This is a genomic window from Pseudomonas sp. Pseusp9 (genome assembly GCF_059491265.1).
This window is the reverse complement of record NZ_CP168500.1, coordinates 1,488,583-1,546,253: the sequence shown is the minus strand read 5'-3', so window position 1 is coordinate 1,546,253 and position 57,671 is coordinate 1,488,583. Positions and strand designations below refer to the sequence as shown.

Annotated in this window: 44 protein-coding genes (2 of these 44 only partly in view); 23 read left to right on the top strand and 21 right to left on the bottom strand. The window is 60.8% G+C overall.

Features of this window, described 5'->3' with window-relative positions; translation table 11 throughout:
* On the bottom strand, positions 1 to 8,750 hold the 5' portion of the coding sequence (locus ACEN8E_RS06970; RefSeq protein ID WP_495591975.1) for a retention module-containing protein. It extends 2,179 nt beyond the left edge of the window; only the first 8,750 of its 10,929 coding nucleotides appear in the window; the start codon lies at positions 8,748 to 8,750; its stop codon lies off the left edge, out of view.
* A gap of 587 nt (positions 8,751 to 9,337) precedes the next feature.
* Between ACEN8E_RS06970 and ACEN8E_RS06965 the strand changes: the two genes are divergently transcribed.
* Genes ACEN8E_RS06965 through ACEN8E_RS06955 form a run of 3 tightly spaced genes read left to right on the top strand, consistent with a single transcriptional unit; the run spans position 9,338 to position 14,237 of the window.
* Positions 9,338 to 10,696, top strand: coding sequence for a TolC family outer membrane protein (locus tag ACEN8E_RS06965; protein WP_495591974.1), 1,359 nt, complete (start codon positions 9,338 to 9,340; stop codon positions 10,694 to 10,696).
* 16 nt (positions 10,697 to 10,712) lie between these two features.
* A complete protein-coding gene (locus tag ACEN8E_RS06960) occupies positions 10,713 to 12,872 on the top strand; it encodes a type I secretion system permease/ATPase (RefSeq protein ID WP_495591973.1) in 2,160 nt (719 codons plus the stop codon).
* A 9-nt stretch (positions 12,873 to 12,881) separates the two neighbouring features.
* Positions 12,882 to 14,237 carry an HlyD family type I secretion periplasmic adaptor subunit gene (locus ACEN8E_RS06955; protein ID WP_495591972.1) on the top strand — a complete coding sequence of 452 codons (1,356 nt, stop codon included), beginning with the start codon at positions 12,882 to 12,884 and terminating at the stop codon, positions 14,235 to 14,237.
* Between the two features lie 138 nt (positions 14,238 to 14,375).
* Here the strand turns inward: ACEN8E_RS06955 and ACEN8E_RS06950 are convergent, their stop codons facing one another.
* Positions 14,376 to 14,972 (bottom strand): tRNA-uridine aminocarboxypropyltransferase, encoded by a 597-nt coding sequence (locus ACEN8E_RS06950; RefSeq protein ID WP_495591971.1) that lies wholly within the window; start codon positions 14,970 to 14,972, stop codon positions 14,376 to 14,378.
* Between the two features lie 4 nt (positions 14,973 to 14,976).
* Entirely contained in the window at positions 14,977 to 15,870 is an 894-nt protein-coding gene (locus tag ACEN8E_RS06945) for a LysR family transcriptional regulator (RefSeq protein WP_007972518.1), read from the bottom strand.
* Positions 15,871 to 16,217: 347 nt separating this feature from the next.
* Between ACEN8E_RS06945 and speB the strand changes: the two genes are divergently transcribed.
* The 6 genes from speB (at position 16,218) to ACEN8E_RS06915 (ending at position 21,833) form a co-directional block, all read left to right on the top strand.
* Positions 16,218 to 17,168: an agmatinase gene (gene speB, locus ACEN8E_RS06940; protein ID WP_085729068.1), complete on the top strand. Its 951-nt coding sequence runs from the start codon at positions 16,218 to 16,220 to the stop codon at positions 17,166 to 17,168.
* A gap of 9 nt (positions 17,169 to 17,177) precedes the next feature.
* Positions 17,178 to 17,600, top strand: a complete 423-nt coding sequence (locus tag ACEN8E_RS06935; RefSeq protein ID WP_103394650.1) for a YybH family protein — start codon at positions 17,178 to 17,180, stop codon at positions 17,598 to 17,600.
* 55 nt (positions 17,601 to 17,655) lie between these two features.
* Complete coding sequence (locus tag ACEN8E_RS06930) at positions 17,656 to 19,167, top strand: purine-cytosine permease family protein (RefSeq protein ID WP_495591970.1); 1,512 nt, start codon at positions 17,656 to 17,658, stop codon at positions 19,165 to 19,167.
* A gap of 157 nt (positions 19,168 to 19,324) precedes the next feature.
* Positions 19,325 to 20,704 (top strand): sodium:solute symporter family protein, encoded by a 1,380-nt coding sequence (locus ACEN8E_RS06925; RefSeq protein ID WP_495591969.1) that lies wholly within the window; start codon positions 19,325 to 19,327, stop codon positions 20,702 to 20,704.
* 85 nt (positions 20,705 to 20,789) lie between these two features.
* Complete coding sequence (locus ACEN8E_RS06920; protein ID WP_495591968.1) at positions 20,790 to 21,515, top strand: MBL fold metallo-hydrolase; 726 nt, start codon at positions 20,790 to 20,792, stop codon at positions 21,513 to 21,515.
* Between the two features lie 66 nt (positions 21,516 to 21,581).
* A complete protein-coding gene (locus ACEN8E_RS06915) occupies positions 21,582 to 21,833 on the top strand; it encodes an acyl carrier protein (RefSeq protein WP_495591967.1) in 252 nt (83 codons plus the stop codon).
* Between the two features lie 116 nt (positions 21,834 to 21,949).
* On the opposite strand, the gene ACEN8E_RS06910 is transcribed toward ACEN8E_RS06915, so the two are convergent.
* Both ACEN8E_RS06910 and ptrR read right to left on the bottom strand, forming a co-directional pair.
* The gene (locus ACEN8E_RS06910; RefSeq protein WP_007914492.1) at positions 21,950 to 22,078 is read right to left on the bottom strand and encodes a PA1414 family protein; all 129 of its coding nucleotides are present in this window, start codon (positions 22,076 to 22,078) and stop codon (positions 21,950 to 21,952) included.
* Between the two features lie 135 nt (positions 22,079 to 22,213).
* On the bottom strand, positions 22,214 to 23,107 hold the full coding sequence (ptrR, locus tag ACEN8E_RS06905; protein WP_495591966.1) for a putrescine utilization regulator PtrR: 894 nt from the start codon (positions 23,105 to 23,107) through the stop codon (positions 22,214 to 22,216).
* 104 nt (positions 23,108 to 23,211) lie between these two features.
* Between ptrR and ACEN8E_RS06900 the strand changes: the two genes are divergently transcribed.
* Positions 23,212 to 24,393, top strand: a complete 1,182-nt coding sequence (locus ACEN8E_RS06900; protein ID WP_495591965.1) for an MFS transporter — start codon at positions 23,212 to 23,214, stop codon at positions 24,391 to 24,393.
* Here the strand turns inward: ACEN8E_RS06900 and ACEN8E_RS06895 are convergent.
* The gene (locus tag ACEN8E_RS06895) at positions 24,338 to 25,270 is read right to left on the bottom strand and encodes a DMT family transporter (RefSeq protein ID WP_495591964.1); all 933 of its coding nucleotides are present in this window, start codon (positions 25,268 to 25,270) and stop codon (positions 24,338 to 24,340) included. The two genes, ACEN8E_RS06900 and ACEN8E_RS06895, sit on opposite strands and share 56 nt — an antisense overlap.
* A 195-nt stretch (positions 25,271 to 25,465) precedes the next feature.
* Positions 25,466 to 26,302 carry a CvfB family protein gene (locus ACEN8E_RS06890; protein ID WP_495591963.1) on the bottom strand — a complete coding sequence of 279 codons (837 nt, stop codon included), beginning with the start codon at positions 26,300 to 26,302 and terminating at the stop codon, positions 25,466 to 25,468.
* A gap of 350 nt (positions 26,303 to 26,652) precedes the next feature.
* On the opposite strand from ACEN8E_RS06890, the gene ACEN8E_RS06885 reads away from it, so the two are divergent.
* The 3 genes from ACEN8E_RS06885 (at position 26,653) to ACEN8E_RS06875 (ending at position 28,833) form a co-directional block, all read left to right on the top strand.
* Positions 26,653 to 26,841 carry a PFL_1563 family small protein gene (locus ACEN8E_RS06885; RefSeq protein ID WP_015096330.1) on the top strand — a complete coding sequence of 63 codons (189 nt, stop codon included), beginning with the start codon at positions 26,653 to 26,655 and terminating at the stop codon, positions 26,839 to 26,841.
* Between the two features lie 199 nt (positions 26,842 to 27,040).
* Complete coding sequence (locus ACEN8E_RS06880; RefSeq protein WP_495591962.1) at positions 27,041 to 27,910, top strand: DUF6279 family lipoprotein; 870 nt, start codon at positions 27,041 to 27,043, stop codon at positions 27,908 to 27,910.
* Between the two features lie 188 nt (positions 27,911 to 28,098).
* The gene (locus tag ACEN8E_RS06875) at positions 28,099 to 28,833 is read left to right on the top strand and encodes a DUF899 domain-containing protein (protein WP_495591961.1); all 735 of its coding nucleotides are present in this window, start codon (positions 28,099 to 28,101) and stop codon (positions 28,831 to 28,833) included.
* 60 nt (positions 28,834 to 28,893) lie between these two features.
* Here the strand turns inward: ACEN8E_RS06875 and ACEN8E_RS06870 are convergent, their stop codons facing one another.
* Positions 28,894 to 30,234, bottom strand: coding sequence for a DEAD/DEAH box helicase (locus tag ACEN8E_RS06870; protein WP_008018231.1), 1,341 nt, complete (start codon positions 30,232 to 30,234; stop codon positions 28,894 to 28,896).
* A 191-nt stretch (positions 30,235 to 30,425) separates the two neighbouring features.
* Between ACEN8E_RS06870 and ACEN8E_RS06865 the strand changes: the two genes are divergently transcribed.
* Positions 30,426 to 31,724 carry a mechanosensitive ion channel family protein gene (locus ACEN8E_RS06865; RefSeq protein ID WP_495591960.1) on the top strand — a complete coding sequence of 433 codons (1,299 nt, stop codon included), beginning with the start codon at positions 30,426 to 30,428 and terminating at the stop codon, positions 31,722 to 31,724.
* A gap of 126 nt (positions 31,725 to 31,850) precedes the next feature.
* Here the strand turns inward: ACEN8E_RS06865 and ACEN8E_RS06860 are convergent, their stop codons facing one another.
* Positions 31,851 to 32,495 (bottom strand): hydrolase, encoded by a 645-nt coding sequence (locus tag ACEN8E_RS06860; RefSeq protein ID WP_495591959.1) that lies wholly within the window; start codon positions 32,493 to 32,495, stop codon positions 31,851 to 31,853.
* A 158-nt stretch (positions 32,496 to 32,653) separates the two neighbouring features.
* Between ACEN8E_RS06860 and ACEN8E_RS06855 the strand changes: the two genes are divergently transcribed.
* Entirely contained in the window at positions 32,654 to 33,541 is an 888-nt protein-coding gene (locus ACEN8E_RS06855; RefSeq protein ID WP_429373038.1) for a LysR family transcriptional regulator, read from the top strand.
* 149 nt (positions 33,542 to 33,690) lie between these two features.
* On the opposite strand, the gene ACEN8E_RS06850 is transcribed toward ACEN8E_RS06855, so the two are convergent.
* The 3 genes from ACEN8E_RS06850 to ACEN8E_RS06840 all read right to left on the bottom strand — a co-directional run bounded on the left by ACEN8E_RS06850 (position 33,691) and on the right by ACEN8E_RS06840 (position 36,060).
* A complete protein-coding gene (locus tag ACEN8E_RS06850) occupies positions 33,691 to 34,557 on the bottom strand; it encodes a carboxylate/amino acid/amine transporter (RefSeq protein ID WP_057400657.1) in 867 nt (288 codons plus the stop codon).
* Between the two features lie 354 nt (positions 34,558 to 34,911).
* Positions 34,912 to 35,511 (bottom strand): FMN-dependent NADH-azoreductase, encoded by a 600-nt coding sequence (locus ACEN8E_RS06845; protein ID WP_495591958.1) that lies wholly within the window; start codon positions 35,509 to 35,511, stop codon positions 34,912 to 34,914.
* Between the two features lie 234 nt (positions 35,512 to 35,745).
* Positions 35,746 to 36,060: a 3-phosphoglycerate kinase gene (locus ACEN8E_RS06840; RefSeq protein ID WP_495591957.1), complete on the bottom strand. Its 315-nt coding sequence runs from the start codon at positions 36,058 to 36,060 to the stop codon at positions 35,746 to 35,748.
* Positions 36,061 to 36,109: 49 nt separating this feature from the next.
* Between ACEN8E_RS06840 and ACEN8E_RS06835 the strand changes: the two genes are divergently transcribed.
* From ACEN8E_RS06835 to aqpZ, 5 genes are all read left to right on the top strand, one after another.
* Complete coding sequence (locus tag ACEN8E_RS06835) at positions 36,110 to 37,033, top strand: PA3225 family LysR-type transcriptional regulator (RefSeq protein WP_495591956.1); 924 nt, start codon at positions 36,110 to 36,112, stop codon at positions 37,031 to 37,033.
* Positions 37,034 to 37,047: 14 nt separating this feature from the next.
* The gene (locus ACEN8E_RS06830; protein WP_495591955.1) at positions 37,048 to 37,851 is read left to right on the top strand and encodes an alpha/beta fold hydrolase; all 804 of its coding nucleotides are present in this window, start codon (positions 37,048 to 37,050) and stop codon (positions 37,849 to 37,851) included.
* Positions 37,852 to 37,854: 3 nt separating this feature from the next.
* A complete protein-coding gene (locus tag ACEN8E_RS06825) occupies positions 37,855 to 38,418 on the top strand; it encodes a peptidylprolyl isomerase (protein WP_495591954.1) in 564 nt (187 codons plus the stop codon).
* A 94-nt stretch (positions 38,419 to 38,512) separates the two neighbouring features.
* Positions 38,513 to 40,345, top strand: a complete 1,833-nt coding sequence (locus tag ACEN8E_RS06820; protein ID WP_495591953.1) for an ABC transporter ATP-binding protein — start codon at positions 38,513 to 38,515, stop codon at positions 40,343 to 40,345.
* Positions 40,346 to 40,655: 310 nt separating this feature from the next.
* Positions 40,656 to 41,354 (top strand): aquaporin Z, encoded by a 699-nt coding sequence (aqpZ, locus tag ACEN8E_RS06815; RefSeq protein ID WP_495591952.1) that lies wholly within the window; start codon positions 40,656 to 40,658, stop codon positions 41,352 to 41,354.
* A gap of 16 nt (positions 41,355 to 41,370) precedes the next feature.
* On the opposite strand, the gene ACEN8E_RS06810 is transcribed toward aqpZ, so the two are convergent.
* Entirely contained in the window at positions 41,371 to 42,495 is a 1,125-nt protein-coding gene (locus tag ACEN8E_RS06810; RefSeq protein WP_495591951.1) for a GNAT family N-acetyltransferase, read from the bottom strand.
* Between the two features lie 280 nt (positions 42,496 to 42,775).
* Here ACEN8E_RS06810 and ACEN8E_RS06805 point away from each other — a divergent pair, with 280 nt between their 5' ends.
* Positions 42,776 to 44,107: a putative porin gene (locus ACEN8E_RS06805; protein ID WP_495591950.1), complete on the top strand. Its 1,332-nt coding sequence runs from the start codon at positions 42,776 to 42,778 to the stop codon at positions 44,105 to 44,107.
* A 177-nt stretch (positions 44,108 to 44,284) separates the two neighbouring features.
* On the opposite strand, the gene ACEN8E_RS06800 is transcribed toward ACEN8E_RS06805, so the two are convergent.
* The 3 genes from ACEN8E_RS06800 to aceK all read right to left on the bottom strand — a co-directional run bounded on the left by ACEN8E_RS06800 (position 44,285) and on the right by aceK (position 51,508).
* Entirely contained in the window at positions 44,285 to 45,406 is a 1,122-nt protein-coding gene (locus ACEN8E_RS06800) for a beta-ketoacyl-ACP synthase III (RefSeq protein WP_495591949.1), read from the bottom strand.
* 357 nt (positions 45,407 to 45,763) lie between these two features.
* Complete coding sequence (gene hrpA, locus ACEN8E_RS06795) at positions 45,764 to 49,675, bottom strand: ATP-dependent RNA helicase HrpA (protein ID WP_495591948.1); 3,912 nt, start codon at positions 49,673 to 49,675, stop codon at positions 45,764 to 45,766.
* A gap of 114 nt (positions 49,676 to 49,789) precedes the next feature.
* Positions 49,790 to 51,508 carry a bifunctional isocitrate dehydrogenase kinase/phosphatase gene (gene aceK / locus ACEN8E_RS06790; protein ID WP_495591947.1) on the bottom strand — a complete coding sequence of 573 codons (1,719 nt, stop codon included), beginning with the start codon at positions 51,506 to 51,508 and terminating at the stop codon, positions 49,790 to 49,792.
* A gap of 179 nt (positions 51,509 to 51,687) precedes the next feature.
* Between aceK and ACEN8E_RS06785 the strand changes: the two genes are divergently transcribed.
* Positions 51,688 to 52,596 (top strand): DMT family transporter, encoded by a 909-nt coding sequence (locus ACEN8E_RS06785; RefSeq protein WP_495591946.1) that lies wholly within the window; start codon positions 51,688 to 51,690, stop codon positions 52,594 to 52,596.
* A gap of 114 nt (positions 52,597 to 52,710) precedes the next feature.
* On the opposite strand, the gene ACEN8E_RS06780 is transcribed toward ACEN8E_RS06785, so the two are convergent.
* The 5 genes from ACEN8E_RS06780 to ACEN8E_RS06760 form a co-directional block, all read right to left on the bottom strand.
* A complete protein-coding gene (locus ACEN8E_RS06780) occupies positions 52,711 to 53,574 on the bottom strand; it encodes a DMT family transporter (RefSeq protein WP_495591945.1) in 864 nt (287 codons plus the stop codon).
* 481 nt (positions 53,575 to 54,055) lie between these two features.
* Positions 54,056 to 54,994: an aspartyl/asparaginyl beta-hydroxylase domain-containing protein gene (locus ACEN8E_RS06775; RefSeq protein WP_495591944.1), complete on the bottom strand. Its 939-nt coding sequence runs from the start codon at positions 54,992 to 54,994 to the stop codon at positions 54,056 to 54,058.
* A gap of 266 nt (positions 54,995 to 55,260) precedes the next feature.
* Complete coding sequence (gene cysK / locus ACEN8E_RS06770) at positions 55,261 to 56,235, bottom strand: cysteine synthase A (RefSeq protein ID WP_495591943.1); 975 nt, start codon at positions 56,233 to 56,235, stop codon at positions 55,261 to 55,263.
* A gap of 127 nt (positions 56,236 to 56,362) precedes the next feature.
* Positions 56,363 to 56,863 (bottom strand): DUF2442 domain-containing protein, encoded by a 501-nt coding sequence (locus ACEN8E_RS06765; protein WP_495591942.1) that lies wholly within the window; start codon positions 56,861 to 56,863, stop codon positions 56,363 to 56,365.
* Positions 56,851 to 57,081, bottom strand: coding sequence for a DUF4160 domain-containing protein (locus tag ACEN8E_RS06760; protein ID WP_495591941.1), 231 nt, complete (start codon positions 57,079 to 57,081; stop codon positions 56,851 to 56,853). The genes ACEN8E_RS06765 and ACEN8E_RS06760 overlap by 13 nt, the downstream gene beginning before the upstream one ends.
* A gap of 205 nt (positions 57,082 to 57,286) precedes the next feature.
* Between ACEN8E_RS06760 and ACEN8E_RS06755 the strand changes: the two genes are divergently transcribed.
* Positions 57,287 to 57,671, top strand: the 5' end (the start) of a protein-coding gene (locus ACEN8E_RS06755; RefSeq protein WP_495591940.1) for an AAA family ATPase. It continues 461 nt past the right edge of the window; 385 of the gene's 846 nt are visible here — the first part of the coding sequence; it begins with the start codon at positions 57,287 to 57,289; its stop codon lies beyond the right edge, outside the window.

Genomic DNA, 57,671 nt, shown 5'->3' with positions numbered 1-57,671 from the left:
GTGCCGCCATTCGCGGTGAGGCCGGCCAGCAATGTCTTGGCGGTCGCGACATCGACCCACACCGAAGTCCTGTCGGTGGCGCTGCTGCTGAAGGTGACGAGCTGCACTTTCACATCGCCGAGGTCGTCGTATTTATCCAGCAATGCACTGATGGCCTGCTTGGCCAGGGCCAGGCGCGACAGGCTCGCGCCCGACCCGTCCAACACGCCGGAAGGGTCGGCCATGCTGCCGGAGATGTCGAGCACGATCAGCAAGTTGGAATCGATCTCCACCGCCGCCACCGAGCGATCCGAAGCTACCGCCTTGGGCACGTCATCGACAATATTGACTACGATGGTGCTGGTGCTGCTGTTGCCCAGCGCATCGGTGGCTTTGTAGGTGAAGCTTTCACTGAGGCTGTTCGGCCCGTCGTTGGCGTTCGGCGAGGTTTTCGGTGCCGAGGTCAGGGTGTAGGTGTAGCTGCCATCGGGGTTGAGCAGGATCTGCCCATAGGTGCCGGTGGCGCTTCCGACCAGAGTGTAGGTGAGCGCACCGCTGGCACCCGTGACCGAACCGACCAGGGTCCCGGACGCAGTTTCGCCAGTGTTGCCCGGGTCGCTGCCGATGACCGTACCGGCGGCCAGGTCCTGCCCGTCCTTGCTCAGGTCGAGGGCTTTTTCGTAGACCGTCACGTCGCTATCGGGGTTGGCCTTGATAGTGCTGTCGGCGACGTCGATGGTGATGGTGGTGGTGCTTTCATCGCCATCGGAATCGCGCACGGTGTAGGTGAACGTATCAGTGGCCCCCGCAGCGCCGACCGAGTTCTGATTGCTGTGATACACCGCGTTGCCATTGGCATCGAGGGTCAGGTAGCCATAGGTACCGTTGATCTGGTTGCCCAGTCCGCCGATCGCCGAGGTCGAGGTATTGCTGCCGGCGCGTACGCCGACCACCGTCGCCGGACCATCGGCACCGCTGACGTCGTTGCCCAGCACACTGATGTTGACGGTACCGCCCTCCACTACCGACGACGAGTCAGGTTTGGCGTTCGGCAGGTCATCGATGATGTTGACGTTGATCTGCCCGGTCATCGTGTCACCATCCGTATCGGTGGCGACGACGTCGAAGTTCTCGGGCAGGCTGTTGGCGCCGTTGGCGCTTGGATGGGTTTCGTTGTCGTTGAGGGTGTAGCTGTAGCTGACCACGCCGGTGGCGGCGTTGAAGCCGGTGATGGTCAGGGTGCTGCCCAGTGGCGTGGTGACCGATTGCGGGAAGCCGGCGGCCACGCCGCCGCTGACCACGGCGATGCCGCCGACGGTCAGGGTTTGCAGGCCGTCGAGGGCGCTCACGGTGAAGGTGCCGTTCTGGGTCAGGGCTGGGGTGTCCGGGCTGCTGCCGTCACTGAGGTTTTTCTCGTAGACGGTCAACTCGCCGCCCTGGACATTCAAACCGCCAATCGTCACCGGGTCGTCGTTGTTGTGGATCTGCAGCAGCAGGTGGGCCGTGCTGCTGTCGCCATCGGCATCCGTCAGCGTATAGGTGAAGGACTCCGTCGCACTGCCGCCGCCGTGCAACGCCTTGAAGTCGGCACTGCCGGGGTTGAGCGTGTAGGTGTAGGTGCCGTTGGCATTGAGCACCAGGGTGCCGTACATGCCGGTGAACGTGCCGGGGGTGATCGGGCCGCTGTTTTCGCCGATCGTCACCCGGTCGGCGCCCTGCACGTCGTTGCTCAGCACGTTGCCGTTGAGGGTCAGCAGGGTTTCCGAGGCCGTGCCATTGCTGTCGTCCATGCCCTTTGGCACGTCGTCGACGATGTTGACGTCGAGTGAACCGGTGGCGGTGGTGCCGTTGTCGTCGACCACGGTCACGGCGAACTGCTCAGGCAGGCTGTTGGTGCCGTTGGCGCTTGGATGCGCTTCGTTGTCGTTGAGGGTGTAGCTGTAGCTGACCACACCGGTGGCGGCGTTGAAGCCGGTGATGGTCAGGGTGCTGCCCAGTGGCGTGGTGACCGATTGCGGGAAGCCGGCGGCCACGCCGCCGCTGACCACGGCGATGCCGCCGACGGTCAGGGTTTGCAGGCCGTCGAGGGCGCTCACGGTGAAGGTGCCGTTCTGGGTCAGGGCTGGGGTGTCCGGGCTGCTGCCGTCACTGAGGTTTTTCTCGTAGACGGTCAACTCGCCGCCCTGGACATTCAAACCGCCAATCGTCACCGGGTCGTCGTTGTTGTGGATCTGCAGCAGCAGGTGGGCCGTGCTGCTGTCGCCATCGGCATCCGTCAGCGTATAGGTGAAGGACTCCGTCGCACTGCCGCCGCCGTGCAACGCCTTGAAGTCGGCACTGCCGGGGTTGAGCGTGTAGGTGTAGGTGCCGTTGGCATTGAGCACCAGGGTGCCGTACATGCCGGTGAACGTGCCGGGGGTGATCGGGCCGCTGTTTTCGCCGATCGTCACCCGGTCGGCGCCCTGCACGTCGTTGCTCAGCACGTTGCCGTTGAGGGTCAGCAGGGTTTCCGAGGCCGTGCCATTGCTGTCGTCCATGCCCTTTGGCACGTCGTCGACGATGTTGACGTCGAGTGAACCGGTGGCGGTGGTGCCGTTGTCGTCGACCACGGTCACGGCGAACTGCTCAGGCAGGCTGTTGGTGCCGTTGGCGCTTGGATGCGCTTCGTTGTCGTTGAGGGTGTAGCTGTAGCTGACCACACCGGTGGCGGCGTTGAAGCCGGTGATGGTCAGGGTGCTGCCCAGTGGCGTGGTGACCGATTGCGGGAAGCCGGCGGCCACGCCGCCGCTGACCACGGCGATGCCGCCGACGGTCAGGGTTTGCAGGCCGTCGAGGGCGCTCACGGTGAAGGTGCCGTTCTGGGTCAGGGCTGGGGTGTCCGGGCTGCTGCCGTCACTGAGGTTTTTCTCGTAGACGGTCAACTCGCCGCCCTGGACATTCAAACCGCCAATCGTCACCGGGTCGTCGTTGTTGTGGATCTGCAGCAGCAGGTGGGCCGTGCTGCTGTCGCCATCGGCATCCGTCAGCGTATAGGTGAAGGACTCCGTCGCACTGCCGCCGCCGTGCAACGCCTTGAAGTCGGCACTGCCGGGGTTGAGCGTGTAGGTGTAGGTGCCGTTGGCATTGAGCACCAGGGTGCCGTACATGCCGGTGAACGTGCCAGGGGTGATCGGCCCGCTGTTTTCGCCGATCGTCACCCGGTCGGCGCCCTGCACGTCGTTGCTCAGCACGTTGCCGTTGAGGGTCAGCAGGCTTTCCGAGGCCGTGCCATTGCTGTCGTCCATGCCCTTTGGCACGTCGTCGACGATGTTGACGTCGAGTGAACCGGTGGCGGTGGTGCCGTTGTCGTCGACCACGGTCACGGTGAACTGCTCAGGCAGGCTGTTGGTGCCGTTGGCGCTTGGATGGGCTTCGTTGTCGTTGAGGGTGTAGCTGTAGCTGACCACGCCGGTGGCGGCGTTGAAGCCGGTGATGGTCAGGGTGCTGCCCAGTGGCGTGGTGACCGATTGCGGGAAGCCCGCCGCCACGCCGCCGCTGACCACGGCGATGCCGCCGACGGTCAGGGTGGTGACGCCGTCGAGGGCGCTCACGGTGAAGGTGCCGTTCTGGGTCAGGGCTGGGGTGTCCGGGCTGCTGCCGTCACTGAGGTTTTTCTCATAGACGGTCAACTCGCCGCCCTGGACATTCAAACCGCCAATCGTCACCGGGTCGTCGTTGTTGTGGATCTGCAGCAGCAGGTGGGCGGTGCTGCTGTCGCCGTCCGAATCGGTGATGGTGTAGGTGAAGGTTTCGGTGCCGTTGCCACCGCCGTGCAACGCCTTGAAGTCGGCACTGCCGGGGTTGAGCGTGTAGGTGTAGGTGCCGTTGGCATTGAGCACCAGGGTGCCGTACATGCCGGTGAACGTGCCGGGGGTGATCGGGCCGCTGTTTTCGCCGATCGTCACCCGGTCGGCGCCCTGCACGTCGTTGCTCAGCACGTTGCCGTTGAGGGTCAGCAGGGTTTCCGAGGCCGTGCCATTGCTGTCGTCCATGCCCTTTGGCACGTCGTCGACGATGTTGACGTCGAGTGAACCGGTGGCGGTGGTGCCGTTGTCGTCGACCACGGTCACGGCGAACTGCTCAGGCAGGCTGTTGGTGCCGTTGGCGCTTGGATGCGCTTCGTTGTCGTTGAGGGTGTAGCTGTAGCTGACCACACCGGTGGCGGCGTTGAAGCCGGTGATGGTCAGGGTGCTGCCCAGTGGCGTGGTGACCGATTGCGGGAAGCCGGCGGCCACGCCGCCGCTGACCACGGCGATGCCGCCGACGGTCAGGGTTTGCAGGCCGTCGAGGGCGCTCACGGTGAAGGTGCCGTTCTGGGTCAGGGCTGGGGTGTCCGGGCTGCTGCCGTCACTGAGGTTTTTCTCGTAGACGGTCAACTCGCCGCCCTGGACATTCAAACCGCCAATCGTCACCGGGTCGTCGTTGTTGTGGATCTGCAGCAGCAGGTGGGCCGTGCTGCTGTCGCCATCGGCATCCGTCAGCGTATAGGTGAAGGACTCCGTCGCACTGCCGCCGCCGTGCAACGCCTTGAAGTCGGCACTGCCGGGGTTGAGCGTGTAGGTGTAGGTGCCGTTGGCATTGAGCACCAGGGTGCCGTACATGCCGGTGAACGTGCCAGGGGTGATCGGCCCGCTGTTTTCGCCGATCGTCACCCGGTCGGCGCCCTGCACGTCGTTGCTCAGCACGTTGCCGTTGAGGGTCAGCAGGCTTTCCGAGGCCGTGCCATTGCTGTCGTCCATGCCCTTTGGCACGTCGTCGACGATGTTGACGTCGAGTGAACCGGTGGCGGTGGTGCCGTTGTCGTCGACCACGGTCACGGTGAACTGCTCAGGCAGGCTGTTGGTGCCGTTGGCGCTTGGATGGGCTTCGTTGTCGTTGAGGGTGTAGCTGTAGCTGACCACGCCGGTGGCGGCGTTGAAGCCGGTGATGGTCAGGGTGCTGCCCAGTGGCGTGGTGACCGATTGCGGGAAGCCCGCCGCCACGCCGCCGCTGACCACGGCGATGCCGCCGACGGTCAGGGTGGTGACGCCGTCGAGGGCGCTCACGGTGAAGGTGCCGTTCTGGGTCAGGGCTGGGGTGTCCGGGCTGCTGCCGTCACTGAGGTTTTTCTCATAGACGGTCAACTCGCCGCCCTGGACATTCAAACCGCCAATCGTCACCGGGTCGTCGTTGTTGTGGATCTGCAGCAGCAGGTGGGCGGTGCTGCTGTCGCCGTCCGAATCGGTGATGGTGTAGGTGAAGGTTTCGGTGCCGTTGCCACCGCCGTGCAACGCCTTGAAGTCGGCACTGCCGGGGTTGAGCGTGTAGGTGTAGGTGCCGTTGGCATTGAGCACCAGGGTGCCGTACATGCCGGTGAACGTGCCGGGGGTGATCGGGCCGCTGTTTTCGCCGATCGTCACCCGGTCGGCGCCCTGCACGTCGTTGCTCAGCACGTTGCCGTTGAGGGTCAGCAGGGTTTCCGAGGCCGTGCCATTGCTGTCGTCCATGCCCTTTGGCACGTCGTCGACGATGTTGACGTCGAGTGAACCGGTGGCGGTGGTGCCGTTGTCGTCGACCACGGTCACGGTGAACTGCTCAGGCAGGCTGTTGGTACCGTTGGCGCTTGGATGGGTTTCGTTATCGTTGAGGGTGTAGCTGTAGCTGACCACGCCGGTGGCGGCGTTGAAGCCGGTGATGGTCAGGGTGCTGCCCAGTGGCGTGGTGACCGATTGCGGGAAGCCCGCCGCTACGCCGCCGCTGACCACGGCGATGCCGCCGACGGTCAGGGTGGTGATGCCGTCGAGGGCGCTCACGGTGAAGGTGCCGTTCTGGGTCAGGGCTGGCACGTTGGGGCTGCTGCCGTCGCCGAGGTTTTTTTCGTAGACCGTCAGCTCACCGCCATACACGTCGAGGCCGTTGAGGGTCACCGGGTCGTCGTTGTTGTGGATCTGCAGCACGAGGTGGGCGGTGCTGCTGTCGCCATCGGCATCCGTCAGCGTATAGGTGAAGGACTCCGTCGCACTGCCGCCGCCGTGCAACGCCTTGAAGTCGGCACTGCCGGGGTTCAGCGTGTAGGTGTAGGTGCCGTTGGCATTGAGCACCAGGGTGCCGTACATGCCGGTGAACGTGCCGGGGGTGATCGGCCCGCTGTTTTCGCCGAGCGTCACCCGGTCGGCACCCTGCACGTCGTTGCTCAGCACGTTGCCGTTGAGGGTCAGCAGGGTTTCCGAGGCCGTGCCATTGCTGTCGTCCATGCCCTTCGGCACGTCGTCGACGATGTTGACGTCGAGTGAACCGGTGGCGGTGGTGCCGTTGTCGTCGACCACGGTCACGGTGAACTGCTCAGGCAAAGTGTTGGCGTTGTTGGCGGTCGGGTGGGTTTCGTTATCGTTGAGGGTGTAGCTGTAGCTGACCACGCCGGTGGCGGCGTTGAAGCCGGTGATGGTCAGGGTGCTGCCCAGTGGCGTGGTGACCGATTGCGGGAAGCCCGCCGCTACGCCGCCGCTGACCACGGCGATGCCGCCGACGGTCAGGGTGGTGATGCCGTCGAGGGCGCTCACGGTGAAGGTGCCGTTCTGGGTCAGGGCTGGCACGTTGGGGCTGCTGCCGTCGCCGAGGTTTTTTTCGTAGACCGTCAGCTCACCGCCATACACGTCGAGGCCGTTGAGGGTCACCGGGTCGTCGTTGTTGTGGATCTGCAGCACGAGGTGGGCGGTGCTGCTGTCGCCATCGGCATCCGTCAGCGTATAGGTGAAGGACTCCGTCGCACTGCCGCCGCCGTGCAACGCCTTGAAGTCGGCACTGCCGGGGTTGAGCGTGTAGGTGTAGGTGCCGTTGGCATTGAGCACCAGGGTGCCGTACATGCCGGTGAACGTGCCGGGGGTGATCGGCCCGCTGTTTTCGCCGAGCGTCACCCGGTCGGCGCCCTGCACGTCGTTGCTCAGCACGTTGCCGTTGAGGGTCAGCAGGGTTTCCGAGGCCGTGCCATTGCTGTCGTCCATGCCCTTTGGCACGTCGTCGACGATGTTGACGTCGAGTGAACCGGTGGCGGTGGTGCCGTTGTCGTCGACCACGGTCACGGTGAACTGCTCAGGCAGGCTGTTGGTACCGTTGGCGCTTGGATGGGTTTCGTTGTCGTTGAGGGTGTAGCTGTAGCTGACCACGCCGGTGGCGGCGTTGAAGCCGGTGATGGTCAGGGTGCTGCCCAGCGGCGTGGTGACCGATTGCGGGAAGCCGGCGGCCACGCCGCCGCTGACCACGGCGATGCCACCGACGGTCAGGGTTTGCAGGCCGTCGAGGGCGCTCACGGTGAAGGTGCCGTTCTGGGTCAGGGCCGGCACGTTGGGGCTGCTGCCGTCACTGAGGTTTTTCTCGTAGACGGTCAGTTCGCCGCCCTGGACATTCAAACCGCCAATCGTCACCGGGTCGTCGTTGTTGTGGATCTGCAACACCAGGTGGGCGGTGCTGCTGTCGCCATCGGCATCCGTCAGCGTATAGGTGAAGGACTCCGTCGCACTGCCACCGCCGTGCAACGCCTTGAAGTCGGCACTGCCGGGGTTGAGCGTGTAGGTGTAGGTGCCGTTGGCATTGAGCACCAGGGTGCCGTACATGCCGGTGAACGTGCCGGGGGTGATCGGCCCGCTGTTTTCGCCGATCGTCACCCGGTCCGCGCCCTGCACGTCGTTGCTCAGCACGTTGCCGTTGAGGGTCAGCAGGCTTTCCGAGACCGTGCCATTGCTGTCGTCGACCGCTTTGGGCACGTCGTCGACGATGTTGATATCCAGCGAACCGGTGACGGTGTCGCCATTGCTGTCGTTGGCCACCACGGTGAAGTGTTCGCCGAGACTATTGGCATCTTCGCCGCTTGCATGGGTTTCGGCGCCGTTGAGGGTATAGCTGTAACTGACCACGCCGGTGGCGGCGTTGAAGCCGGTGATGGTCAGGGTGCTGCCCAACAGGGTGGTGATCGACTGCGGAAAACCCGCCACTACGCCGCCGCTGACCACGTTGATGCCGCCGATACTGAGGCTGGTCAGTCCGTCGGGGGCATTGACGGTAAAGGTGCTTCTTTGGGTCAGTGCATTTGTGTTGCTCGCCGATCCGTCGACAAGGTTGGCTTCATTGACGGTCAGCTCGCCATTGCGCACCGACAAGCCGTCGAGGCTGACCGGATTGTTCGGAGCCTCCGGCGTCACGGGCGCCTCCACAGGGGCAGCGGCCGCTACAACGTTGTTGTCCGGATTAGCGTTCAGGCGTTCTTCGGGAAGTTCGGGAATGCCATTGAAGCCGGCAGTGGGGAAGCCAATGGTTGGGTCGACTCGCCCGCCCACCTCTTCGAGCATGACGAAACTATGACCACTACCCTGGATGCCGCCCGGTACACCCGCAGTCGTGGCAGGTCCGGCAGCGGTGGCTTCAGCGGTTTGGGTCGGGTCGTCGCCAGCCGCAATGGCTTTTTGCAGCTGTTCGACATCTGTCAGTTGCGCTTCGCTCGGCGTCGCCGCTTCATGCGAGTCCACATGGGGAATCTGATTGGCGAGCAGCTGCGGTGTCATCTGCATGTTGCTGTCGCGCCCGAGGGTCAGCTCCTGGCCATTTTGCAGGTGCACCGCCACCGCGCCCTCAGCGCCGGTGCTCAGTTGGTCGCCAGCGAAAAGCCGGTCCCCCTCGACCAATGCACGCCGGGTGCCGTCGCTCGCGACCGCGAATACCTGACCGATGACCTTACTGACGATACCGATGAGCGTAGCCATGTGCACTTCCTCCGCTGCCAACCGCTGTCGGCACCTTGTTTGTGCGAAGAACGTGCTAATGGCTCAAGCGGGTTGTCTGGCGGATCGTGTTCAGGTTGCCGGTTTACTTGAGTAAGCCGTGGCCCTGGCAACGATCTCGCCCAGCCAGTCGCTCACGGCGCTGTTTACGATTTTGGGAAAAACCCTCTGCAATCAATGGCATCGGATCCCTGTGCGCAACAACGTTGCCTGTGAGCAATGCGTAGCGATCTTGAATCACTCAAGTGACAAAAAACCGTCGCCACAAGATCGCTCGCGTCCCTCCCCTCCAACACTTCTCCGCTCTATGTCGATAAGTGGATTGGAATTTTCCTCAAACCCCGACAAGCGCCCTAGCGCCCATAAAACAAGGGTTTTCGAGTTGAACAATGTGCTGGATTTTGCGTAGCGCATAAGTTTTTTTTTGCATAGCCGTTATGAAAAAAATTTCTTAGCTACGCTCCAGAATGTTCTTAGCTCTTTTGTTAAGGACATGAAACAACTTTACCTATAAATATCGTCAAATATTTGGCGACCGATAAGCACCATAGGAAATCAGGGAGATGCACATGCGCCTGTTAACCCCCCTCTGCAGCGCGGTTCTTTTGGCCATGGCCTGTTCGGCCCAGGCCCAGGCCATGACGTTGACCGAAGCGATCCAGAGCACCATCGCGACCCACCCGGAGCTGGCATCGCGGGTGGACAGCCGTCTGTCGGCGGATGAGGACGTGAAGGTCGCCAAAGGGGGCTTTTATCCATCGGTCGATCTGAACGCCGCCTACGGGCGCGCGTACAGCGATAACACCAACACCCGGGCGTTCGGCAATCACCACACCGAAACCCTCAACTACACCCAGTCGGAATTGCGCCTGCGGCAAATGCTCTTTGACGGGTTCAACACTTCCAATGAGGTCGCACGCACCAAAGACGTGGTCAACTCGCGAGCCTATTACGCTCAGGGTACGGCTCAGGACCTGGCCCTGCGCACCACCGAGGTTTACCTCGAAGTACTCAAGCGCCGCGAACTGGTGACACTGGCCACAAACAACCTGCAAGCGCACTTGCGGGTCAACGACCAGATCGGCCTGCGCACCCAGCGCGGCGTAGGGAGCAACGCCGATGCCGACCAGTCCACGGCTCGCCGGGCACTGGCGGAAAACAACCTCGATACCGCCCAGGTCGATCTGGCTGACGCCGAGTCGAATTTTTATGCCGTTGTAGGACGTTTACCCGATGAACTGGAAACCCCACCATCGATTCGCGGCGAAGTCCCGGCCTCCCTGCCCGAAGCCCAGCAGAGCATGGTGGAAAACAATCCTTACCTGAAATCCGCCCAGGCTGACGTGCAATCGGCCGAAAGCCAGTACGAAGTCGCCAAGTCGCCGTTCTATCCACGCTTGGACGCCGAGGCGGCAGTAGGCGCGAACAACAACGTGCAGGGCGATGAAGGCCATGACAATGAATGGCGGGTCGGCGTGGTGATGAACTACAACCTGTTCCGCGGCGGCAGCGACAAGGCGCGCCTGGCCTCCGACTCACACAAGATCAACCAGGCCATGGACATCCGTAACAATGCCCTGCGTCAGCTCAACGAGAACATTCACCTGGCCTGGAACGCGATGGTCAATGCCAAGAAACAAACCCCGACCGCCCGTGAATACGCCGACACCAGCAAACGCGTACGCATGGCCTACCAGGATCAGTTCGGCCTCGGTCAACGGACCCTGCTGGACCTGCTCGACAGTGAAAACGAACTCTACAACGCCAACCGTCGCTACACCGAAGTGCGCTACACCGAAGAGTTTTCGATGTACCGCGTGTTGGCGAACATGGGCCAGCTGTTGAGCAAACAACGCGTCGTCCTGCCCGCCGACGCGATCGCCCAGAGCGAAGTAAAAAACGAAGCGCGCCTGCCTGATATGAAGTAGTGCACTGGAGGGTTCAATGACCAGCATGGAATCCGGCAACACCGGTGTCGATCCGCGCCTGAGCTTCGATGACCCGCTTCTGGACGGTCTGTTGATCCTCTGCAAACTCCACGGCGCGACGGTCAGTCGCGCCAGCCTGAGTGCCGGGCTTCCCATGGCACACCAACGCCTGAGCCTGGACCTGCTGCCCCGTGCAGCGGCCCGGGCCGGTTTGCAGGCGCGCCTGCTGCGCCGTGAACTCAAAGACATCTCCGCGCTCAATCTGCCCGTGCTGCTGTTGCTCAACAATGGCCGCACGGCCGTCCTGCGCCGTTATGGCGAGGACGGCAAGGTGCTGATCCTGCCCAGCGAAGCCGACGGCGGCGAACAATGGCTCAGCCCCGAGGAGCTGGCCGAACACTACAGTGGCCAGGCGCTGTTTGCCCGTCCACGCCACGAACTCGAAGACTTGCGCTCACCACTGGTGCCCAGGGTGCACGCCTGGTTTCGCGATACGCTGAAGCTGTCGAAGTGGCTGTATAGCGACGCGATCCTGGCAAGCTTCCTGATCAACCTGCTGGGACTGATGGTGCCGTTGTTCGTCATGCAGACCTACGACCGCGTGGTGCCGAACCAGGCCACTTCGACCTTGTGGGTGCTGGCGATCGGTCTACTGATCGGTACCGCTTTCGAACTGGTGTTGCGGGTCGTGCGCGCGCATTTGCTGGATACCGCCGGCAAGAAAACCGACGTGATCCTGTCGGCCACCCTGTTTGAACGCATTACCGGCATGGCAATGAAAGCGCGACCGGCGACCATCGGGGGCTTTGCCCAAAGCATTCATGACTTCCAGGGCTTGCGGGAATTTCTCACCGCCGTGACCCTCACCAGCCTGATCGACCTGCCCTTTTGCCTGTTGATGCTGCTGGTGATCGGCCTGCTCGGAGGCTGGCTGGTGGTGATCCCGATATTGGCGTTCCCTGTCACCATCATCTTCGCCATGGTGATCCAGGTACGCCTGCGCGACACCGTACAGAAAAGCCTCAGCCTGGGCGCCGAACGCCAGGCGTTGCTGATCGAAACCCTCAGCGGCCTGGAAACCCTCAAGGCCTGCAGCGCCGAAAGCGAGCGCCAGCACAAATGGGAAAGCACCCACGGCGCCCTCACCCGCCTCGACAGCCATGCGCGTAACCTGTCGGCCCTGGCCACCAACGGCACCTTGTTCATCCAGCAGTTGTCCGGCATGGCGACCATCGTCGCCGGGGTCTACAGCATCATCGCCGGCAACCTCAGCGTCGGCGCCCTGGTGGCCAGCTACATGCTCGGTAGCCGCGTATTGGCGCCACTGGGGCAAATCGCCGGCCTGATCACCCGCTACCAGCAAGCGCAACTGACCATGAAAAGCACCGACGCGCTGATGGGCCTGCCCCAGGAGCGCGACGCCAAACAACGGCCGCTGGAGCGCACCCAACTGCAAGGCGCGCTGGATGTCGTCGGCGTGACCTTCCACTACAACGGCCAGAGCTCTCCCGCCCTGGCCAATGTCAGCTTCAGTGTGAAACCCGGTGAGCGCATCGGCATCATCGGCCGCAGTGGCTCAGGCAAAAGCACCCTGGCACGGCTGGTGATGGGGTTCTATGAACCGGAGGAAGGCCAGTTGCTGCTCGATGGCCTGGACCTGCGGCAACTGGACGTCGCCGACCTGCGCCATCAAATCGGTTACGTCGCCCACGACCTGCCGCTGCTGGCCGGCAGCCTGCGCGACAACCTGACCCTTGGCGCGCGCTATATCAGCGACTCACGCATGCTCGAAGTGGCGGAAATGACCGGTGTCACCGAACTGGCCCGGCAACACCCGCATGGCTTCGACCGGCCCGTGGGCGAACGTGGGCAACTGCTGTCCGGCGGCCAGCGCCAGGCGGTATTGCTGGCCCGGGCCATGTTGCTCGACCCGCCGATCATGCTGCTCGACGAGCCCACCAGCGCCATGGACAACAGCAGCGAAGACGTCCTGAGGCAAAAACTCCACGGCTGGGTCCAGGGCAAAACCCTCCTGTTGGTGACCCACCGCACCTCGATGCTGAGCCTGGTGGATCGCCTGGTGGTGCTGGACAACGGACGGATCGTCGCCGACGGTCCGAAAGAAGCGGTCATCGATGCACTGCGCAAGGGCCGCGTCGGCTCTGCGGCCGTCTAGGAGTCGTCCATGTCTGCCGATCAAGGATCCCGTGGCTACTTCGACAGTTTCAACAAAAGTGCCGAAACCGAGTTCATGCCGGAAACCGCCGGCGCCTCGGTGCAGGACTCACCGCGCTGGTCGCGAATAACCGTGTGGCTGGCTGCCGCGTTGCTGATCAGCGCACTGGTCTGGGCCAGGTTCGCCGTGTTGCAGGAAGTGACCATGGGCGAAGGCAAGGCGATTCCGTCGAGCAAGGTCCAGGTGATCCAGAACCTGGAGGGCGGCATCGTCACTGAAATTTTCGTTCGTGAAGGACAAATGGTGGAAAAGGGTGACACCTTGCTGCGCCTGGATGACACCCGCTACCTGTCGAACAAGGGCGAAAGCGAAGCCGATCGTTATGCCTTGACCGCACAGGTCGAACGGCTTTCCGCCGAAGCCGAAGGCCGGCCGTTCAAGCTGTCAGAAGAAGTGATCGCCAAGGCTCCGCAAGTGGCTGAAGACGAGCGTTCCCTGTACGAGCAGCGACAACGCCGACTGGCCAGCGAGCAGCGCACCCTGAGCGAGCAACTTCGGCAAAAAACCCAGGAACTTGCGGAGTTTCGCTCGAAACAGGGGCAGTTCAGTTCAAGCCTGGCGCTGTTGCAGCAAGAGATGAACATGTCCACCCCCCTGGTGGGCACCGGCGCGGTATCACCGGTGGAGATTCTGCGCCTCAAACGTAGCGCGGTGGAGATTCGCGGCTCACTGAACGCCACCACCCTGGCGATTCCCCGGGCGGAATCGGCAATCAACGAAATCAAAAGCAAGATCGACGAGTCGGAGCAGACCTTCCGTTCGGAAGCCGCCAAGGAGCTGAATGAAAAGCGCACCGACCTGTCGAAAATCACGGCATCTAGCATCGCCATCGACGACCGCGTAACCCGCACCACCGTGGTCTCTCCGGTTCACGGCATCATCAAGGTGTTGAAGGTCAACACCATCGGTGGCGTGGTCCAGCCCGGCAGTGACATGGTGGAAATCGTGCCGCTGGAAGACAACCTGCTGATCGAAGCCAAGGTGCGGCCACAGGATGTTGCATTCCTGCATCCGGGCCAGAAAGCCATGGTCAAGTTCAGTGCCTATGACTACACCATTTACGGCGGCCTGAGCGCCAAACTGGAGTTGATCGGCGCCGACACCATCACCGACGACAAGGGCAACAGCTTCTATCTGATTCAGGTGCGTACCGACAAAAACCATTTGGGCGGGGACGTGAAACCGCTGCTGATCATCCCGGGGATGGTGGCGACGGTAGACATTATTACCGGGGAGAAAACGGTGCTCGATTACTTGCTTAAGCCGGTGTTGAAAGCGCGGACCGAGGCGATGCGAGAAAGGTAGTGACTGCTCAAGATCTCTTGTGATTGTTCCACCGCTTTCGCGAGCAGGCTCGCTCCCACAGTTGATCGTTTTTTCCTGAAGGACCCCGGTCGAATGTGGGAGCGAGCCTGCTCGCGAAGACGCAATCAAAAACACCGACTATTTCGGCCCATGGTTACGCTGAAAAACCTCCTCCCCCATCGCCGCAATCTGCCCCTCGATCAACGCTTCGAACGGCCTGAGCAATGGTGCAAAGGAAGTCGGTGCCTCAAGGGTTTCAAGCGCCTGCACAATCGCCTCCACCGTCGACAACGCTCCCGGTCCCGGCGCCTTGCGCAGCCGATAACGGGACACACCGCCATCAGCCAGCGTCACCCTCGGCAACGCCGCCAACAACGGGTTGAGGTGCAGCATCTTGCGCGCCTTGCGCCAGGTGCCGTCCGGGACCACCAGCAGCAGCGGTTCGTCTGTCGCGGCACAGGCCTGCATCGGTTGCGCCTCTTCGCCGGGAAACAACAGGCGCGCCCGATACCCCGGCCGGCTCAACAAGGTCGGTAGATCCTCGAACACTTCCCCCACGACCAACTCGGCATTGTTCAGGCCAAACGCCGCCAACCGCGCCGTATTCAGTGCATGGTTCACTTCGCTCGGATGCTGCAATAGCAACACGCGGGTGCGGCTGTCGAGGCTCGGGATCAATGGGCACAGGCAATGGCTCTGTGGGCGCAGACACCGCGGGCATTGGATTCTGGACATCTTCTCAGGCCTGATTCAGTTGGGCTTTAAGCAAGTCGCGGAACGTCTGGATCAGCGGCTCGCGACTACGGCCCCGACGCACGATCATCGAGAACGGCGCCTGATAACCGAAGGTCGCCGGCAGCAACACCCGCAAGTCCCCCTTGTCAGCCCAGGCCTGGGCGTAGTGCTCCGGCAGGTAGCCGATGTAGGCGCCGGACAGCACCAGAATCAACTGGGCCTCCATACTTTCCACGGTCGCGGCACTGTGCTTGAAGCCGTGACGTGCCAGTTCGGCCTGGCTCCAGTAGCCGCGACCGACCATGCGCTGCTGGGTGATGACTTGTTCGGGAATGCGCCGCTCGTTGAACAGCGGATGCCGCGTGCTGCAATACAACCAGTGCTGTTCACGGTACAGCGGCATGTACACCAGGCCACTCATGCGCGTGGAAAACGCGCCGATGGCCAGGTCGAGGCGATTGTCTTGCACGCCGAGCTGCAATTCGTAGGGGCTCATCACCGACAGGTGCAAGTGCACGGCCGGGTGTTCCTGGCTGTAGGCACCGATGGCTTCGGCAAACGGCAGGGCCTTGTCGCTGACAGTGGAGTCGATGACCCCAAGGTTCAAGGTCCCGCGCAACTCACCCTTGAGGGCCGCAGCGTATTGCTCGAAGCCTTCGAGCTCGCCCAACAGACGCAGGGTTTCCTGATGGAACAGTTCGCCCTTGCTGGTCAGGCTGAAACCGCCACGACCGCGATGGCAGAGCACCAGGCCTAAGGCCGCTTCGAGCTGGCTCATGTAGGTGCTGATGGCCGACGTCGAGAGATTGAGCTCCTGCTGCGCGTTGGCGAAGCCCTGGTGTCGCACCACGCTGACGAAGATGCGCAATAGTTTCAGGTCGGGTAAAGCGTTGGCCATGACGGGCTCCGATTGCAGGGTGACGCACAATGCACAAGTCGATGAAGATCTTTGTGGGAGCGAGCCTGCTCGCGATGAGGGCCTACAGCCAACCTCAATGTTGACTGAGCCACCGCTATCGCGAGCAGGCTCGCTCCCACAAGGTTTGTTCCTGGCATCGGGTTTTGCGCATGGCGTGAAGTCTATCGCTGTCCCAGCCATTAGTTTAGAAAAATCTGAACTAAGTATTTGCCCGTAGCGATTCTTCCCGGCCACTACATTTCGCAGAATCGGCGCCACAAGGTGCGCCCGTACTCCCGTGAACGGCGCAACCCAATAAATAAAACAACGACGATGAGGCCCTACCCGTGGACAAGATTCTTCACCAACCACTGGGCGGTAACGAAATGCCGCGCTTCGGCGGCATCGCCACCATGATGCGACTTCCCCACCTGGAAACTGCTGCCGGCCTGGACGCTGCCTTCGTCGGCGTGCCGCTGGACATCGGTACCTCCCTGCGCCCTGGCACCCGTTTCGGGCCTCGCGACATCCGCACCGAATCGGTGATGATCCGCCCGTACAACATGGCCACCGGTGCCGCACCGTTCGACTCGCTGTCGGTTGCCGACATCGGCGACGTGGCGATCAACACCTTCAACCTGCTGGACGCCGTTCGCATCATCGAAGAAGCCTACGACGACATCCTCGAACACAACGTGATCCCCCTGACCCTGGGTGGCGACCACACCATCACCCTGCCGATCCTGCGTGCCATCCATAAAAAGCACGGCAAGGTCGGCCTGGTGCACATCGACGCTCACGCCGATGTGAACGATCACATGTTCGGCGAGAAAATCGCCCACGGCACAACCTTCCGTCGCGCCGTTGAAGAAGGCCTTCTGGATCCGGACCGTGTCGTGCAGATTGGCCTGCGCGCCCAGGGCTACACCGCTGACGACTTCAACTGGAGCCGCAACCAGGGCTTCCGTGTGGTTCAGGCCGAAGAGTGCTGGCACAAATCGCTCGAGCCGTTGATGGCTGAAGTCCGCGAGAAAGTCGGCGGCGGTCCTGTCTACCTGAGCTTCGACATCGACGGCATCGACCCGGCCTGGGCGCCTGGCACCGGCACCCCGGAAATCGGCGGTCTGACGACCATTCAGGCAATCGAGATCGTTCGTGGCTGCCAAGGCCTCGACCTGGTCGGTTGCGATCTGGTAGAAGTCTCGCCCGCTTACGACACCACGGGTAACACCTCGCTGCTGGCCGCCAACCTGCTGTACGAAATGCTCTGCGTACTGCCTGGCGTAGTCCACCGCTGAGGATGGACCATGAACGAACGTGATCAGGTTCTCAAAGCCGCCGCCGATCTGGTGTCCGCTTTTGCCCGTAACGATCGCGAAGCCTACTTCGGCGCGTTCAGCGCCGATGCCAGCTTCGTCTTCTACACCCTCGAACAGCCCCTGCTGTCGCGCGATGCCTATCAGGCGATGTGGGACAGCTGGCGCGCCGAGGATGGCTTCGAGGTGCTTTCGTGCACCTCAAGCAACGCTTTCGTCAGCCTGCAGGGCGACGTGGCGATTTTCATCCATGACGTAGCCACCGAGCTGCGCATGCAAGGGGAGCAGCACTTTAGCCAGGAGCGCGAGACGATTGTTTTCAAGAAACAAGCGTCTGGCCAGGAACAACAAGGCCTATGGCTGGCCTGCCACGAACATTTGTCCGCGATGCCGGAAGGGCTGCCAACCCCTTAGCCAACACAGGTGACGCTCACGCACGATGAGCGCGCCTTTATGATCGGAGCTGATCATGAATAACAACAACAAAGACCAAAGCCTTACGCAAATTGAAACCCACGGGGTCGAACAGATCCCGGACAACGAACGCACCGCAGGCCCCACGGACTTGTTCCGGATGATCTTCGGTGGTTCCAACACCTTTGCAACCGCCGTGCTCGGCAGTTTCCCGGTGCTGTTCGGCCTGTCTTTCCAGGCTGGCGTCTGGGTGATTGTGCTGGGCGTGTTGCTGGGTTCGCTGATCCTCGCGCCAATGGGCCTGTTCGGCCCGATCAACGGCACGAACAACGCCGTGTCTTCCGGTGCGCACTTCGGCGTGCACGGACGGATCGTCGGTTCGTTCCTGTCGCTGTTGACCGCTATCGCCTTCTTCTCGCTCTCGGTGTGGAGTTCGGGTGATGCGCTGATCGGTGGCGCCAAGCGCCTGGTCGGCCTGCCGGAAACCGACCTGACCCTGGGCCTGGCCTACGGTCTGTTCGCGATTCTGGTGCTGACCGTGTGCATCTATGGTTTCCGCTTCCTGCTGTGGGTCAACAAGATCGCGGTGTGGAGTGCCAGCCTGTTGTTCCTGCTGGGCGTCTTCGCCTTCGTAGGTCCTTTCGATGCGAACTACGCCGGCACCGTCAACATGGGCCAACCCGGTTTCTGGGCTGCCTTCATCGGTGCTGCACTGGTGGCCATGAGCAACCCGATTTCCTTCGGTGCGTTCCTCGGTGACTGGTCGCGCTACATCCCGCGTGATACGTCCAAGCGGCGCATCATGGCGGCAGTGGTGATTTCGCAGATCGCAACGTTCATCCCGTTCCTGTTCGGCCTGATCACCGCGACCATCGTGGCGGTCAAGGCACCGGACTACATCGCGGCCAACAACTATGTGGGCGGCCTGCTGGCGGTATCGCCGACCTGGTTCTTCCTGCCGGTTTGCCTGATCGCCGTGATCGGCGGCATGTCCACTGGCACCACTTCGCTCTACGGCACCGGTCTGGACATGTCCAGCGTGTTCCCACGGGTGCTGTCGCGGGTCAAGGCGACGCTGCTGATCGGTGTGATGTCGATTGCCTTCATCTTCATCGGGCGCTTCGCGGCCAACCTGGTGCAGAGCGTGTCGACCTTCGCTGTGCTGATCATCACCTGCACCACCCCCTGGATGGTGATCATGATCATCGGCCTGCTGGCGCGTCGCGGCTTCTACTGCCCGGATGACCTGCAAGTGTTCACCCGTGGCGAGAAAGGTGGCCGCTACTGGTTCACCCACGGCTGGAACTGGCGTGGCATGGGGGCCTGGATCCCGAGTGCCGCGGTCGGCCTGTGCTTTGTGAACCTGCCGGGGCAGTTTGTCGGCCCCCTGGGCAACCTGGCCGATGGTATCGACATCAGCCTGCCAGTGACCCTGGGCCTGGCCTCGGTGGTGTACCTGGTCCTGCTCAAGATGTTCCCGGAAGCCAGTGCTGTGTACGGCCCGAACCACCTTCGCAACAAGAGCACGGATTCGCTCGCCAAACCGGCGATGCAACAAGTCGCCTGAATTACCTGTGGGAGCGAGCCTGCTCGCGAAGACGGCGGCACATCCAACAACGATGTGACTGATTAACCGCCTTCGCGAGCAGGCTCGCTCCCACAGAAAGCAGTTCACAGAAACGCTTTAGTTTCACCATAAAAAAGACAATCGGAGACACGCCATAATGGCTTTGGATTTATTCGTTGTACTCATCTATGCCGCTGCGATGCTGCTTCTCGGCTACTACGGCATGCGCAAGGCCAAGACCAACGAAGACTTTTTGGTCGCCGGTCGTAACCTCGGCCCAAGCCTGTACATGGGCACCATGGCTGCCACCGTTCTGGGCGGCGCGTCCACCGTGGGCACCGTGCGTCTGGGCTACGTACATGGCATCTCCGGTTTCTGGCTGTGTGCCGCACTGGGTTGCGGGATCGTCGCGCTGAACCTGTTCCTCGCCAAACCGCTGCTTAAACTGAAGATCTACACCGTTACCCAGGTGCTGGAAAAACGCTACAACCCGATGGCCCGCTCCGCGAGCGCGGTGATCATGCTGGCCTACGCACTGATGATCGGCGTGACCTCGATCCTGGCGATCGGCACCGTTCTGCAAGTGCTGTTCGGCCTGCCGTTCTGGATCTCGGTACTGCTGGGCGGCGGCGTCGTGGTGATCTACTCGGCCATTGGCGGCATGTGGTCCCTGACCCTGACCGACATCGTCCAGTTCATCATCAAGACTGTAGGCCTGATGTTCATCCTGTTGCCAATCTGCCTGTACCGCGTCGGTGGCTGGGATGAGCTGGTGATGAAACTGCCGGCGGCGAGCTTCAGCTTCACCACCATCGGCTGGGACACCATCATCACCTACTTCATGATCTACTTCTTCGGCATCCTGATCGGTCAGGACATCTGGCAACGGGTGTTCACCGTCAAGACCGCCAAAGTGGCTCAGGTTGCCGGTACCGCTGCCGGTATCTACTGCATCCTCTACGGTCTGGCCTGTGCCCTGATCGGCATGGCTGCACACGTACTGATCCCGGATCTGGACAACGTCAACAACGCCTTCGCCGCCATCGTCAAACTGTCCCTGCCGGACGGTATCCGTGGCCTGGTGATCGCTGCCGCACTGGCCGCCATGATGTCCACCGCCAGCGCCGGCCTGCTGGCCGCTGCCACCACCCTGACCGAAGACCTGCTGCCGAAACTGCGTGGCGGCAAACAGTCGAGCCTGGCGATCAACCGCCTGTTCACCCTGTTGACCGGCATCGTGGTGCTCGGCATCGCCCTGGTGGTGAATGACGTGATCAGCGCCCTGACCCTGGCCTACAACCTGTTGGTGGGCGGCATGCTGATCCCGCTGATGGGCGCCATCTTCTGGAAACGCGCCACCACCGCCGGCGCCATCGCCAGCATGGGCATGGGCTTCGCCACTGCGCTGCTGTTCATGTTCAAGGACGGTCTGGACGCCAACACCCCGATCTACTACAGCCTCGGTGTAGGCCTGGTGAGTTTCGTGGTGGTGAGCCTGATGTCTCGCCGCCCGGTAGCAGTGGCCAGCGCGGCCTAAGCTGAACATAACGACTTGATGCTTTCTTCGACGGGTGTGGCGTCGGTTGCCACACCCGTTTTTTTTCGTCTGGAGAAAACGTTTTATGAAAATTGTTTCTCGTGACCAGTGGTTCGAGGTGAAATCGCTCAACGACGGCATCCGCTTGATCCACGAGCCGTACATCCGCCCCTTCTACCGCTGCAACCTCTGGCACATCCAGGGCCGTGACAAGGACCTGCTGCTGGACAGCGGCTCGGGCCTGGTCAGCCTGCGCGAGCAACTGCCGTGGATCACCGAACGGCCGCTGGTGGCCGTGGCCAGCCACTGCCATTTCGATCACATCGCCGGCCATCACGAATTCGCTGAACGGCTAGTGCATCGGGCCGAGGCAGACATTCTGGCCGCACCGGATGGCGACAACGACTTGAGCAAGGCCTTTGTCGGCGACGACATGTTCGAAGCCCACCCGGATTGCCCGCTGTGCTACGCCGAATACCGGGTCAAGGCCGCACCCGCCACGGGGTTTATCGAAGATGGCGATGTGCTGGACCTGGGCAACAGGGTGTTGCAGGTCGTGCACACGCCGGGACACTCACCGGGGGGCATCTGCCTGTACGAAGCCGCCACGGAGACCTTGTTCAGCGGCGACATCATCTACGACGGCCCGCTGATCGAAGACGCCTACCACTCCAACCTCGATGACTACGCCCGCAGCCTGCAACGCTTGCGTACGCTGGCGATCCGCACTGTGCATGGCGGACATTTCGGCAGTTTTTCCGGGGCGCACTTGCACAACATGATTGACGAATGGCAGCGCTCACACGGCTGAAGCCTGCTGTACTCAAGGGCAGGAATTGCACCGGCACCGAGAGCCCCCACTCCTGGAGAAACGCCCATGAAAAAAGCTGCCGTCCGCGCTGTCGTGCATCGCTACATCAGCCGCCTGCTGGAAAGCCGGGATGACTTCGACGACAACGCCAGCCTGGCGCAGTTGGGACTGGATAAGGAAGATATCGAAGAACTGATCTTCCATCTGGAAGATGAGCTGGGTGTAACGGCGTTTACCGTCGAGGAAGACCGGATGCTGAAATCCGCCAGGACGGCGAATGATTTAAGCCGGTTTTTGCTGGAGATTGGGCGGTATTGAAGCGGGGTTGCCAAATCCGCAGTCTCTGACAATCAGGATTGAATGGCAGCATGCTGTTCCGGGGCAAGGGAGCTTGTCGGAACAAGCTCACCCTCACTGACGATCCGGAGCCTTCTTTACCTACGACGCTGCTGGCGCCGGCGCTGTTCGTCATCAGTACGAATAGGCACGGGTTGCAGAGGCGGCTCGATCAAACCGAGAGCAACGCCCAGGTCATGCAGCCAGTTTTGGATTTTCTCTTTCATGGTGCCCCCTTCAGGGTAGTGCCGAGCGGCCAAAATTCTAAAGCCCCTTCGCACTGATAATAGTCCGAAGTCCTACGCAATGCTCGTGCAAAGTCGCAATGATCTGTTACTGAATCCATCACAATCAGCCTGTGTTCAGGCAAGTTCCTGCGCCAGCACCGGTGCCGGCGGAAAAACCACCTGTTGCTGCTCGATCCAGGCATTCAGGTTGGCCCCGACCATGCCCTTGCGCCACATCAGCCAGGTGGTTGCGCTGGCGAACGGTTCGGCCAACGGATGCACCGCCACACTCTCGCGGCCCGGCAAACTGGCGAGCATCGACTCCGACATCAGCGCCACACCGGAGCCGGCAATCACGCACGCCAGCATTCCCGGGTAAGATTCGATCTCCATCGCCCGGCCCATGGCCGCGTGATCATGGGCGAACCAGGCTTCCAGGCGCATGCGGTAGGAACAGCCCTGGCGAAAGGTAAACACCGCGCGCCCTTCCACATCCAGCGCACTGCGCACCGGCGGATGATCGGCCTCGCTGATCAGCACCAGGCGCTCGTCGCACAAGGGTACGCCATCGAGCCCGGCCAATTCCATGGGGCCATCCACCAGCGCCGCATCGAGTCGACCGGTGAGCAGACCTTCGAGCAATTCCCCGCTGGGGCCGGATTGCACTTGCAGGTTCACGGCCGGATACAGGCGGTGGTAGCGAGCCAATAGCCCCGGAAGGTGAATCGCGGCAGTGCTGTACATGGTGCCGAGCACGAAGTCGCCCGCCGGTTGCCCACCCTGCACCGCCGCGCTGGCTTCATCGCGCAAGGCAAACAGCCTGGCGGTGTAGTCCAGCAGGACTTTTCCCGCAGGCGATAGCTGCAAACGCTGACGTTCGCGCAGGAACAGTTCGACGCCCAGCTGCTCTTCCAGCTGTTTGAGCCGGGTCGACAGGTTCGACGGTACTCGATGCAGCCGTTCGGCGGCCCGGGTAATGGACCCTTCTTGCGCCACCGCCTGGAAGATGCGCAATTGGCTGAACTCCACGACACTCTCCAAAACAGAACAAGTTACTCACTATTATTCATTTTTAAAGAAAGTCAATCGATCCTAGCCTGACGGTCATTGATCCTCTGAACGGAATCCAGACCATGTCTCCCCTGATTCGCTTATCCGCCAGTTTCGTTGCCCTGATGATGGCCATGGGCATCGGCCGTTTTGCCCTGACACCGCAACTGCCGCACCTGCTCAGTGAAGGCCAGATAGACCTGACCGCCGCCGGGCTGATTGCTGCCGCCAACTACCTCGGTTATTTCATCGGCGCGGTGGACGCCATGTTTTCCCGGCGTCCCGCGCAAGTGCGCCGGCGCTTGCTCGGCGGATTGTGGCTCTGTGTATTGCTGACCCTGGCTTCGTTCTGGGCCAATGGTTTCTGGTCGCACCTGTTGCTGCGCTTCGGCACCGGTGTGGCCAGCGCCTGGGTGCTGGTGATGATCACCGCCCTGAGTCAACCGCTCGCGGCAGCGGCCGGTCGTCCTCGGCTCGGCGCCCTGGTCTTCGCCGGACCGGGCCTGGGGATTTTTCTGACCGGTTTGTTGGCCTTGGGCTCGAACCTGCTGGGCCAGACATCCGCCACCTTGTGGCTGGTGTACGCCGCTGTGGGCCTGGCGATGCTGCTGGGGATCCTGCCATTCCTGCCACAACCGGCCGCGACCGCGACTGCTGCACCCAGCGCCAGTCCGTCGCCCACTCAAGGCATCGGCCGCCTGGGCCTGGTCTACGGCTTGTACGGATTGGGCTACATCATCCCGGCGACCTTTCTGTCGCAAATGGCCAACGAACAATTCCATGGCCAATGGCAGGCCGACCTGTTCTGGCCGTGCTTTGGCCTGGCGGCGGCAACCGGTGTGGTGCTGGTGAGCTTGCGTCGGCAAGAACCCGGCGCCACGCGTCACTGGTTGATGGCAACGTTGTGGCTGCAAGCCGCTGGCGTGTTCGCCTGCCTGCTGGGCAATGGGCCAGGCCTGGCGCTGGGTGTGATCCTGTGCGGCACGCCGTTCCTGGCCTGCATGCAACTGGTGATGCAACGGTCCCGGGAACTGGCCCCCCACGCGACCCAGCGCAATGCCGGCCTGCTGACGGCCTGCTTTGCCGTGGGCCAGCTCAGCGGGCCATTGCTGGCGGCGCTGAGCAGTCATTTCAGTGGTGGTTTGCAGCCGGCACTGGTGGTCGCCGGCTGCGGCTTGCTGATCGCCGGCGGTCTGTCGCTCGCGCCGGTCAGTGCTGCCCGAGCGCTTTGCGCAAACGGCGGCGTAACCACTGCTCGGCACTGACAAAAGTGATGCCCGCCAAAACCAGCAATGCACCGATGATGAAGTTCAGGCTCAGCGCCTCGCCCAGCAGCACCACACCGAACGTGACGCCGAACAACGGCGTCATGAACGAAAACACCGCGAGGTTCGCTGCCAGGTAACGGCGCAGTAGCCAGAACCAGATCAGGTAACTGAAGAACGACACGACCACGCCCTGAAACAGCACACTGGTGACTGCCACGGTGGTCAGGCTGACGTGGGTGATCTGGCCGCTGAGCAGCGCAATCAACAGCAAACCGAAGAAACCGACGATCAACTGATAGAACAGCGTCAGGGTCACCGGCGCTTCCGACAGGCGCGAGGCGCGCACCACCACGGTGGTCGCGCCCCAGGCCGCGCCCGCCAGCACACCGAGGGCATCGCCCATCAACATGCGGTAATCAAGATTGTCCCACGACACCCCGCCGGCAAACGCGATGGCAATCCCGATAAAGGCCAGCACTATCCCCAGCCACTGCAAAGGTCGCAGACGCTCACTCGGCAGCAACCAGTGCACACCCAATGCGGTGAAGATCGGCGCGGTATAGAGAAACACCGACATGTGCGCCGCCGTGGTCAGTTGCAGGCCTTCGGAAATGAAGAAGAACTCCAGGCCGAACAAGGCACCGGCCAACAGGCCGCCGCGCCAGGTCGTACTCACCTGGTTCCAGCCGCCCTTCCAGCAGATCAGCAACCCGACCAGCAACGCCGACATGCCGGAACGTCCGGCCGCCTGCATCACCGGCGCGATATCGGGCGCCGCCCACTTGATCATCACCTGTTGAACGCCCCAGACCAGGCACAACCCGACCATCACTTGCAGGGCAAACCCGTCGGCGCTGCGCCGGGTGGCGCTCACCGGAACACCTCGAACACACAATCCATGGCAAAGACTCGGCAGTAAAAGCAAAGCCCCGGCCTTCTCACTGGAAAAGAAAAACCCGGGGCGCAAAATCATGTTGTCGATTATTAACCAGAAGGCCAGACAATGCCGCCTGTCAGAGACCTCTACTTCTCTGCCTGCGTCACCCTGGCTCTCTGTAGTGTCAGAACATCAACTGAGCTCGATGCGATCGGCATGAATGACAATCTGGCCATTCTTGTACAAGGCACCAATGGCCTTCTTGAAGTTGCCTTTACTGACACCAAACAGGCTGCTGATCAATGCCGGATCGCTCTTGTCGCTGACCGCCAGGGAACCATTGTTTTCGCGCAGCTTGGCGAGAATCTTCGAGTTCAGGCTGGTGGCCGCTTCCTGACCGACCGGCTGCAGGCTCAGGCTGATCTTGCCGTCGGCGCGAACTTCCTTGATGAAGCCCTTTTCTTCTTTACCGGCGCGCATGAACTTGAAGATTTCGTTCTTGTGGATCAGGCCCCAATGCTTGTTGTTGATGATGGCCTTGAAGCCCATGTCCGTGGCTTCGGCCACCAGCAGATCCACTTCCTGACCCGCGGTGTAGTTGGCCGGGGTCTTGTCCAGGTAGCGGTCCAGGCGCGCGGTCGCGGTGATGCGACGGGTGTGCTTGTCGAGGTAGACGTGCACCACCACGTACTCGCCCGCTGTCATCTGGCGCTTCTCTTCGGAGAACGGCAGCAACAGGTCTTTGGGCAAACCCCAGTCCAGGAATACGCCGATGCTGTTGACTTCAACAACTTTCAAACTGGCGAATTCACCGACTTGAACTTTCGGCTTTTCAGTAGTTGCGATGAGTTTGTCATCGCTGTCCAGATAAATAAAAACGTTGAGCCAGTCTTCATCATCGGTTGGAATATCTTTTGGAATATAACGATTAGGCAGAAGAATTTCGCCATCCGCGCCACCGTCCAGATATAAACCGAAGTTAGTGTGTTTAACCACTTGCAAACTGTTGTAACGCCCGACTAAAGCCATGTCCAATACCCTCATTGCGTGGGCGGCATTCTACTCGGTTTTGAGCGCTGCGTTCGGTACGCGGCCCGGTGGCACGCGAAAATCCTCTGGAGGCCCTGATTTTTCCGGGTTTTCATCGTAATCCTGGCCGCTCGTCCGACCGATCCGGGCATTTACGCCATGTCCAGCAAGCGCTACGCGGTATTTTTTCTGGCAATGTTTTTAGTTAAAACAGCGGCTTAGACACCTATTTCGAATATCGGCCGATGATTAATTACCCCGACCTCAGGATTATTGTGAGGGGATATTTGCCAAGCAATTACCCGGTAATTCCTGTACGATGCCTGGCCAAGTTAATTTTCTACAGGTTAATGGCCGCCATGCGCGTAAAAGCATCCACCAGCAAAGCAAAGCCAGCTCCAGCCGTCGAAACCAGCGAGTCGATCAACAGCCAGATCGCTGCGTTCCTCAAGTCCGGCGGTGAAATCCAGCAAATTGCCAAAGGCGTCAGCGGCCAGACATTCGGCCCGTCCAAGCAGATCACCCTGGGCAAAAAGTAATCCCCCCCGCCTCACCTGGTCCCAAAGCGCTTTGAGCTTCGAAGCGCTTGGACTGGAACCCTCGTTTCTCCCCGCCGACAATCCATCAAATCCTGTGAAAATCCACGAGCGACAGCAGTTGCCCGGCTGAACTGCCAGACTCATCCTGGGTTCACATAAGAATCAGACCCCGAAGACTGGCTATCGCAAGGATTCGCCCATGTCCCGCTGGTTCAAACACATCGCCATCGTGCTGACCATCGCCCTCGCCCTCGGCGCGTGCAACCGCATAGGCCTGGCCTACCGCAACCTCGACGTGATCATCCCGTGGACGCTCAGCGACTACCTGGACATGAACGGCGAGCAGAAAAGCTGGCTGAACGTACGCCTGAAGGAACACCTGAGCTGGCACTGCAGCACCCAATTGCCCGGCTACCTCGACTGGCTGGACCGCCTGCAAACCATGATCGCGACCAACCAGGTCACCGATGCCGCCTTGCAGGCCCGCGCCCGCGAAGCCGAACAGGCGATCGCCGAGACCGCGCGGGAAATCACTCCGTCGGCCATCGAGTTGCTGCAGGGGCTGAATGACAAGCAAGTTGCCGAGATGAATGAAGCCTTCGCCAAGGACCAGCGCAAGCACCAGGAGGAATACCTCAAGCCCTCCCTCGACCAGCAGATCAAGGAGCGTGGCGAACGCATGGAAAAGCGCCTGAGCGACTGGCTCGGACCACTGAACGGCGCCCAGCAACAGCGAGTCACCACCTGGTCGAACGCCCTGGGCGACCAGAACACCCAGTGGATTGCCAACCGCGTGCATTGGCAGAAACAGTTCAGCGCGGCGGTTGCGCAACGCCAGAGCCCGCAATTCCCACAAAGAATCGAAACGCTACTGGTCAATCGTGAGCGTTTGTGGACCCCCGCCTATCGCCAGGCCTTTGCCAACACCGAGGCCCAGGCGCGCTCGCTGTTCGTGGACCTCATGGCGGAAAGCACGCCAAGCCAGCGCGAACGCCTGCTGAAGAAAATCGAGGGTGTGAGGAAGGATTTCAGTGATCTGAAGTGCTTGAAAGCAGCGAAACAAGGCTAAGCGCGACACAATTCCCATGTGGGAGCGAGCCTGCCCCAGTACCTGTAGCGGGTGATCATTGCCGGGAATACGGCTTTCGATCAGCCGCGCTCTTACTGACGACCGACCAGCGGCATGTCGAATTCCACACAAGCCAAACGACTAGTCTGTGTAAGTCCCCTCCCCCGCACCACGCAGGAGAAAACAGCATGAACATCCAGAATCACCCCGTCGTGTCGCGGGAAGAATGGCTCGTCGCCCGCAAACAGCACCTGGTCCGCGAAAAAGCCTTCACCAGGGAACGGGACAAACTCAGCGCCGAACGCCGCGCCCTGCCCTGGGTGAGAATCGACAAGGACTACCGCTTCCAGGGGCCCAACGGCGAACTGAGGCTGGCGGACCTGTTCGGTGGCCGCAGTCAGTTGGTCATCTACCACTTCATGTTCGCCGAGGGCTGGGACGAGGGCTGCCCCGGTTGCTCGTTCCTTAGCGACCACATCGATGGCGCCAACCACCATTTGGCCCACCACGATATTGCAGTGGTGGCGGTTTCCCACGCACCGTTCGCAGAATTCCAGGCGTTCAAGCGGCGCATGGGCTGGAAGTTCGACTGGGTGTCGTCAGCAGGATGCGACTTCAACTACGACTTTGGCGTCTGTGCCCGAGCCGAAGACGTCGCCGCCGGAAAGGCTACGTACAACTACGAAAAAACCGACGGCGCCGAGGAAGAACTCCCCGGCCTCAGCGTGTTTTATCGCAACGAAGCCGGGGAAATTTTCCATACCTACTCCACCTATGCCCGGGGCCTGGACTTGCTGGTCGGCGCCTACAACTACCTCGACATGACACCCAAGGGCCGCAATGAGGAGGAAATCATGGAGTGGGTGCGACATCATGACAAATATGAGGAACAGGAGAAGTCGAGCTGCTGCCATGGTGGATAATCATCAGACATAAAAAAACCCGGACACTGTCCGGGTTTTTCTTGAGTCACTTGCAACGACTTACTCGGCCGCCGGCGCTTCCGGCTTGCGGCGCTTGAGCGGGGCCATGCCGTCCTTGCTGACCAGCGAATCGCTCTTCGGCCGGTTGGCGCTCTTGCGCTTGGTCGGGGTCTTGGCGGCAGTTTTTTTCTTGTCGCCCTTGGCGTCGGTCTTTTTCTTTTTCACGCCGACGGCCTTGCCCGAGGCCTTGACCTTTTTCGGTCCGCCGTAGGTGCCTTTGACTTCCTTGATGGTACGACGCTCGAAGCTCTGCTTGAGGTAGCGCTCGATGCTCGACATCAGGTTCCAGTCGCCGTGGCAGATCAGCGAGATGGCCAGGCCATCGTTGCCGGCGCGGCCGGTACGACCGATGCGGTGCACGTATTCGTCGCCGCTGCGTGGCATGTCGAAGTTGATCACCAGGTCCAGGCCGTCCACGTCCAGACCGCGAGCGGCGACGTCGGTGGCCACGAGGATTTTCACGCCGCCCTGCTTCAGGCGGTCGATCGCCAGTTTGCGATCCTTCTGGTCTTTCTCGCCGTGCAGTACGAACGCTTTGTATTCCTGCGCCACCAGGCGGCCGTAGATGCGGTCGGCCATGGCCCGGGTGTTGGTGAAGACGATGGCCTTCTGGTAGGTCTCGTTGGCCAGCAGCCAATTGACGATCTGTTCTTTGTGCTGGTTGTGGTCAGCGGTGATGATTTGCTGGCGAGTGGTGTCGTTCAGCTGGCTGACCGCGTTGAGCTGCAGGTGCTCAGGGTTGTTCAGGACCTTGGCAATCATCTCGCGCAGGCCGGAACCGCCCGTGGTGGCGGAGAACAGCATGGTCTGCTGACGGTTCGGGCATTCGTCCACCAGACGCTGCACGTCTTCGGCAAAGCCCATGTCGAGCATGCGGTCGGCTTCGTCGAGCACCAGGACTTCGACTTCCTTGAGGTCGAGGTTGCCGGCGTTCAGTTGCTCGATCATCCGGCCCGGCGTACCGATCAGGATGTCCGGCACCTTGCGCAGCATCGCGGCCTGGACCTTGAAGTCTTCGCCGCCGGTGATCAGGCCGGACTTGATGAAGGTGAACTGCGAAAAGCGTTCAACTTCCTTCAGCGTCTGCTGGGCCAGTTCGCGGGTCGGCAGCAGGATCAGGGTCTTGATGCTGACGCGGATTTTCGCCGGGCCGATCAGACGGTTGAGGATGGGCAAAACGAATGCAGCGGTTTTGCCGCTACCGGTTTGCGCCGTCACCCGCAGGTCACGCCCCTGGAGCGCCAGCGGAATGGCCGCGGCTTGCACAGGCGTTGGCTCGACAAATTTCAGCTCGGCCACGGCTTTGAGCAGGCGTTCGTGCAGGGCGAATTGGGAAAACACGGGTGCTACCTCGAAGAAATGCAAAAAAACAGCTGCATAGGGTAACGGTTTCGAGCGCTCAGGCCGAGTTTCTTTATACAAATGGCGGTAAACAGTTGGTTTTTTGTTGCCTGATTTTGCCCCAAACGTAATACAAAGCGTCTTAAATGCTCTAATCAGCCCTCGCGCCCGACAGAAGAATCGTTTCAACCATGGATATCAAACAGCTCTGGATCAACGTCCAAGACCTTTGGGGTGCCCTCGACCAGCACCCGCTCGTGCACTCCAGCCTGTCGCTGCTGTTGCTTTTGGCGCTGGCGCTGTTCCTCGGACGGGTGGCGCGTTACCTCATTTTGCACGCGGCCAAAATGCTCGGCCGCCAGCCGGCCTTGCACTGGGTCAATGATTTCCTGCAGAACAAGGTGTTCCATCGCCTGGCGCAGATCACGCCTTCGCTGGTGATCCAGTTCGGGCTCAATCTGGTGCCGGACCTGAGCAAAACCAGTCTGAAATTCCTCGGCAACGTCGCGCTGTCCTTCACCTTGCTGTTTCTGCTGCTGGCGGTCAGCGCCCTGCTCAGTGCCCTGCTGGACATTTACGCCCGCACCGAGCACGCCCGCACCCGCTCGATCAAAGGCTATGTGCAACTGGCGAAAATGGTGTTGTACGTGTTTGGCGCAATCATCATCGTCGCCACGCTGATCGACCGCTCGCCACTGTTGCTGCTGTCGGGTCTGGGCGCCATGTCGGCGGTGATCCTGTTGGTCTACAAGGACACGCTGCTGTCGTTCGTCGCCAGTGTGCAGTTGACCAGCAACGACATGCTGCGGGTTGGTGACTGGATCGAGATGCCCCAGGTGGGCGCCGACGGTGATGTGGTGGACATCACCCTGCACACGGTCAAGGTGCAGAATTTCGACAAGACCATCGTCTCGATCCCGACCTGGCGCCTGATGTCCGAGTCGTTCAAGAACTGGCGCGGCATGCAGGCGTCAGGTGGCCGCCGAATCAAACGCAGCCTGTTCATCGACGCCAGCGGCGTACGCTTTCTGCGTGACGACGAAGAGCTGAAGCTGTCCCAGGTGCACTTGCTCACCGACTACATCACCCGCAAACAGGCCGAGCTCAAGGCCTGGAACGAAGCCCAGGGCAACGTCGCGGCCATGTCGGCCAACCGCCGGCGGATGACCAATATCGGCACCTTCCGCGCCTATGCGCTGGCCTACCTGAAGAGTCACCCGGAGATCCAGCCGAACATGACCTGCATGGTCCGCCAGATGCAGACCACGGCCCAGGGTATTCCGCTGGAAATCTACTGCTTTACCCGCACCACGGCGTGGGCCGATTACGAGCGGATTCAGGGGGATATTTTCGACTACCTGCTGGCGGTGCTGCCGGAGTTTGGCTTGAGCCTGTACCAGCAGCCCAGCGGTACGGATTTACGGGCCGGGCTGCTGCCGGCAGTGCTGGGGGCAAACCACATTCCCGAAGCCGAAAAACGCATGATGTAACACCACAAAAAACCTGTAGGAGCGAGCCTGCTCGCGATGGCGTTGGGTCATTCAACAATGATGTCGATTGACCCTCCCTCATCGCGAGCAGGCTCGCTCCCACAAATGTCGCGATAGTTTTCTCGTTTACTTGACCTGCCGCTGCGGCGCCTTGTGGACCATGGTGTAGGCGTAGTCCACCCCCATGCCGTACGCGCCGCTGTGTTCCAGCACCAGCGCCATGACCGCCTCGTAAGTGTCCTTGTGTGCCCAGTCACGCTGGTACTCGAGCAATACCTGCTGCCAGGTCACCGGTACCGCGCCGGCCTGAATCATCCGTTGCACCGACATGTCGTGGGCCTCCTTGCTGGTGCCACCGGAAGCGTCGGTGACGATGTAGACCTCGTAGCCTTCAGCCAGGGCTTCCAATGCCGGGAACGTCAGGCAGACCTCAGTCCACAACGCCGCGATGATCAGTTTTTTGCGCCCGGTGGCTTTCACCGCGTCAACCAGTGCCTTGTCTTCCCAGGAGTTCATCGAAGTGCGTTCGATCGGCTTTTGATCCGGGTGCACCGCCAACAATTCCGGCCAGATGTAACCGCTGAAACTTTCGGTTTCGACCGAGGTGTAGATGGTCGGTACGTTGAAAATCTTCGCCGCCTTGGCGAGGCCCACGGTGTTGTTCTTCAGGGTCTGACGGTCGATGGACTGAACGCCGAATGCCATTTGCGGCTGGTGGTCGATCAGGATCAGGGCGGAGTTGGTTGGGTTGAGCAGTTCACGAATAGACATGGCGCGTTCCTTTTGATGTCGATACTTCGAATGAATTCAGGGTGAGTCGACGTTGCCGCAAGGGGCTTTGCTGTCGGCTTGGATGTCACTTTAGGGGCTAGCCATAAAAGGGACAATTACCTAAAATCGAGAATCATTGATTCCAAAATAGGGACAATATGGATCGCATCGAATGCATGCGTGCCTTCGTCGTCACGGTCGGCGAAAACGGCTTCGCCGCAGCCGCCAGGGCCATGGACGTACCGCGCTCGAAAGTCAGCAAACAGATTCAGGCGCTGGAAGAAGCCATCGGCGTGCAGTTGCTGCAACGCACCACCCGCAGCCTGCACCTGACGGAAGCCGGGGCCGAGTATTTCGAAGCGGCACGGGAAGTGTTGGCGGCGCTGGACGAGGCCGAGCAACGCGCCCGTGACGGCATCGGCGAGTTGCGCGGTGTATTGCGGGTCAATGCGCCGATGTCGTTCGGTCTTCGGCGATTGGGGCCGTTGATTCCGCTGTTTCATGAATTGCACCCGAACATCGAGTTGCAACTGGTGCTCAGCGACCAGCAAGTCGACCCGGTTCGGGGTGGGTTTGACGTCACCATCCGCATCGCCAGCATGCCCGACTCGACGATGATCGCCCGGCAACTGGCGCCTGCACCGCGCATCATGGTGGCATCTCCTGCTTATCTCGAGCGCGCGGGCATCCCGCAGACGCCGCAGGATCTGCGCGCCCATCAATGCCTGAACTACGGGTATCTGCAGAGCGGTGTCAGCCTGCAACTGTGCAATGGCAAGGAAACCCAGCGGGTGAACGTCACCGGCCCGTTGCACGCCAACAACGGCGACTTGCTCGCCCAGGCCGCCGAAGCCGGCATGGGCATCGCCCTGCTGCCCGACTTCATCGTCGAGGATGCGCTGGCAGCCGGGCGACTGGTGCCGGTGCTGTGCGAATGGCAGGCCCCGGCGATTACCATCAACGCAGTGTATTCGTCGGCACGGCGGGTGCCGCAGAAGACCCGGGCGTTTATCGGGTTTCTGGTGGATCAATTGGCGCCGAAGTGATTTTCGGAGATCACGCAATCCCTTGCAGGAGCGAGCCTGCTCGCGAAAGCGGTGGATCAGGCAACATCATCGTCGACTGACACTCCGTCATCGTCGGAACGCCGCCCGGAGCAGGCTCGCTCCCACAGGGATATCGGATTACCCAGGGTTTAGTGAACGGCCAAAGGCTTGCGTATACCCAACCGACTGATCCACACCGCCAGCAAAATCACCGAACCACCGAGCAACAACCGCCCCAGTTCTTCATGCTGGTTCCAGATCAGCAGGTTGATCAGCAACCCCACCGGCACATGCAGGTTGTTCATCACCGCCAGGGTGCCGCCGTTGACCAGGCACGCGCCTTTGTTCCACCAGTAGAGCCCCAAAGCGGTCGAGACCAGGCCGAGGAACAGCAGCACACCCCATTGCAGCGGGGCTTCGGGCAGGAAGTTCTGTTTGCCGAACAATAGAAACGCCGGCAACGCCACCGCCAGTGCGCCGAGGTAGAAGAAGCCGAAACGTCGGTAATGCGGCAGGTCGCTCGGATGGCGCGCAACCAGGTGTTTGTAGAGCACCTGGCCGGCGGCGTAGGTGAAGTTGGCCAGTTGCAGCAACAGGAAACCCATGAAGAAGTCCGGGTTGATCCGGTCAAAGCGGATCACGGCCGCCCCCGCCACCGCCACGAGTGCGGCGACCAGGGCCCAGGGGTTGAACCGTCGATTCAATGCATCTTCGATCAGGGTCACGTGCAGCGGCGTGAGGATGGTGAACAGCAGCACCTCCGGCACCGTCAGTACACGAAAGCTCAAGTACAGGCAGACGTACGTCACGCCGAACTGCAGCGCGCCGATCAACAGCATGCCACGCATGAACGCCGGCTCCACCGAGCGCCAGCGGGTCAGTGGCAGGAACACCAGCCCGGCCAGCAGCACGCGTACCAGCACGGCGAAGTAACTGTCGACATGACCGGCCAGGTATTCGCCGATCAAACTGAAGGAAAACGCCTGGATCAGCGTGACAACAAGTAGATAGCCCATGCTCGCCTCATTTCGAATGGCGGCGACGATAGCGGGTTTTGCTTTGAATCGCGAACCCGAGAGCTGTCGGAAAACACACAAAACCTGTGGGAGCGAGCCTGCTCGCGATGACTGAGTGTCAGTCGACAACACCTTGTCTGACACACCGCAATCGCGAGCAGGCTCGCTCCTACAGGAGACCTGTGCAGATACTCGTCAGATCGCAGGCAAAAAAAAGCCCGATCTCGCTAAAGCGTTCAATCGGGCCAGAGCACTCAGGAGCAACAAGTGCGAAGGGAGGTTCGATGCGCGTACAGGCTTGAAGGGTTGCGCCAGGTCACTAGACCATCCAGCGATTATCTGGCGATTAACCGGTCAGGCCACTTGCGAAAGCTTGGCGTTGGCCTGGTTCAGGCCTTTCTCCTGGAAGTCACCGCCCAGGTTCATGCCTTCGGCGTGGATGAACGTCACGTCGTGGATGCCGATGAAGCCCATGACCTGACGCAGGTACGGTTCCTGGTGATCGGCGGCGCTGCCGGCGTAGATGCCGCCGCGAGCCGTCAACACATAGGCACGCTTGCCGCTGAGCAGGCCTTGCGGACCGGTTTCGGTGTACTTGAAGGTCACGCCGGCACGCAGTACATGGTCGAGCCAGGCTTTCAGGGTGCTGGGGATCGCAAAGTTGTACATGGGGGCGGCCATGACCAGCACGTCGGCGGCGAGCAATTCGTCGGTCAACTGGTTGGAGCGCTCCAGGGAGGCCTGTTCGATGTCGCTGCGCTGCTCGGCGGGTTTCATCCAGCCACCCAGCAGGTTGATGTCCAGGTGCGGCACCGGCTTGACGGCCAGGTCCCGGACGGTGATCTGGTCAGTCGGGTGAGCGGCTTTCCACTGGCTGATGAACGTCTGGGTCAGTTGGCGGGAAACCGAGTCTTGCTGACGGGCACTGCTTTCGATGATCAGAACGCGGGACATGGGATGTAGCCTCCATCTGAGAATGCTGTAGGTCGATGGAGTGAAGGTTAAACAGAGTCATATCGATGAAAAAGCGCAAATAACTGCTATAACCCATCAATAAATTCGTTTATAAGCTCAGCATGTCTTGCCCTTGTAGGAGCGAGCCTGCTCGCGAAGCGGTGGGTCAACAAAAGTGATCTCGACTGACACGACGCCTTCGCGAGCAGGCTCGCTCCCACAGGGGGATTGATTTCATTTCGGGGTGCAGGTCAGCTCGATGCGCAGCTTGATGATGCTGCGGGTGAATTTGGCGGTGGCATTTTTGTGCTTGCCGGCCGGTACATCGATCTTGCGGCTACGCGGTGCTTCCGGGCCATTGATGAAGACGGCCTTGCAGCTCGCATCGACTTCGCCGTAGTTGGCCACCTGGATGGAGCCGATGTCGTTATCCGTGTCGTAGGTCTGGTAATCGATCTTCATGCCGTTGAGGTCTTTTTTCACATCGATCGGGTAAGCCATTGCCGTCAGCGGCAATAGTGCCAGCAGCACACAACAGAATTTTTTCATTCAGCAGCCTCCAGTAAGGGCTGCCAGCTTAGGACAAGAGGAGCTCAACATGAAAGCGCCCCGCGTGACCCTTGATCAATGGCGAACACTGCAAGCCGTGGTCGATCACGGTGGTTTCGCCCAGGCCGCCGAGGCGCTGCATCGCTCGCAATCGTCAGTCAGCTATACCGTGGCACGCATGCAGGATCAGCTCGGCGTACCCTTGCTGCGCATCGACGGACGCAAAGCCGTGCTGACCGAGGCCGGCGGCGTACTGTTGCGCCGCTCCCGGCAACTGGTGAAGCAGGCCAGTCAACTCGAAGACCTGGCCCATCACATGGAACAGGGCTGGGAAGCCGAAGTGCGCCTGGTGGTCGATGCCGCTTACCCGAGTGCCCGCCTCGTCCGCGCCTTGACCGCGTTCATGCCGCAAAGCCGTGGCTGCCGGGTGCGTCTGCGTGAGGAAGTGCTGTCGGGTGTGGAGGAAGTGCTGCTCGAAGGCGTGGCCGACCTGGCCATCACCGGGCTCAGCATTCCCGGATACCTGGGCGCGGAATTGAGCGACGTCGAGTTCGTCGCGGTTGCCCACCCGGAGCACCCCCTGCACCGCCTCAACCGCGAACTGAGCTTTCAGGACCTGGAAAGCCAGATGCAAGTGGTGATCCGCGACTCGGGCCGCCAGCAACCACGGGACGTCGGCTGGCTCGGTGCCGAACAGCGCTGGACCGTCGGCAGCCTGGCCACCGCCGCAACCTTCGTCAGCAGCGGCCTGGGGTTTGCCTGGCTGCCCAGGCACATGATCGAACGAGAACTCAAGGAAGGTACGCTCAAGCTGCTACCGTTGGATCAGGGCGGCAGTCGTAACCCGAGCTTTTACCTGTACTCGAACAAGGACAAACCGCTCGGGCCGGCCACGCAGATTCTCATCGAACTGCTGCGTACGTTTGACACCGCGCCACTGGACGCGCCGTTCGCCGCCCCCGAACAAGCCTGACACGGAGTGTATGCATGGCCTATTTCGAACACGAAGGTTGCAACCTGCACTATGAGGAATACGGTCACGGCACGCCGCTGCTGCTGGTCCACGGTCTGGGCTCCAGCACGCTGGACTGGGAAAAACAGATCCCGGCACTGGCCACCCGCTACCGGGTGATCGTCCCGGATGTGCGCGGCCACGGCCGTTCGGACAAACCCCGGGAGCGCTACAGCATTGCCGGGTTCAGCGCTGACCTGATTGCACTGATCGAACACCTTGATCTCGGCCCGGCCCACTATGTCGGCCTGTCCATGGGTGGCATGATCGGCTTCCAGCTGGCTGTGGATCAGCCGCCACTGCTCAAGAGCCTGTGCATCGTCAATAGCGCGCCGCAGGTCAAACTGCGCAGCCGCGATGACTATTGGCAGTGGTTCAAGCGCTGGAGCCTGATGCGCGCCCTCAGCCTTGGCACCATCGGCAAGGCGCTGGGCGACAAGTTGTTCCCGAAGCCCGAGCAGGCCGACTTGCGACAAAAGATGGCCGAGCGCTGGGCAAAAAACGACAAACATGCTTATCTCGCCAGCTTCAATGCCATTGTGGGCTGGGGGGTTCAGGAACGACTTTCGAAGGTCACCTGTCCAACTCTCATCGTCAGTGCCGACCGTGACTACACACCGGTGGCACTGAAGGAAAACTACGTAAAACTGCTGCCCGACGCGCGGCTGGTGGTGATCGCCGATTCACGCCACGCCACGCCGCTGGACCAGCCGGAACACTTCAACCAGACGCTGCTGGAGTTTCTGACCGCAGTCGATACCACCACTCAGGATCAATGACCCATGCTGAAAAAAATCGCCCTCGCCGCAGGCTCCGTCCTGTTTGCCGCCAACCTGATGGCCGCAACGCCGGAAAAGACCCCGCATGTGCTGCTGGACACCACCAACGGCCAGATCGAAATCGAACTGGACCCGGTCAAGGCCCCGATCAGTACCAAGAACTTCCTTGCATACGTCGACAGCGGCTTCTACAACAACACCATTTTCCATCGGGTGATCCCGGGGTTCATGGCCCAGGGCGGTGGTTTCACCTCCTCGATGCAGCAGAAGCCGACCAAGGATCCGATCAAGAACGAAGCCAGCAACGGCCTGCATAACGTGCGTGGCACGCTGTCGATGGCACGCACTTCCGATCCGGACTCGGCCACCAGCCAGTTCTTCATCAACGTCAAGGACAACGATTTCCTCGATCCGGGTCGCGACGCCGGTTATGCCGTGTTCGCCAAAGTGGTCAAGGGCATGGATGTGGTCGACATCATCGTCAACGCGCCAACCACCACCAAAAACGGCATGCGCGACGTACCGGCCGACCCGGTCTTCATCAAGTCGGCCAAGCGCATCGACTGAGACTAAGCTGGACAAGGATGTCCGAGCCGCTGCCGGCGATTGCCGGCAACGCTCAAACCGTTAAAAGGAGAGCCCGTTCGCGGGCGAACAACCGATGCTTTATCGCCGCTTTGAAAAACTGATCGATGTTTTCCGTGAAGCACCGACGGCGTCTCCGCCGGACCGGGTCTTCCCTTTCTACACTTATTACCTCAAGCAGGTCTGGCCGAGCTTCGCCGCCCTGTTGATCGTCGGCCTGATTGGCGCGTTGATCGAGGTGGCGTTGTTCAGCTACCTGAGCCGCATCATCGACCTGGCCCAAGGCACACCGAACGCCAATCTGTTCCGCGAGCATGCCCTCGAACTGACCTGGATGGTGGTGGTCGCGCTGGTGCTGCGCCCCATATTCGTGGGCTTGCATGACCTGCTGGTGCACCAGACCCTGAGCCCCAGCATGACCAGCATGATCCGCTGGCAGAACCACAGCTACGTGCTCAAGCAGAGCCTGAATTTCTTCCAGAACGACTTCGCCGGGCGCATCGCCCAACGCATCATGCAAACTGGCAACTCACTGCGCGATTCCGCCGTGCAGGCCGTTGATGCATTGTGGCATGTGCTGATCTACGCCATCAGTTCGCTGGTGCTGTTCGCCGAAGCCGACTGGCGCCTGATGATCCCGCTGCTGACGTGGATCTTTGCCTTCGTCGGTGCCCTCTACTACTTCGTGCCACGGGTCAAGGATCGCTCGGTGGTGGCATCTGATGCGCGCTCCAAACTCATGGGGCGGATTGTCGACGGCTACACCAACATCACCACCCTGAAGCTGTTCGCCCACACCAACTTCGAACAGCAATACGCCCGCGAAGCGATTAAGGAACAAACCGAAAAGGCGCAACTGGCCGGCCGGGTGGTCACCAGCATGGACGTGGTCATCACCAGCATGAATGGCTTGCTGATCGTCTGCACCACCGGCCTGGCCCTGTGGTTGTGGACGCAGTCGCTGATCAGCGTGGGGGCGATTGCCCTGGCCACCGGCCTGGTGATCCGTATCGTCAACATGTCCGGCTGGATCATGTGGGTGGTGACCGGCATCTTCGAGAACATCGGCATGGTGCAGGACGGTCTGCAGACCATCTCGCAACCGGTCAGCGTCACCGACCGCGACCAGGCCAAGCCTTTGGCGGTGGCCCGTGGCGAAGTGCGCTTCGAACAGGTGGACTTCCACTACGGCAAGCAGAGCGGGATCATCGGCGACCTCAGCCTGACCATCAAGGCCGGTGAAAAAATCGGCCTGATCGGCCCGTCCGGTGCCGGCAAATCGACCCTGGTGAACCTGCTGCTGCGCCTGTACGACGTCGAAGGCGGATGCATCCTGATCGACGGCCAGAACATCGCCCACGTCAGCCAGGAAAGCCTTCGCGAACGCATCGGCATGATCACCCAGGACACGTCGCTGTTGCACCGCTCGATCCGTGACAACCTGCTGTACGGCAAACCCGACGCCACCGACACCCAACTCTGGGAAGCGGTGTACAAGGCCCGGGCTGACGGTTTCATTCCCTCACTCTCGGACGCCGAAGGCCGCACCGGTTTCGACGCCCACGTCGGTGAGCGCGGAGTGAAGCTCTCCGGAGGCCAGCGCCAGCGTATTGCTATCGCCCGTGTGCTGCTCAAGGACGCGCCGATCCTGATCATGGACGAGGCCACGTCGGCACTGGATTCGGAAGTCGAAGCGGCGATCCAGGAAAGCCTCGAGACCCTGATGCAGGGCAAGACCGTGATCGCCATCGCTCACCGGCTCTCGACCATTGCCCGGATGGACCGGCTGGTGGTGCTGGAAAACGGCAAGATCGCCGAAACCGGAACCCACGCCGAGCTGCTGGCCCATGGCGGTTTGTATGCACGGTTGTGGCAACACCAGACCGGTGGATTTGTCGGGATCGATTGATCCTCAGAATGGCCACATAACCTGTAGGAGCGAGCTCGCTCGCGATGGTCGTCAACGATAATGCTGGGAGCCTGACAGCCCGCGGCGTTCTCTGGTTCATCGCGAGCAAGCTCGCTCCTACAGGGGGGCAAGTGAAGCCGAGAAATTTTAGTAAACCGCCAGAGCCCGTCATCCACGGGCCCTGGCGGTTTTTTATGCCTGCTGGAATTCTGAAAAAACCCTGCTGTACTCACTTCAACCTTCTGGAGGTGGTTCTGCAGTCCATCGGCTGGATGCACAAGGCAGCAAAATCTCGAAAGGGCCCTCTCTCATGTCTCTGTTAAAACGTTCGGCGACCGAGTTGGTAGGTACGTTCTGGCTGGTGTTGGGTGGTTGCGGCAGTGCGGTATTGGCGGCGGCTTTTCCGCAGGTGGGAATCGGCCTGCTCGGGGTGTCCTTTGCATTTGGCCTGACAGTGCTGACCATGGCTTTCGCCATCGGCCATATTTCCGGCTGCCATCTCAATCCCGCGGTATCCCTCGGCCTGGTCGTGGGCGGGCGGTTTCCGGCCAATGAATTACCGGCCTACGTCATAGCCCAGGTCATTGGCGGCGTGATCGCAGCCGCCCTGCTGTACTTCATTGCCAGCGGCAAACCCGGTTTCGAACTGGCGGGCGGCCTGGCGTCCAACGGCTACGGCGAACACTCGCCTGGCGGCTACTCGATGGCAGCAGGGTTCGTCTGTGAACTGGTGATGACCGCGATGTTCATCCTGATCATCCTCGGCACCACCGATAAACGTGCACCGGCCGGACTGGCACCGATTGCCATCGGCCTGGGACTGACGCTCATCCACCTGATCTCGATCCCGGTCACCAACACCTCGGTCAACCCGGCGCGCAGCACCGGCCCGGCGCTGATCGTCGGCGGCTGGGCGATTCAACAACTGTGGATGTTCTGGGTCGCACCGCTACTCGGTGCAGTCGTCGGCGGTGTGCTGTACCGCTGGCTGGGCAAGGAAGACAGCTGACACGCCAAGTTGAAGATCAGCCTTGTCGATAAGGCAAGGCTGACTTCGCATCCTCTGCATAAGCCATCACCCCCAGCCGCTCCTGTTCCAGAAAGTCTTTCACCGCCGCTTTCAACCCCGGATGCCGCAGGTAATGCCAGGAATGCGTAATGACTGGCTCGAATCCACGAATCAGTTTGTGCTCGCCCTGGGCCCCGGCATCGAAACGCTGGAAACCGTTGGCAATGGCATAGTCCATACCCTGGTAGAAACAGGTCTCGAAATGCAGGCGATCGAACTCCGCCAGGCATCCCCAGTAACGCCCATAAAAGCTGTCGCCCCCCACCAGGCTGAACGCCATCGCCACTGGCCGTGTACCCTGTTTGGCCAGCACCACGCGAATCGACTCCGGCATGCGTTCGGCCAATAGGCTGAAAAACGCCCGCGTCAGGTACGGCGCTTGCCGGCGCACCGCGTACGTATTGGCGTAGCAGGCATAGACGAAATCCCATTGCGCCTGACTCAGCTCCCGCCCCTCCAGCCATTCGAACTCAAAACCCTGCCCGGCCACCTGCTCGCGCTCCTTGCGCATCTGTTTGCGCTTGCGCGAGCTCAGCACGTCGAGGAAGTCCTGGAAATCCCGGTAGCCGCGATTCTGCCAGTGGTATTGACAGCCAACGCGCTGCAGCCAGCCGGGCTGCTCGCTCAGTGCCGCATCGGTGAACGGATCGGTGAAGTTGATGTGGGCGCTGGAGAGTTCTTCTATCTCCAGGTAGCCCGGCAGGCTGTTCAATAATTCGAAGCCGTCTTCTACCGTGGCCGCCAACAGCCGCGGCCCGCTGACAGGGCTGAACGGCACCGCGGTCAACAGTTTGGGATAGTAATCGATGCCGGCGCGTGCACAGGCGTCGGCCCAGGCGTGATCGAACACGTATTCACCGTAGGAATGCCACTTGCGATAACTGGGCAGCGCGGCGATCAGGCGCTCACCTTCAATGTGCAGCAAATGCTCGGGCTGCCAGCCGGAATGGGGTCCGACGCTGCCGCTGTCTTCCAGTGCGCTCAAAAAAGCGTGACGCAGAAAAGGCTGACTCTCCGGAACCATGGCGTCCCAGGTCTGCGGGGCGATTTCTGACAGTCTTTGCAGGCGTTGCAACGGCATCACCGTCCTCACTCTTGATGGCGTGAAAGCCCCGCGAGTATCGCCCATCGCTGCGCAATGCACACGGGCAAAACGACGACAGTGCTCTAACTCAATAGTTCACGGCGACTTTGTATCGTCATCGACATGACATCACATTGCCACCGCTCTGTAATAAACCATCGCGATACTGGCGCCTGTTTTTAGAGCGCCGGGTTATACCCGGCCACTGTTTTCCGCCCCTTACGGTCGGTTGTGTCCCGGATGGCTCTGTCATCCCCTCTCATCTTCGGAGATTGATATGCGTCTTGCTTCCACGAAAACTGCGGCGGCCTTGTGCGGTGGCCTGTTGCTGGCCATGAGTGTTCCGGCCAGTGCCGCAGTCGACGCCAAACTGCTCGACATGCTCAAGGCTAACGGCTCGATCACCAACGCGCAGTACAGCGAACTGCAAGCCGAGCTGGCCAGGGATCAGAAAGACCAGCAGATCGCCCGTCAGGCTCAGCAAGAGACCAACGAGCAAATCGCGGCCACCGCGAAGAAAACCGAGGCACTGAGCACCTTCGACCAGAAGCTGGCGTGGGCCGCCAAGACCCAGTTCAAGGGTGACGTACGTTTCCGTGAAGAAACCGTACACAACGATGGCGTGCCAAACAACAAGGACCAGGACCGTCAGCGCATTCGTGCCCGCCTGGGTGCCTACAGCGAAATCAACCCGCAAGTCGACACCGGTATCCGTATCGCTACCGGCAGCAACGACGACGCTCGCTCGACCAACCAGGACCTGAACAACTACTTCGACAAGAAGCAGATCTGGCTGGACCAGGGTTACATCGACTACCACCCTGACGCGATCAAGAACCTGCACCTGGTTGGCGGCAAGATGCCGCAACAATGGGTGAGCATGGGCGACATCATCTGGGATAGCGACATCAACCCTGAAGGTCTGGCCGTCACCTACAAGTACCCGCTGAGCGGCAGCACCGAGCTGTTCGGTAGCGCCGGCCACTACACCCTCAAGGACAACGTCGACGGTGAAGGCGTGCAGTTCAAGCATGACCTGCGTCTGTACGCTGGCCAGCTGGGCGCGCGCTTCGCCATCACCGACAGCATGAAAATGACGTTGGGTGGCAGTATCTACTCCTACGGCAACGACAAGGACAGTGCCTGCCCTACCAGCGGCACCGTCACTACGCCATGCGCCCTGGCCGTCAACGGCAACAGCCCGAACGAAACCTTCAAACTGTACGAAGGCTTTGGCCAGTTGGACTTCACCAACCTGCCGGTACCGCTGTCGCTGTACGGTCAGTACGTCAACAACACCGATGCCAGCAACGACCAGGACACTGGCTGGCTGGCCGGTGTGAAGTCCAAGGTCTACGGCTTCAACCTGGACTACAACTACCGCGACGTGCAGCGTAACGCTGTGGTGGGTGCCTTCACCGACTCCGACTTCGCCAACGGCTTCACCGGTTCGCGCGGCAGCAAGCTGAAAGTGAGCTACGACCTGGACAAAAACTTCGCCCTGGGCGCGACCTACTTCATGGCGACCTCGGACCAGACCAACGCCAACATCAAGAAAACCGATTCGGACATCAACACCCTGCAACTGGATGCCGAAGCGAAGTTCTGATTCACCCCGCTACACGACTCGGGCAAGGAAGCCTGAGCCCCTTTTACAGCCTGGCGTTGTTATCTCGGTCCCCATCATCCTCCGATATAACAACGCCAGGCTGTTTCTGTTTTCTCGTTGTACTTGCGCAAAAAAAATCGCAGCCATTGGCTGCGATTTTTTTTACCGCGAGCAATTTCAGCGCTTGCGCAGCAACACACTACCAATCGAATAACCGGCGCCGAACGAGCTGAGCACGGCCAGCGAGCCGGCGGGCAGATCGTCCTGGTTCTTGTGGAACGCAATCACGGAACCGGCGGAACTGGTGTTGGCGTAGGTGTCGAGAATCACCGGGGCTTCCTGTTCGGTGGCGTCGCGGCCCAGCAGCTTCTTGACGATCAGGTGGTTCATGCTGAGGTTGGCCTGGTGCAGCCAGAAGCGCTTCACGTCGCTGATGTTGAGCTGGTTCTCCTGCAGATGCTCAGCGATCAGCTCGGCCACCATCGGGCAGACTTCCTTGAACACCTTGCGGCCTTCCTGCACGAACAGTTTGTCCTTGGCGCCGATACCCTCTTCCGCCGCGCGGTTGAGGAAGCCGAAGTTGTTGCGGATGTTATTGGAGAACTTGGTCAGCAGCTTGGTGCTGACGATGTCGAACTGGTATTTGGACGTCGCCAGGTCGGCACGTTCGATGATTACCGCGGTGGCGGCATCGCCGAAGATGAAGTGGCTGTCGCGGTCACGGAAGTTCAGGTGGCCGGTGCAGACTTCCGGGTTGACCATCAGGATCGCCCGGGCCTGGCCCAGTTGCACGCTGTTGGCGGCGGTCTGGATACCGAAGGTTGCCGAAGAACACGCCACGTTCATGTCGAAACCGAAACCCTGGATGCCCAGCGCTTCCTGGACTTCGATGGCAATGGCCGGGTAGGCACGTTGCAGGTTGGAGCAGGCGACGATCACGCCGTCGATTTCCGCCGCGGTCTTGCCGGCGCGCTGCAAGGCTTGTTCGGCCGCACCGATGGCCATCTGGCAAAGCACCGACCACTCGTCGTTGGTACGCTCCGGCAGGCGTGGGGCCATGCGTTGCGGATCGAGGATGCCGTCCTTGTCCATGACAAAGCGGCTCTTGATGCCGGAAGCTTTTTCGATGAAAGCGGCGCTGGACTCGGTCAACGCTTGCACTTCACCACGCGCGATGGCATCGGCGTTGTCGGCGTTGAATTGCGCGACGTAGGTATTGAAAGACTGGACCAGCTCTTCGTTGGAAATGCTGTTGGCCGGGGTGTACAGGCCGGTGCCACTGATGACGACGTTATGCATGGTCGTGTCTCTGATCTGTTCAGGCTGAAAGTATTGGCACCGTCGTACCAACACACAAAGGGTCTATTCCCATCCGGGGGGACGCAAACCTGGCATCGCTTTATTCCTGCTCGCAACCGGGTCGAAGGCTCTGGGTCGCGAAACTGGCGTTTATGGTCGCGAAGTTTGCCATAAACCTTGGGTTTTGGCGCCTTTTGCTGGTGAACTGGCTGGCTGATACCGGCAACGTCAACTGTGGGAGCGAGCCTGCTCGCGATGGAAGCAAGAACGCCGCGGGGTGTCAGTCATCCCGCGTTATCGTTGACGACCATCGCGAGCAGGCTCGCTCCCACAGGGGCCAGGTGTTCAGGAGTCGGGTCAGGGTTCGACTTGCGTCCACTGCTTGTTCAGCCGCTTGTCGGAGATCGGCACCTTGGTTCCCAGTTGCTGGGCAAACAGCGAAACCCGGTATTCCTCCAGCCACCAGCGGTACAACTCCAGCTGCGGATCGCGCTTGCCTTCCTGGGCGTGTTTGCCGGCGCGGGTCTGGTATTGCGTCCACAGGCCGCTCAATTCGCCGCTCCAGACCCGGTCGCGCTGCACCTGGGCAGCGATTTTTTCGAAGCGCTGCTCGATGGCCTTGAGGTAACGCGGCAACTCCTTGAGCCACTGCATCGGCGTTTCCCGGACAAACCCCGGATAGACCAGGTGGCTGAGCTGCTGCTTGATGTCGTTCAGGGCCACGGCTTGCGCCAGATCGATCTTGCCCTTGAAGCGTTTTTGCAAGCCGTGCCAGAGCTTGAGGATTTCCAGGGTCAGCTTCGCCACACGCTCGGCGTGCTCGGTCCAGGCGCCACGCTTGCGTTCAGCCAGGGACGCCAGACCCGCGCCATCACGAGGCAGCGGGTCTTCGCCTTCCAGAATGCAGCTGTCGAGGCTGGCCAGCAGAATGTCTTCCACCAACGCATCGACACGCCCCATGTCGCGATACAACAGACCCAGTTCGGTGAGGCCCGGCAACTTGCCGCGCAGGAACTTCGCCGATTCGGCCAGTTGCTGCATCAGCAGGCGTTGCAGCGCACGGCGATGCTGGAACTCGGCTTCGGCCGGCGTCGAGAAACGTCCTTCCTTGACCGTGCCCGCCTCTTCCACCAGCGCCGGATACACCGTCATCGACAGCCCGGCGATCTTCTGTTGGGTTTTTTCGGCGACGGCGGCGAACACTTTCGGCTCCACCGGTTGCTGGCTTTTCGCGGTTTGCGGGACGGCCAACGCAGCCTGACTGGCTTCGGCGAAACGCGCAGTCAGCTCGGCCAGATCGCGACCTTCACCGAGGAACTTGCCCTGGCCGTCGACGATTTCCAGGTTCATCCGCAGATGGCTTTCGACCTGCTGCGCCGCCTCGGCCCAGGCCTCATCGCTGACCCGCGCACCGGTCATGCGCAGCAGCTCGCGCCCCAGGGCCTGGGGCAGCGAGCCCTCGGCAAAGGTCATGCGCTGCAAGGCCGCCTTGACGAAGTCCGGCACCGGTACGAAGTTCTTGCGCAAGGCCTTGGGCAAGTTGCGCACCAGCGCAATGCACTTGGCTTCGATGACACCCGGCACCAGCCATTCCAGGCGCTCCGGTGGCAGCATCGGCAACAGCGGTGCCGGCACGCGCAGGGTCACGCCGTCCCGTGGATGGTTGGGTTCGAAGTGGTAGTTGAGGGCCAATTCCAGGTCGCCGATGTGCAGCGTATCCGGGTAGTGCTGGGCGGTGACTTCACTGGCTTCTCGGGCCAGCACGTCCTCTTCGCGCATGATCAGCAGCTGCGGGTCTTTCTGGCTGTTGATCCGATACCAGCTGTCGAAGGTCGCCGTCTGGTGAATCTCCGCCGGCAGTCGCGCGTCGTAGAAGGCGAACAGGGTCTCTTCGTCGGCAAGAATGTCGCGACGACGGGCCTTGGCTTCCAGTTCGTCGAGTTGTTCCAGCAACTGTTTGTTGGCGGTCAGGCACTTGGCCTTCGACTGAATCTCACCGCGCACCAGCCCTTCGCGGATGAACAATTCACGAGACACCACCGGGTCCACCGGGCCGTAATGCACCGGCCGACGGCCGACCACGATCAACCCGAACAGGGTGATCTGCTCGAACGCCACGACCTGGCCGCGCTTTTTCTCCCAGTGCGGTTCGAAATGGTTTTTCTTGATCAGGTGCCCGGCCAGCGGCTCGATCCAGTCGGCGTCGATCTTCGCCACCATGCGCGCGTAGAGCTTGGTGGTTTCCACCAGTTCGGCGGTCATCAGCCACTGCGGACGCTTTTTACCGATACCCGACGACGGATGAATCCAGAACCGCCGCTGACGTGCACCGAGGTAATCGCCCTCTTCGGTTTTCTGGCCGATCTGGCTCAGCAACCCCACCAACACGGCTTTGTGCAGTTTCGGATAGTCCGCCGGCTCTTTATTGAGGCTCAACTGCATGTCGCGGCAGATCAGGCTCAGTTGACGATGGGAGTCGCGCCATTCGCGCAGGCGCAGGTAATTCAGGAAGTTCTTGCGGCACCAGTTGCGCAACGGGCTGGCGCTCAGGGCCTGGCGCTGCTCTTCGAAACCGCGCCACAGATTGACCAGTCCGGCGAAGTCAGAGTCGGCGTCTTTCCACTGGGCGTGGGCCTGATCGGCCGCTTGCTGACGCTCCGGCGGACGCTCACGCGGGTCCTGGATCGACATGGCGCTGGCGACGATCAGCACTTCCTGCAGACTGCCGAGTTTCGCCGCTTCCAGCAGCATGCGGCCCATGCGCGGGTCCACCGGCAGTCGCGCCAGTTGACGACCGAGGGGCGTCAATTGACTGTTGCGGTCCACCGCCGAGAGTTCTTGCAGCAGGTTGAAACCGTCGCTGATGGCCTTGCCATCTGGCGGCTCGATGAACGGGAACGCGGTGATCTCGCCGAGGCGCAGATGCAGCATCTGCAAGATGACCGCCGCGAGGTTGGTGCGCAGGATTTCCGGATCGGTGAATTCCGGCCGACCGAGGAAATCCTCTTCGCTGTACAGGCGTACGCAAATGCCCGGTTCGACCCGTCCGCAACGGCCCTTGCGCTGGTTGGCGCTGGCCTGGGAAATGGCTTCGATTGGCAGGCGCTGAACCTTGGCCCGGTAGCTGTAGCGGCTGATGCGTGCGGTGCCGCTGTCGATCACGTAACGGATGCCCGGCACGGTCAGCGAGGTTTCCGCGACGTTGGTCGCCAGGACCACGCGACGGCCCGGGTGCGACTGGAAAATCCGCTGCTGCTCGGCCGGCGACAGGCGCGCGTACAACGGCAGGATTTCAGTGTGCTTGAGCTGGGCCTTGCGCAGCATGTCGGCGGCGTCGCGAATCTCGCGCTCGCCCGGCAGGAACACCAGCACGTCACCGGGACTGCGCCGCTCGCTGCGCTCATAAGCGGCGATTTCGTCGAGAGTGGCGAGGATTGCCTGATCCACCGTCAGGTCGTCCTCGACACGGTTGCCCTCTTCGTCCTGCTCCAGGGTCAGCGGGCGGTACCAGGTGTCCACCGGGAAAGTACGGCCGGACACTTCGACAATCGGCGCATCGTCGAAGTGCTTGGAGAAGCGCTCCAGGTCGATGGTCGCCGAGGTGATGATGACCTTCAGGTCCGGACGCCGTGGCAGCAGGGTTTTCAGGTAGCCGAGCAGGAAGTCGATGTTGAGGCTGCGTTCGTGGGCTTCGTCGACGATGATCGTGTCGTAGCGTTCCAGATAGCGGTCGTTCTGGGTTTCCGCCAGCAGGATGCCGTCGGTCATCAGCTTGATCAGGGTGTTGGCATCGCTCTGATCCTCGAAACGCACCTGATAGCCGACCAGCGCGCCCAGCGGCGTGCCGAGCTCTTCAGCCACCCGGCTGGCGACGCTGCGCGCAGCGATCCGGCGCGGCTGTGTGTGGCCGATCAAGCCATGCTGGCCGCGACCGATTTCCAGGCAGATTTTCGGCAACTGGGTGGTTTTACCCGAACCGGTTTCACCGGCGATGATCAGCACCTGGTGCTTTTCCAGCGCTTTCTTGATTTCGTCGCGCTTGGCGGCGATCGGCAGGCTGTCGTCGTAACGAATCACCGGCAGGCTGGCCTTGCGCGCCAGCACCTGATCACAGGACGCCTGCATGCGCGCCACCCACTGGGCCAGCTTGGCCTCGTCGGGTTTCTTGCGCTGCTCAAGCAACTGCCGCCGCAGCCGGTGGCGGTCGGCGAGCATGGCGTGATCGAGGTTTTTCAGCAGTTTGTCGATGGAGGGCGATTCGTCGGTCATCGGGTACGCAATTCAGTCGTCTAGTGGCGCAGGGTGGCGATTGTCGCAGATTTAAAGGACAAGCGAGATCCCTTGTAGGAGCAAGCTCGCTCCTACAAGGGATGCGTACCGGTGCTACTCGCTATCGAGGCCCTTGCGCCGATACGGGAACACATCGATCACCTTCCCCGCCCGAATCGCCTCTTGCAGGCTCTTCCAGTAATCGGCGTTGTACAACTCGCCATGCAGCTGGTCGAACAACCGGCGCTGCCCCGAATCGGCAAACAGGAACGGCGGAAACTCTTCCGGGAATACGTCCAGCGGCCCGATCGAATACCAGGGTTCGGAAGCCATTTCGTCTTCCGGGGTACGTGGTTGCGGGATGTGCCGGAAGTTGGCCTCGGTAAGAAAGCAGATTTCGTCGTAGTCGTAGAACACCACCCGGCCATGACGGGTAACGCCGAAATTCTTCAACAGCATGTCGCCGGGAAAGATGTTGGCCGCCGCCAGTTGCTTGATCGCCAGCCCGTAGTCCTCCAGGGCCTCGCGCACCTGCGCCTCGTTGGCGTTTTCCAGGTAGAGGTTCAGCGGGGTCATGCGTCGCTCGGTCCAGCAGTGACGGATCAGCACGGTGTCGTCTTCCACCGACACCGTGGACGGCGCGACTTCCAGAAGCTCCTCCAGGCACGCCGGGTCGAACTTGCTCAGCGGGAAACGAAAATCGGCGAACTCCTGGGTATCGGCCATGCGCCCGACCCGGTCGACGCTCTTCACCAGACGGTACTTTTCGATCACCGTGGCGCGGTCGACGTTTTTCGACGGCGAGAAACGGTCCTTGATGATTTTGAACACGGTGTTGAAACCCGGCAGCGTGAACACGCTCATGACCATGCCGCGCACACCGGGGGCCATGATGAACTGGTCGTCGGTGTTGGCCAGGTGATTGATCAGGGCCCGGTAGAACTCCGACTTGCCGTGCTTGTAGAAGCCGATGGAGGTGTACAGCTCGGCAATGTGCTTGCCCGGCAGGATCCGCCGCAGGAAGCCGATAAACTCCGCCGGCACCGGCACATCCACCATGAAATACGAGCGGGTGAAGGAGAAAATGATCGACACGTCCGCCTCGTCGGTGATCAGCGCATCGATCTGGATGCCGCGCCCTTCGAGGTGCAGCAATGGAATTGCCAGTGGCCATTGCTCGTCGGCGGTATAGATGCGCCCCACCAGGTACGCGCCTTTATTGCGGTACAGCACCGAGGAAAACAGCTCGACGCTCAACTCCGGGTCCTTGCACACCCAATCCGGCAGGTTCTCGCGCAGTTGCGCTTCGAGGCGGCGCAGATCCCCGGGCAGGTCGGCGTATTCTTCGCTGAAGCGGTAGTCGGCGAAAATGCTCGCGAGCATTGCCGACAATTGGCCTTGCGGCTTGTAGGTGCGGGTTTGCGCGGCCCGGGCACGGCGCAGGCTCGGCCGGGTGGTGTGGATGAACATGCAGCCGTCGCTGATCAGGTCATGGCTGAACAACCCGCAGAAGATCGAGTTGTACCAGGTCTCGGACAGTTCATCGTCGAAGCGCAGGTCGATCAGGCTGATGTAGGCGCTTTTGACCAGCGGCCAGCAGCTGACGTCCAGCGTGTCGGCGTCAAAGGCAGTGCGAAGTCGCTCCACCGTTTCAGCGACTTTTTCTTCGTACAGATTGATTCGTGCCGCCGACGCCGATTGCGTCTCTTGCCACAGGGCCTGCTCGAAACGGGCCCGGGCGCCGTCGGTTATCTGGCGAAAATGCTCGCGGTAATCGTCAAAGCCATCGAGGATCAAGCGGGCGATGTCGGCGGCTGGCCATTGCTGCGGCATGTTGAGACCTCTGCGGGAATTCGGAAGGCTTGAGCTTAGCCAGTGAACCGGGTGCAGGAGAAGCGTAATTTTCCGGCCGCCGCGTCATCGACGCCCTGAAGAGTTCAATGCCCGGTTTTCGGTTGCCAGACTCAAGGCGCTCGGCAACACTCACGTCCCCAACAAGGAAGGAGTACACCGTGAGCCCTGTCGATATTGTTCGGATGCTGTCACTGGCAGCTATCTGGGGTGCGAGCTTCCTGTTCATGCGGATCATCGCCCCGGTGATTGGCACCGTTCCCACAGCTTTTTTCCGCGTCTCGATTGCCGCTGTCGGGTTGGTGGTGATACTCGGCCTGCTGCGTGTCCGCTGGGACTTCAAGGGCAAGCTCAAGACCGTGATGCTGCTCGGCGTGCTCAACTCGGGCTTGCCGGCAACGCTCTACAGCGTCGCGGCACTGGTGCTGCCTGCCGGTTATTCCGCGATTTTCAATGCCACCACGCCACTGATGGGCGTGCTGATCGGTGGCCTGTTTTTCAGTGAAAGGCTCACCGCCGCCAAGCTCGGTGGGGTTTTCCTCGGGCTGCTCGGCGTCGGCGTCCTGACCCGCGCCGGTCCGGTGGCATTCGACATGCAACTGCTGATGGGCGCCCTCGCCTGCCTGCTCGCCACCACTTGCTACGGTTTTTCCGGGTTTCTCGCCCGGCGCTGGCTCGATCAGGCGGGTGGGCTGGACAGTCGACTGTCAGCGCTGGGCAGCATGCTGGGCGCGACCCTGTTCGTATTGCCGTTGTTCGGCTACAGCGTGATCAGCCAGCCACCAGCGAGCTGGGGTGGATGGAAGGTCTGGTTGTCGCTGCTGGGACTGGGGCTGGTGTGTACCGCGTTTGCCTACATCATTTACTTCCGGCTGCTCAGCTCGATCGGCCCGGTAAAGTCGTCGACCGTGACCTTCATGATCCCGCCATTCGGGGTGTTGTGGGGGGCTATGTTTCTCGATGAACCGCTGTCGATGGCGCATATCTATGGCGGGATGTTGATTGCAGTGGCGTTGTGGTTGGTGTTGAAGCCGGCTGCCGTGAAACCGGGTTTGGTGGCTGACCGATAGTTTTATAGTGCTGCTTATAACGCCTTCGCGGGCAAGCCCGCTCCCACAGGTTCAAGCGTTAAACACAGAGTTGGTGGACGACTCGAATCACTGTGGGAGCGGGCTTGCGCGCGATTACGCGGTTTTACGGAAGACGAATACCAGACCGACGATAATCAACAGCATGCCGAACAGGCTCAACATCGCCAGGCGATTGCCGAAGATCAGATAGTCCATCACCGCCGTTACCGCTGGCACCAGGTAAAACAGGCTGGTGACGTTCACCAGATTGCCCCGGGCGATCAAGCGGTACAGCAACAACGTCGCCAGCACCGACACCACCAACCCCATCCACAGCACCGGCAGGATGAAACCGCTGCCGTGTTCGAAGTGAAACGGCTGGAAAGGGACGAAAAACCCGCACAACAACAGCCCCGCGAGGTACTGCACCGGCAGCGTACCGAGGGGATTGTCGGTGATGCGTTTCTGCATGATCGATCCGAACGTCATGCTCGCCAGCGCGAGCAAACCGAACAGCATCCCGGCCAGCGACATCCCGGCCAGTCCGATGCCCTGATAGACCACCATGATCAATCCGCTCAGCCCCAGGGCCAGACCGAACATCCGGCTCCAGGAGCGTTGACGCTCCATCAACACCACAGTGAGGATCGGCTGCACGCCCATGATGGTCGCCATCACTCCGGGCGTGACCTTGAGGTCGAGGGCCAGCAGATAGAAAATCTGATAAGCCCCCAGCAACACCACCCCGGTGGCCATCGCATACAGCATCGGTTTGCCGCCCTTGGGCAACTTCAGCTTGAGCAACGGCACCAGCAACACCAGGCCGCAGAGCGCGATGACGAAACGGAACATCAGGAAGGCGAAGGGCGACGCATGGGCCAGCCCCCATTTGGAGAAAATCGCCCCGCTGCTCCACAGCAGAACGAACAGGCTCGTGGACGCCGCCGCGAGCGCGGACTTTTTCGAAAGGACAAACATGAAGACCACCTGTAGTCAGGCAAAAAGCCAACTCAGCCGAAGCTGAAATTCAGTCGTTTTGTTCAGGCAGGCAGGGGAACAGCAGAAAGCGGCTGATCAGCCCGAAATGCCAACGCCTGGCGGTGAGACCACCGCGCACACTGGCGTGCGACTGACAGGAGGGGGGTAATGACTGATCTGCCCGGGCTGCTGATTCCCGCACGGCACGACGCCAGCGTTGACCGCTGAATCGACTACCGCGTTGATGTGGGATGCAGGCATTGGGCTGATCTTTGCTCGAGGGATAGAGAAGTGAGTCCGAAACTCACCGTGCGCCGACTATAACCAGCGTTCGACATGGATTGCAACGACTTGGCCAAAAGGCCAGTCATGACAGTCGGCAGAGTCCGCATTGCGCAGTTTTTTTGGGGGGCTGGATTCCGTGAAGAGCCATAAAAAAACCGCTCACAACGAACGGTTTTTTTGTTTCCAGGAGCGCATGTCAGCCAAACAGCCAATACCCCAACAACGTCAGCACTGCCACCGCCAGTACCGGGCGTAGTACACGGTAGGCCTTGGGATTGCGCCGCTTCCATTGCTTGACCATACCACTGAATTTATCGCTGGAATTCTTGCTCCAGGCATAGGCCTGGTTGATCCCGCCCACACGTTCGTCGTCCAGGTTCTGAGGAGCGGTGGCACGACCCAGCCAGGCGCTGATACTGCGATTGATGCGGGTCATGAAGCGATTGCTCAGTGGACGCTCGATATCGCAGAACAGGATGACCCGGGTCTTTTCCGTTTCATTCTTGACCCAGTGCACGTAGGTCTCGTCGAACATCACGTCCTCGCCATCGCGCCAGGCGTAAACCTGCCCGTCGACAAAGATGCGGCAATCATCAGAGTTCGGGGTGGAAAGACCCAAGTGATAACGCAAGGAACCGGCAAACGGATCGCGATGCGGGTTGAGATGGCTGCCGCCCGGCAGCAGCGCAAACATGGCGCCTTTGACGTTGGGAATACTGCTGACCAACTCCACGGTTCTCGGGCACAAGGCCGCGGCAGACGGCAGCGGTTTGTCATACCACTTGAGGTAGAAACGCTTCCAGCCCTTCTTGAAGAACGAGCCAAAACCGGCGTCGTTGTTCTTTGCCGCCGCACGGATATACCCCTCGTCGAACAAGTGCATCGCTTCGTCGCGAATCACTTCCCAGTTGTCCTTGAGCACATCCAGTTCCGGGAACTTCGTGCGATCCAGATACGGTTTCGAAGGCACGCCGGAAAACAGGTACATCAAGGCGTTATAGGGGGCGAACAGTGCCGAATGGTTCACGAACTGGCGCAAAACCGGCAAACGCGCCTTGCCGCGTAAATGCACATAGAGGGTGCTGCCGAGAAACAGCAGCAACAACGAGGCCTTCGCGGCAAACGATAAGGTCATCAACAACTCCTTTGAAGATAAGCGACACATGCGCCACGTCCATTGCCCGACATGGCTGCTGACATGATAAACACTACCGACCAGATGAAAAACCTACACTTTTCAACATTCAATGTTAATGAATGTGCAACAAAACATTTCCTAGCATAAGACGCCTGAACGCGGGCTGATGCAGATCAATCATCAACCGGCCCTGTTCAATTGATCGCAACCAGCGATGACGCCTCAACCATCAGCGCCGGCCACGATCCGCCAATGTTCAGCGTTTACTGCTGATTCTCCTGGTCGGTGAACAGATCACTGAACAGCATGCTCGACAGGTAACGCTCACCGGAATCCGGCAGGATCACGACGATGGTCTTGCCCTGCATTTCCGGGGTCTCCGCCAGCCGAACGGCGACTGCCATGGCAGCGCCGCAAGAGATCCCGGACAAAATCCCTTCTTCCTGCATCAGACGCAAGGCCATGGCCTTGGACTCTTCGTCGCTGACCAACTCCACCCGATCGACCATCGACAAATCGAGGTTCTTCGGCACAAAACCGGCACCGATGCCCTGGATCTTGTGCGGGCTCGGCTTGATTTCTTCACCGGCCAGGGCCTGGGTGATCACCGGCGACACCGCCGGCTCCACTGCCACCGAGAGTATCGGCTTGCCCTGGGTATTCTTGATATACCGTGAAACTCCGGTGATGGTTCCACCGGTTCCGACGCCTGCCACCAGCACGTCGACCGCGCCGTCGGTATCGTTCCAGATTTCCGGGCCGGTGGTTTTTTCGTGGATGGCCGGGTTGGCCGGATTGTCGAATTGAGCCGGCATGAAGTACTTCGACGGGTCGCCGGCAACAATTTCACCGGCTTTCTCGATGGCCCCCTTCATGCCTTTGGCCGGCTCGGTCAATACCAGTTCGGCACCCAATGCCTTGAGCACCTTGCGGCGCTCGATACTCATGGACGCCGGCATGGTCAGCATCAGTTTGTAGCCCCGGGCGGCGGCCACGAAGGCCAGGCCGATACCGGTATTGCCCGAGGTAGGTTCGACGATGGTCATGCCCGGCTTGAGTTTGCCACTGCTCTCGGCATCCCAGATCATGTTCGCGCCGATCCGGCACTTGACCGAGTAACCGGGATTGCGCCCTTCGATCTTGGCTAGGATGGTCACACCACGCGGCGCAATGCGATTGATCTGCACCAGCGGCGTGTTGCCGATGGAGTGGGCGTTGTCAGCGAAAATGCGGCTCATGGCTGGGTCCTTAACGACAGCATTGAAATAGGGCATCAAGGTAAGCCTCTTGCCCGCAGGCGTCCAGTCAGGTCGGACGCCCGCTTATCAGTGAAATCAATGGCTTTGGAACGAAGCCGGATGCAGGTTAATTTTTGCGTGTGACGGTGTACCGGCCAGTGTCTTCTGCCGCACGGGGCGAATTCGATTGCTGTTGCAGGAAGTCCCAACCCAGGCAGGCCAAGGCTAACGACCGCGGCACCTTTTCGCGACCACTGCTATATCGGGTGATGCTGCGGGTACTGACCCCCAGTGCTTCAGCCGCCTGATGAAGCGATAACCCGGTGCGCGCACGCCAATCAATAAAGATTCGGGTGTTTTCGTCGGCAGCATTTTGCGCCAAGGCATCCAGGTAGAGAGTGTCCGCACCAATCTGGATATCAAGTTCAGGCCATTCGACACTCCAGCCATCGTCACCCAGCGCTGCATGGTCAAAGGCGACTCCCAGCAAGGGCTGGAGACCTGGATAGGCATGCAGGTCGCGGCTCAAATCGAGAATCAGTTGCTGACCATCGATAAACGTCAGCGCCAGACGATAATCCGCCAACGCTTGCACTGCCGATAGCCGTGGTCGTTTCATGAGTAGCATCGTTTCCAGTTCTCCAGCGATTGAGTCTGGTGGGCTCTGACCCAGTCCAGAGCTTCCCTGAGAATCAGCGGCGGCGCCTTGCCCACCATCACTTCGACAGTTTCCAGGCTCAGCATGACGTCCAGCCCGCCACCCGTCAGATGAACGTGCGGCGGTGGATGATCCTTTTCGCGCAACTGAATGCGATACGTATCTCGAAATCGGTATTTGGTAGACATGCCCGGCATGCTATCGCCAATATGGCGATACAAATATACTGGCCAACAGCCGAGACTGAGTCAAGATGTGACGCTCCATTCAGAGACTGAATACGCCGTCTGCGTTCACAGTCGACCGGGCACCGCGTTATAGTCGGGGCTGACTCTTTTATTGCGCCCCCGCCCTGCCGCGTTCAGGTCGGCGTTACCGTTCGAGGATTAGCAGATGAAGTTCGAAGGCACCCAGGCCTACGTCGCCACCGATGACCTGAAGCTGGCGGTCAACGCCGCCATCACCCTGGAGCGGCCGCTGCTGGTCAAGGGCGAACCGGGCACCGGCAAGACCATGCTCGCCGAGCAACTGGCCGACTCCTTTGGCGCCAAGCTGATTACCTGGCACATCAAGTCCACCACCAAGGCTCACCAGGGCCTGTACGAGTACGACGCGGTCAGCCGCCTGCGCGATTCGCAGCTGGGCACGGAAAAGGTCCACGACGTTCGCAACTACCTGAAGAAGGGCAAGCTCTGGGAAGCCTTCGAATCCGAAGAACGGGTGATCCTGCTGATTGACGAAATCGACAAGGCCGACATCGAATTCCCCAACGACCTGC

Bases quoted from the DNA above. Each gene is read 5' to 3' on its own strand.
- ACEN8E_RS06965 (WP_495591974.1), top strand. From the start codon at position 9,338: ATGCGCCTGTTAACCCCCCTCTGCAGCGCGGTTCTTTTGGCCATGGCC.
- ACEN8E_RS06960 (WP_495591973.1), top strand. From the start codon at position 10,713: ATGACCAGCATGGAATCCGGCAACACCGGTGTCGATCCGCGCCTGAGC.
- ACEN8E_RS06955 (WP_495591972.1), top strand. From the start codon at position 12,882: ATGTCTGCCGATCAAGGATCCCGTGGCTACTTCGACAGTTTCAACAAA.
- ACEN8E_RS06950 (WP_495591971.1), bottom strand. From the start codon at position 14,972: ATGTCCAGAATCCAATGCCCGCGGTGTCTGCGCCCACAGAGCCATTGC.
- ACEN8E_RS06945 (WP_007972518.1), bottom strand. From the start codon at position 15,870: ATGGCCAACGCTTTACCCGACCTGAAACTATTGCGCATCTTCGTCAGC.
- ACEN8E_RS06935 (WP_103394650.1), top strand. From the start codon at position 17,178: ATGAACGAACGTGATCAGGTTCTCAAAGCCGCCGCCGATCTGGTGTCC.
- ACEN8E_RS06930 (WP_495591970.1), top strand. From the start codon at position 17,656: ATGAATAACAACAACAAAGACCAAAGCCTTACGCAAATTGAAACCCAC.
- ACEN8E_RS06925 (WP_495591969.1), top strand. From the start codon at position 19,325: ATGGCTTTGGATTTATTCGTTGTACTCATCTATGCCGCTGCGATGCTG.
- ACEN8E_RS06920 (WP_495591968.1), top strand. From the start codon at position 20,790: ATGAAAATTGTTTCTCGTGACCAGTGGTTCGAGGTGAAATCGCTCAAC.
- ACEN8E_RS06915 (WP_495591967.1), top strand. From the start codon at position 21,582: ATGAAAAAAGCTGCCGTCCGCGCTGTCGTGCATCGCTACATCAGCCGC.
- ACEN8E_RS06910 (WP_007914492.1), bottom strand. From the start codon at position 22,078: ATGAAAGAGAAAATCCAAAACTGGCTGCATGACCTGGGCGTTGCTCTC.
- ACEN8E_RS06900 (WP_495591965.1), top strand. From the start codon at position 23,212: ATGTCTCCCCTGATTCGCTTATCCGCCAGTTTCGTTGCCCTGATGATG.
- ACEN8E_RS06890 (WP_495591963.1), bottom strand. From the start codon at position 26,302: ATGGCTTTAGTCGGGCGTTACAACAGTTTGCAAGTGGTTAAACACACT.
- ACEN8E_RS06885 (WP_015096330.1), top strand. From the start codon at position 26,653: ATGGCCGCCATGCGCGTAAAAGCATCCACCAGCAAAGCAAAGCCAGCT.
- ACEN8E_RS06880 (WP_495591962.1), top strand. From the start codon at position 27,041: ATGTCCCGCTGGTTCAAACACATCGCCATCGTGCTGACCATCGCCCTC.
- ACEN8E_RS06875 (WP_495591961.1), top strand. From the start codon at position 28,099: ATGAACATCCAGAATCACCCCGTCGTGTCGCGGGAAGAATGGCTCGTC.
- ACEN8E_RS06865 (WP_495591960.1), top strand. From the start codon at position 30,426: ATGGATATCAAACAGCTCTGGATCAACGTCCAAGACCTTTGGGGTGCC.
- ACEN8E_RS06860 (WP_495591959.1), bottom strand. From the start codon at position 32,495: ATGTCTATTCGTGAACTGCTCAACCCAACCAACTCCGCCCTGATCCTG.
- ACEN8E_RS06855 (WP_429373038.1), top strand. From the start codon at position 32,654: ATGGATCGCATCGAATGCATGCGTGCCTTCGTCGTCACGGTCGGCGAA.
- ACEN8E_RS06850 (WP_057400657.1), bottom strand. From the start codon at position 34,557: ATGGGCTATCTACTTGTTGTCACGCTGATCCAGGCGTTTTCCTTCAGT.
- ACEN8E_RS06845 (WP_495591958.1), bottom strand. From the start codon at position 35,511: ATGTCCCGCGTTCTGATCATCGAAAGCAGTGCCCGTCAGCAAGACTCG.
- ACEN8E_RS06840 (WP_495591957.1), bottom strand. From the start codon at position 36,060: ATGAAAAAATTCTGTTGTGTGCTGCTGGCACTATTGCCGCTGACGGCA.
- ACEN8E_RS06835 (WP_495591956.1), top strand. From the start codon at position 36,110: ATGAAAGCGCCCCGCGTGACCCTTGATCAATGGCGAACACTGCAAGCC.
- ACEN8E_RS06830 (WP_495591955.1), top strand. From the start codon at position 37,048: ATGGCCTATTTCGAACACGAAGGTTGCAACCTGCACTATGAGGAATAC.
- ACEN8E_RS06825 (WP_495591954.1), top strand. From the start codon at position 37,855: ATGCTGAAAAAAATCGCCCTCGCCGCAGGCTCCGTCCTGTTTGCCGCC.
- ACEN8E_RS06820 (WP_495591953.1), top strand. From the start codon at position 38,513: ATGCTTTATCGCCGCTTTGAAAAACTGATCGATGTTTTCCGTGAAGCA.
- aqpZ (WP_495591952.1), top strand. From the start codon at position 40,656: ATGTCTCTGTTAAAACGTTCGGCGACCGAGTTGGTAGGTACGTTCTGG.
- ACEN8E_RS06810 (WP_495591951.1), bottom strand. From the start codon at position 42,495: ATGCCGTTGCAACGCCTGCAAAGACTGTCAGAAATCGCCCCGCAGACC.
- ACEN8E_RS06805 (WP_495591950.1), top strand. From the start codon at position 42,776: ATGCGTCTTGCTTCCACGAAAACTGCGGCGGCCTTGTGCGGTGGCCTG.
- ACEN8E_RS06800 (WP_495591949.1), bottom strand. From the start codon at position 45,406: ATGCATAACGTCGTCATCAGTGGCACCGGCCTGTACACCCCGGCCAAC.
- hrpA (WP_495591948.1), bottom strand. From the start codon at position 49,675: ATGACCGACGAATCGCCCTCCATCGACAAACTGCTGAAAAACCTCGAT.
- aceK (WP_495591947.1), bottom strand. From the start codon at position 51,508: ATGCCGCAGCAATGGCCAGCCGCCGACATCGCCCGCTTGATCCTCGAT.
- ACEN8E_RS06780 (WP_495591945.1), bottom strand. From the start codon at position 53,574: ATGTTTGTCCTTTCGAAAAAGTCCGCGCTCGCGGCGGCGTCCACGAGC.
- ACEN8E_RS06775 (WP_495591944.1), bottom strand. From the start codon at position 54,994: ATGACCTTATCGTTTGCCGCGAAGGCCTCGTTGTTGCTGCTGTTTCTC.
- cysK (WP_495591943.1), bottom strand. From the start codon at position 56,235: ATGAGCCGCATTTTCGCTGACAACGCCCACTCCATCGGCAACACGCCG.
- ACEN8E_RS06765 (WP_495591942.1), bottom strand. From the start codon at position 56,863: ATGCTACTCATGAAACGACCACGGCTATCGGCAGTGCAAGCGTTGGCG.
- ACEN8E_RS06760 (WP_495591941.1), bottom strand. From the start codon at position 57,081: ATGTCTACCAAATACCGATTTCGAGATACGTATCGCATTCAGTTGCGC.